The following is a 57,671-nucleotide window of genomic DNA, read 5'->3' as shown; positions in this document are numbered from 1 at the left end:
TGTACGGTCCACCTTGTTACCGAAAAGTATGATGACGGTCCCATTTTGGGCCAACGTAAAGTACCAGTAAAAGACTCTGACGATGCCGATACGCTGGCCGACCGTATCCTCAAAGAGGAACACAAACTTTTTCCCGAAATTATAGCCCAACTCACCGACAAGCTAAATTCTAAATCCAATAATTAGACTGTGTCTTTACAACCTCTATCTCAGCTACCTCAAGACCCCTTAACAATAAATCGTGCCCTTCTTTCGGTTTCTGATAAAACCGAAATTATTAATTTGGCCCGATGCCTTCACCAACATGACGTACAAATTATTTCTACCGGCGGAACGGCCCAAAAAATTCGAGAAGCCGACATTCCGGTAACTGATGTAAGTGAAATTACGGGCTTTGAAGAGTGCCTTGATGGACGGGTAAAAACACTTCATCCGATTATTCACGGAGGCATTCTGGGACGTACAAGCCACCAGCCCGACCTTGACGAAATGCAGAAGCTGGACATCGATCCCATTGAACTAGTCGTAACAAATCTCTATCCCTTTAAAGAAACTATTGCCAACCCCGACTGTACTCCGGCTGTAGCTACCGAAAATATAGATATTGGCGGACCAACGATGATTCGTGCTGCAGCTAAAAATTTTGCTCATGTAGGTGTACTTACCAGTCCGTCGCAATATGCTGATTTCATTTCCGAGCTCAATCAGGACGGAAAAATATCATTTCCAAAACGTAAAGAATGGGCCAAGCAGGCTTTTAATCACACAGCCGGCTACGATAACGCTGTCGCGAATTACTTTAATAACTTGGATAATACTGAAGATGAACTAGCGGACCAGCTAAACATTTCGCTTCCCAAGTCTCATAGTCTGCGCTATGGTGAAAACCCTCATCAAAAGGCAGCCGTTTATGGCAACCAGTCAACATTTATTGACTGCTTTCACGGGAAACAACTAAGTTATAATAATTATACTGATGTTGATGCTGCACTGAATTTCATTGCTGATTTTTGGGATTCCAAACCCACCTGTGGCATCTTTAAACATACCACTCCCTGCGGCATTGCCTGCGATGATAAATTAGCCAAAGCCTGGCAAAAAGCGTTTGCTACTGATACGATGTCTCCATTCGGCGGTATTGTGGTTGTTAACAAAGAGTTGGATTTAGATACAGCCAAAGAAATTGATGAAATCTTTACTGAAATTATTATTGCACCGTCCTATAGTAAAGAAGCTCTCAACTTACTTCAGGAAAAGAAAAAGCGCCGTCTCATCCGCATTAAAAAATTGCCTAATACAGAAAACGCAATACAGTTCCGATCGATTTTTGGTGGTGCACTTAGTCAGGATTCGGACCTTAAAATAGTCGGCAAAAACGAACTGCAAACTGTTACAAAGCGCAAGCCATCAAAGCAGGAAATTGAAGACTTATTATTTGCCTGGAAAGTCGTTAAGCATGTAAAATCTAATGCCATTGTTTATGCTAAAGACAATCAAACCATTGGCATTGGAACGGGACAAACAAGCCGCGTAGAATCATCTCAAACTGCTATTGCCAAAGCCCAGCAAGAAAGATTATCTCTGGAAAATACAGCTATTGCCTCTGATGCCTTTTTCCCCTTTCCCGACGGAGTAGAAGCGGCAGCCGAAGCAGGGGCAACATCGGTAATCCAGCCGGGCGGAAGTATTCGGGATGATCAGGTTATTAAAGCTGCTGATAACCTTGATTTAGCAATGGTCTTTACCGGGAACAGGCATTTTCGTCATTAACAGAAATCCGTTTTATTTTAGGCAAGTAATTGATTAATTCGGAAAAAGAGCAACATTATTGTATTTTCAGATTTTGCTGAAATAACTGTTGTAAAATAACTTCGATATTCGTTCATCTACCACATCATGACCATGGATAATCGCACACCAAAAAAGAAAAAAGGAAAGGAAAAAGCGGGATGGTTCGACTGGCTCTATACTGATATTGCCATTGACCTTGGCACCGCTAATACTTTGATATATTCGCGCGGTGAAGGTATCGTTCTAAATGAGCCTTCTATCGTTGCACTCAATACCAACAATGAACCTGTGGCGTCGGGACATGAAGCCCGCTTAATGCATGAAAAAACGCATAAAAACATCCGCACGGTACGCCCACTACGAGATGGCGTTATTGCTGATTTTGAAGTAGCCGAGCAGATGATCCGCGGAATGATTGACAAAGTTAAGACAAAATGGTACAGCAATGCCCGACAGATGGTTGTATGTGTGCCCAGCGGCATTACCGAAGTTGAACGACGCGCCGTACGTGACAGTGCAGAACATGCTGGAGCAAAATCTGTTTTTCTCGTAGATGAACCCATGGCCGCCGCCATCGGTATTGGACTTAATGTACATGAACCTATCGGGAATATGATCGTAGATATTGGCGGTGGGACTACAGAAATTGCTGTGATTGCCCTTTCCGGTATTGTATATGCACAGTCAGTACGGCTAGGCGGTGATGAGCTAAATGATGATATCATCAACTATTTTCGGCGCAACCACAATTTGTTGATTGGTGAGCGTACAGCTGAAAAAATTAAATGTGAAATTGGTTCTGCGGCACCACTCGACGAAGAACTTGAAATGCCAACCAAAGGACGGGACCTCGTTAATGGCGTACCCCGCACGCGACAGGTTACTTCCAGAGATGTACGAGAAGCTATATCAGAATCGGTCAATACTATTGTAGAATCAATAACCAAATCACTGGAGCAGACTCCTCCTGAACTTTCTGCCGATATCCTGGATCGTGGGATTATGCTTACCGGCGGCGGAGCAAAGTTGAAGAACCTTGATAAACTCATCATGGAAACAACTGATCTTCCAGTCCATATTGCTGAAGATCCACTGACAGCTGTAGTCCGTGGGACGGGTTCTATCTTAGAAGATCTGGAACATTACAAAACGGTGATTAACTAAAGCAGTCAACAGTGAATGCGATTTCGACTTCCCAGTATAGCTGATGTAAAAGATCATATTCTAACGGCTGTTTTCCTTTTAATGGCCGTTACGCTTATGGTGGGGCGTTACCAGGGAGGCTTAGATAATCTTCGAAAAGTTTCAGTTACGTTATTTAGCTATCTCGAAGAACCCCTTTCTAATATTCGTGTTTATCGGCAGGCGTTAAAAACAAACACCCAACTCCGTAAACAAAATGTACTACTGCTTGATGAACTAAACCGTCTGCGGGCTGCAGAACAGCAAAATCGCAGATTCCGCGAAATGCTTCAGTTCAAACGTTCTTCCGAACTTAGTTTGTATCCGGTACAAATTGTAGGAAAAGAACTCAACCAAGTTGCCAATTCTTTAACGATTGATGCCGGCACGAACCAAGGCATAAAACAGGGTATGCCAATGGTATCAGCCGATGGACTGATAGGGAAAGTAATTATAACATCACCGGGCTATTCACAAGTAATGCCTTTTTTTAATACGCTTTTTAGGCTCAGTGCAAAGCTGCAAACCTCCAATGCCATGGGCATCATCTCTTGGGATAATGAGTCCATTTCTGAACTGCAACTTAATTATATCCCGCAAACAATTAGCGTTGATTCTGGTGAAACAGTCGTTACATCCGGTTCAAGTAATCAGTTCCCTCCCGATATTCCCATTGGTACGGTTGTGCGAACAGAACAGCTAGAAGGCAAAGAAACCCAGAAAGTATTTGTAAAACCATTCGCTAACCTTCATACCGTTGCCGAGGGATTTATCATCAAATTTAAACCTGATACCAGCATTAAAAAGTTAAATAAACAATACGAGGATCTGCTCGAGTGAACCCTGACAGACTTAAACATATTGGCCTCGGCATTCTTTTTCTGGTAGTTCAGATTGTAATATTTCGACATTTAAAAATTTACCAGATACAACCGGATCTAGTACTTGTATTTCTCATCTGGTATGCTGCTCGACAAAATCGTACTTCAGCAATCGTAATGGCAGCTGGTCTTGGCTTTTTACAGGATGCACTGCTCGATCTTTGGGGATTACACATGTTCTCTAAGACATTACTTGTCTTTTTGAGCTTTAACTTTATCCCAAAAAATAAGAGCAAAAACCTACTTATTGGTCAAGTTTTTCTAATTATTCTTATTGCTGCAATAATACATAATCTCATTTTCTTAGGCCTCAATAGCGCCATCATAAACTATACCGGGGAAACATATTTTTGGCGATACTTGTTGGGTAATAGTCTATATACTGCTTTTGTTGCCGGTGTTCTATACCTGTTTCAAAGCAAATAACGGAATCCTATGCGCCACCGTAAAAACAAACGTCCACAAATCTCCATTCGGGTACTCCAGTCAATTATTATTATTCTGGGGCTGATCATTTTGGGACGCCTTTTTCAGCTACAAATTCTTCAGCATGATACCTATGGCCCATTAAGTCGCAAAAACTCTCTCCGTCAAGAAGTTATTCAACCAGCACGAGGACTTATTTACGACCGGAATCAAAATTTACTAGTGGACAATGAACCGATTTATACCATCACCATAAATCCAGCGAGTTACGATTCCAAAAACACTCCTCTTTTAGCAAATTTACTGGGAATACCTAGCAAAGACGTTAAGAAACGTGTTCAAAAAGCAAAGACCTATTCTTGGTACCGTTCTTCGCGGTTATTCACTGAAATTAACTTTAGCACATTTTCAATCATCCAAGAAAATATCTGGCGACTGCCGGGCATTGGTCACCAGGTAGAAAGTAAACGACATTATCCCGTTGATAGCCTTAAAGCGTCTCACCTTTTGGGATATCTGCGCGAAGTTTCGAAAAAAGAATATTCCAGTAAGAAGAATTATCACTTGGGTGATAAAACTGGAAAAAGCGGACTTGAATTGGCTTATCAGGACCAGCTTAGAGGTACGTTAGGAACTAAATATATTCGCATTAACGCTATGGGGCAGAAGGTTGGCCCTTTCAGAGATGGTCGCATTGATGAGGCACCCCAAAAAGGAGCTGATTTAATTACTACCATCGATACGAAATTACAACTACTGGCCGAAGATCTGCTCAAAGATAAACGGGGAGCTGTTGTTGCCCTTAATCCCGATAACGGAGCCGTACTTAGCATGGCCAGTGCTCCTACTTACGATATACGTAAGCTATCCAGGCGCATTGATTCTACCTACTGGCAAACAATAAATGCCGACACTACCGATCCTCTGTTCAACAGAGCTGTGTCAAGTGAACAACCACCGGGTTCAACTTTTAAACCCCTTATGGCACTTATGGGACTTGAAATGGATATTATTAATCCAGAAACTGAAATTGAAAGTCCCGGCTATTACGTACGCGGTCGTCGATATAATGATCTTGCCGATCCCGGAACGTATAATGTAGGCAAAGCCCTGCAGGAATCAAGCAATACCTTTTTCTTTTGGCTAATGGATCAAATTGCTACTACTAAAGGGCTTAATCGTTGGCACAAACTGGCTTCATCATTTGGACTTGGGCAGCGAAATAATATTGATTTACCTAATGAAGCAACGGGCACACTCCCCGACAGCAGCTATTTCGACAAGATCATAGGTAAAAATAAATGGGGAATTGGTGATCAGCTAAACCTTGGAATAGGCCAAGGTTTTATGTCAGCTTCCCCCCTCCAGATGGCATTAGTTGCCGCAGAAATTGGTAACGGAGGGTACTGGATTCAACCGCATATCGTCCAACAAATTCAACAGAGTAATGGTCAAGTTCTTCGAACCAATCCAAAAAAGGAAAAAATTAGTTGGGTTGATAAAAATGAACTGGCCGTCGTAAAAGATGGTATGAGACGCGTAGTTACAACAGGTAGTGGCCGATATTATGCTGATCTTGACAGCATAACTGTCGCTGGCAAAACGGGTACGGCTCAAAATCCTCATGGTAAAGATCACGGGTGGTTTATCAGTTTCGCTCCCGTCGATGATCCCAAAATTGCCATTGCTGTTCTTGTAGAAAATGGGGGGTATGGATCACAATCCGCAGCACCAATTGCTTCACTTATGATTGAGCAATACCTGAATGGCGAAATCGATCGATCCTGGGTATATAATTACGTCAAAACGTTTAATCCGATTAATAAAGATGATCAAAATTCTAATGAGCAGGATTCGGTGAGTATCAATGAATAATTTACGAGAAATGAGCTGGTCAATTATTGGCCTCTGGGTAGCCCTTATAGCTGTTGGGCTAGTAGCCATTTACAGTGCCACTCAAGGTCCGGTAGCACAATACTTGCCTGATTATATTCAGGTCAATTTTTATAAGCAGCTTATCTCATTTGGCTTGGCAGCAATTTTACTTGTTGGAATGCTATTTATAAATCCCCGTACCTTTCAAGAAGGAGCCTATATTTTTTACGGCATTGGCCTGCTTTTAATGATACTCACCCTGCTTTTTGGGAAAGAGGTTAATAACTCCAGAAGCTGGTTAGCATTAGGTCCCTTTAATCTGCAAACCAGTGAGATCATGAAAATTGCAACGGTCCTTGCTGTGGCCAACTACTTGACGAGCCGACGCAATGTATCTGCGGAAAATTTAAAATCGGCACTCACTACTGTCTTGCTCATCCTGATACCAACGGTGTTAGTTATTCTGCAAAATGATACGGGGACAGCTATTATTTTTATCTCCATGATACCGGTCATTCTCTTCTGGTCCGGGTTACCGTATGGTATTTCTCTTTTTATCATCTCTCCGGCCATCATAGGGTATTTAACTATTATCGGATGGTACTGGGGACTGGCTTCAGCCATTATTCTAACGCTATTAGTCTTTATGCTTCAACGCCGTACTTGGCTTACCTTTGCTTCTTTTGTTACAGGATTAATTATCATTATTGGCGTCCAGGTTTCGCTCTCACAATTATTGCAGCCTCACCAACGGGCACGTATTGAAGCCTTCACCAATCCCTCTTTTGATCCCCAGGGAGCCGGCTGGAATGTTATACAGGCAAAAACGGCCATTGGTTCCGGAGGGCTATACGGCAAAGGATTTATGGAAGGTACCCAAACACAATTGCGCTTTTTACCGGAACAGTGGACCGACTTTATCTTTTGTGTTATCGGTGAAGAATTTGGATTTATAGGTGCTTCATTTGTAGTATTGCTGCTCATTGCCCTTTCACTTCGTTTGCTTATGGCTGCTGCAAGTCATAAACATCCCTTTGCCCAACTCGTGATTGTAGGCTTTACCACTATCCTATTCACCCATCTTATCATTAATATTGGCTCTGCAACAGCTTTAATACCGGTTATTGGAGTTCCCCTTCCCTTCATCAGTTACGGCGGTTCAGCACTAATTACAAACACAATAATGTTAGGTGTTTGTTTGAACCTCGACTTCTATAAAAGACAGTTCAGCATTTATCGATAGGTAAAAGCATACTACTGATTATCAAAAATCTTATCGGTTTTTAATGAAAAGCTTTGCCGATGATGTTTAGTCTGCCCGTACTCTTTTAATCCTTCATAGTGTTCGGCGGTAGGATACCCAACATTCGTTTGCCATCCATAGTAAGGATACTCATCGTGCAGCTTAATCATCCAATTATCCCGATAAACTTTTGCAATAATTGAAGCTGCTGCAATGCTCATTGAACGATCATCCCCCTTAACCAAACATTTGTGAGGACATAACCCAGTACTGAATTTATTACCATCCACCAATAAAAAATCAGGATTAGCATCGCTTTCTTCTGTACAGCGAGTCATAGCCTTAAGAGATGCCTGTAAAATATTCCACTGGTCAATTTCTTTAGGACTACACCATTGCAACGTCCAATAAACTGCTTTTTCTTTAATTAATTGGCTCAGCGATTTTCGTTCCTCAAGCGAAAGTTTTTTACTGTCTTTAATCTCTTTGATATTTGTGCCGGGCTCAAAAATTACGCCTCCCGCTACCACCGGACCAGCCAGACAACCTCGGCCTACTTCGTCCAGCCCCATGATTCGACAAAATCCCTCATCCCAAAGCATTCGTTCAAACCGGATGCGATCGGGATTTTTTTCATTTTTGTTTGCCAACTTATTCATTACAATGAATTAAAAGACAGTTGCAAATGTTTTTATAACTCTTGCAAACATAACCTTTTTTCTATGCTTTTCAAGTATCAACAATGGGACGAACGATTTGCCAAAAAGAATTCCAAAGCTCCTTTTGATATCCTTTGGGATACTTTCCAAGAGCTGCTTACTATTGCCAGTGGAGACGTTTCACAAGCAATAAAGTGGCTAACCGAACTTGATGAAGAATATGATATTACAGACCAGTTTGAGGAATATAGTGTCGATAACTTTATTGACGAACTGCAAGAACGCGGTTACCTCACAGAAGATGAGGAACAAAACGAACTTTCCATGACTCACAAAGCTGAGCGTAGCCTTCGCAAACGTTCGCTTGAAGAGATTTTTGATAGTCTTAAAAAAGGAACAGCCGGCACCCATCAAACCGATCATACCGGACAGGGATTAGAACGACAACCAGAGACCCGCCAATGGCAGCAAGGCGATGATATTACTAATATCGACAGTACCGGCACTATGATGAACATGTTGAAGCATAGCAGTATTGATAAAATGCAGCTTAGGGAAGACGATATCAGAATACATAATACCGACCATTACACATCTGTTGCTACAGTATTACTTATCGACCTGAGCCACTCTATGGTTCTGTATGGTGAAGATCGTATTACTCCTGCCAAAAAGGTGGCAATGGCCCTGTCAGAACTTATCCTAAACGATTATGCAAAGGATTCGCTCGACATTGTGGCCTTTGGTAACGAAGCTTGGGAAATCAGCATCGAAGAACTCCCTTATTTAAAAGTGGGTCCTTATCATACAAATACACAACAGGCACTTCAGAGAGCCCGACATATCCTGCACCAGCGAAAATATGCCAATAAACAAATTTTTATGATTACCGACGGCAAACCATCATGCATCATAGAAGATGGAGAAATTTATAAAAATAGTTTTGGCCTGGATCGTAAAATTGTCAACAAGGTCCTTGATGAAGGTGTAAAATGCCGCCGTGATGATATCGACATTACCACCTTTATGATTGCCCGCGATCAGTACCTGCAGGATTTTGTTCGTGAGCTAACGAAAGCCAACAAAGGCCGCGCCTATTTTGCCTCTCTTGATAACTTGGGAGAATATATTTTTGAGGATTACATTCGAAACCGAAAAAAAAGAGTCAAATAAAAAAAGGCAGCCAATTAGACTGCCTTTAAAAAGTAAGTAACAAATCACTCTAAATATCCAGCTGCTCCATTACTTGATCCGTAATATCATACTTTTGTTTTGCTTCCTCTGAAGCATAGAGTACAATTACGTCTGAATTACTGGTTCTGGTATTAATAACATAAGTTAATCCCATACTATCTGCGACCTTGCTAACGGCATTATCAATTTGATCTAACAACGGACTTACCAGCTCTTGCTGCTTTTGTTGTACTTGCTGTCTAATCTTTCCTTGATATTGCTGCAACTCCTGATTCAACTTGCCAAGTCGTTGTTCTTCCTTTTTCTTGGCCGTCTCGGAAATTACGGATTCCTTCTGTTGATATTCAGAAACCTTTTGCTGGAAATCTTTCTGTTTATTGGCAAACTCTTTTTTCTTTTTTTCCGTAAAATTTTTCAGCCGTTGTTCAACAGCTTTCATTTCAGGCATTTTATTTAGAATTGACTGTGGATCTACATACCCAATCTGCATTTTTTGCTGAGCCTGAGCTATAGAAATCCCCACTAGGCCAATTGTACATAAACAAAAAAACGATATCGAAAGTATTCGTTTTAACATAATTACAATATCTATAAGTTAATTCTTAGAAGATGTTTCCGTCATTTTTTGCAGCACTTCATCGGTAATATTTAGCCGTTTCTGAGCTGAATAATATACAATCTTATCGCCATTACTAGTTGACTCATTTAGCACAAAGTCCAAATTTTGTGCTTCGGCAACTTCAGCAATAGCCTTGTTCATTCTATCAAAAATAGGCTGCAAAAGTTCAGCGCGGCGTCGTTGTATCTGTTGTTGTACGCTCTGTTGAAATTGTCTCATGGAAGACTGCATCTGGCTAAGTCGCTGCTCTGCCTGCGCGACTTCCTGTTCAGACATCGCCGATTGGTTTTCCCGAAGCTGAGCAACTGAATCTTGAAATGAAGTGGTTCGCTGTTGTACCGCTTGTCGTTTTTGCTGGATAAATGAATTCAGCTTTTGCTGCACTTTTGATCTTTCAGGAAGCTGATTTAACACTTCTTGCGTATTCATATACCCAATTTTAGCCTGCCCGAATGCCGTAGCACCGACAACGAACAGTAACAAAAACGTTGAACTTAGTATCTTTCTAATCATTGATTTATTTGGCCTTTGATTTCTCATTTTATTAAAGCTTGTGATTATAATAACTATTTAGATCAATTGCTTGTATCATTTAACGTAATACCAAGCTCTTGTAGTACCTGCTCATTTAGATTCCATTCTTGAACGCGGTATAGCATACTTGAATTCTGTGCTCGGTCAAAAACAAAATCAAAATTTTGTTGTTCTGCTACTTCATTTATTGCATTAAAAATTTTACGCTGTAACGGTTCAAGGAGCTCCTTTTGCCTGGAAAAATATTCACCGTCAGCACCAAATTTCTGATCTAAAAAATTTTGGCGCTGTTGTACTTTGTTTTGAATTTCCTGCTTTTTTTGGGCTTTCTGTTCTTCAGTATATAAAATTTCTTTTGACTGAAAATTTTCTCTGAGCTGTTTAATCTCATTTTCCATTTCATCCAGCCGATCTCGCCATTCAGAACTTATTGACCGAAGTTGTTGCTGTACACCCTTATATTCCGACATTTGTGATAAAATATAGTCGGTATTCACATATCCAATCTTTTGATCTTGTGCAGTCGTTGGCTCAACAAATATGAATATCGCCAGAAAGCACAGTATCAAATGGTGTGTAATTCGCCTACCCATTAAAAAGGAGCTCCTATATTAAAGAGGAATTGCCATTCACCGGCTCGCACAGGACTACCCGGCACCTGGATACCATCCAGCCGATAACCATAACTGAGATCAACTAATCCAAGTATCGGTAAATAAATGCGCGTTCCAACCCCTACAGAACGTTTTAGTTCAAAGGGTTGAAACTTATCAAAGTTTAAATAAGCATTCCCGGCATCAAAGAACAAATATGGATACACTTGCGCTTGCTGTTGAGTAATAGCAGGATAACGAAGCTCAAATGAATATTTTGAATAAAGACGTCCACCTACTGCTTCTCCGTCTACATAAGGCGTAATGGAACCGGTATTACCACCCGGGAATCCACGGAGATCAATATTGTCATCAATAAAACTTTGGCGCTGTTGCAGCTGCGTGCCACCCAATTTAAACCGCTTAAAATTACTTCGCTGTCCTTCACCGAGGTATCCTAAATATCCATACTCAACTGTATTAGTAAGAACTAATTTACCAATTAACGCGGTATGATTCTGATAGCTAGTTGTAAATTTATAATACTGTGAAAAGTTAGGTAATGGCGGTGCAACTTCCCCGGAAATAGTTAACTTAGATCCAGCTGAGGGAGAAATTTTGTTATTTGTAGAGTTTCGCTCTAACACCTGCTTTATCGTCAAAATACTTGATGTACCCTCTGCCAAGAACTGCGCATTAGAAATATCATATAAATTATATGACAATTCCGATCGATGGGTAAAGTAATCATCCGGCCAATTGAGACGCCGTCCCAGAGACACGCTGCTGGATATTAATTCATTACGCTGGTTAGAACCCCTGTAATTAATCAAGTCATAACTCATATTTACCCCAAGTGAGAGGGGGCGTCCTGCCAACCACGGTTCTTGAAAACCAATACTATAACTTTGGTAACCTTGACCTGTAACTTGTACACCCAATGATAACTTTTGACCATCGCCTGATGGTATAGGATTCCAGCCTTCGCCACGCAGAGCACGCTGTATAGAGAAATTATTGAAATTTAGCTTAGCTGATAAAATTAGCCCAATACCCTTTCCACCGAAACCGCCAGAAAACTCAAAGCTATCAGTACTTTGCGATTCATCCAGTGTATAATTTATATCTACTTTATTACTTTCTCGATCCGGAGATAAATTAGGCTTAATAGACTTCTGTTGGAAATATCCAAGCTGTCCTAATTCACGAACACTTCGGATAACAGCTTGGCGACTATACTTATCACCTGGTACCGTTCGCAGTGTACGACGAACAATCTCGCCATGGGTTTTTGTATTTCCACTAAAAGAAACTTCTCGAATATGAGCAATTTCATCTTCAAAAATACTCATATGCAAATCTACAGAGTCTTCTCCAACCACTTCAATTTGGGGCTCGACCTGAAAAAACAAATATCCAATATCCTGGTAAAGACTCGTTACGTCCGGGCCGGACTGGTTGATCCGCAATCGTTTATCAAATTTTTTCTGATTAAAGATCTCTCCTTTTTCAAATCCTAATGTTTGTGTCAGTTTTTTATCAGTATAAACAGTATTACCCTCCCACGTAATATCACGAACTTTATACTGCGGACCTTCATCAACAGTAATATTCACATTAATTCCTCTTGCAGGAGTTGTCAAAACGAATAATCGGCGTTGCGTATAAGGAAAGGTGTAAACCGTATCAGCAGTAACCCGAAAATCCAAAAAACCTCGTTCCCCATAGAATGATTTCAGGTTTTGTTTCGCTTTTTCAAAATCTTCCTTTTTATACAACTTTTTTGAAAAGAATTTCCACCAACGATCTTCCTTTATTTCCTTCAGAGACTTCCGCAATTCACGATCAGTAAACTGCTCATTACCATCAAAAGTAATATTTTTTATTTCGAGTTTTTTTCCGGCATCAATATTAATGCGTACAGTAACCCGATTTTTAACGGTATCTGTTTTAACTTTTTCAATACTGATTTCTGTATTCCAATACCCTTCTTCTTTATAGTAACGGCGAATAGTATTCTTTGCTTGGGCTAGTGAAGATTCCGTTACCGCATATCCGCGAAGCAGGTTTAACTCTTCTCGTAAGTCCTTACGCTGTGATTTTTTTACACCTTTGATAGTATATTCTGCCAGGCGCGGCTGTTCTTTAACAATAATTTTTAAATAAATACCACCCGGTTCACGACCAGTTTCTACAATTTCAATATCAGAAAAAAGTCCCGTGCGATATAAGCTTTTAATTGCACCAGAAATAGCATCGCCGGGCACGGTAATGGTCGTTCCCTGCTGTAATCCGCTGGTACCTATTACAAACTGTTCTCGGGAGGTCGTTAAGCCTTCTACTTCAACACCCAGAATTTTGAACTGCTGGGGGCGATTATCCATCGGATTTTCAATATTTATCGATGAGGTCGAATCAGAAGTAGTTTGTTGGGCAAAACTTGAGATACTTAAAAGACAAAATAGCGTACAAACAAATAAAAATTTCTTCACGTGGGTTAATTCTTGAAACAAAATTGAGCTTATCTTATTTGTATATGTTGATTATGATGTCAACTCTTGAACGGACAGATTCATTGATTCCTTCGTATTATTTTCAGAAATTTCACCAAATCTGCGATCACGTTCTTGAAATGATTGGATGGCTTTATAAAGTTCATTGCGGCGAAAATCTGGCCAGTAAGTTTCTGTAATGTATAATTCTGAGTAAGCTAGCTGCCACAACAAAAAATTACTAAGCCTGTATTCACCGCTAGTACGAATAATAAGTTCAGGATCAGGAATACGAGCTGTTGACAAATGAGCGCTTATCGTTTCATCATCTATTTCATCAGGCTCAATATCACCTTCTTTTACTCGCTGCGAAATCTTCTTTACAGCTTCAGTAATATCCCACCTGCCAGAATAACTGAGTGCTAAACATAAATGCAGACCATCATTTTCTTTCGTACATAAAATAGCTTCACGAAGTTCACGCTGACACTTTTTCGGAAATCGGTCGACTTGGCCAATTGTTTGAAGTTTTATGTTATTTTCTTTCAAATTTTGGGCTTCTTTGCGCAGAGAGCGAGCCATCAAATGCATTAAGGCATTTACTTCAATCTTGGGACGCCCCCAATTTTCCGTTGAAAAAGCATACAGCGTCAGGTATTTCACTCCAATTTGAGCACAAGCTTCAGTAATATCACGCACAGAATTCACTCCGGCTTTGTGACCGTAAGCACGCAAATTACCGCGATTCTGAGCCCAACGGCCATTACCATCCATGATAATAGCTATATGATCGGGGATTTCTCCCTGATCAGCTAAATCCGCCTGCAATTCCTTATCGGCGGTGGCTTGTTCTTTATTTGTGAGTGATATTGGTTTCAATGCCTGTTATACCTGTTTTGATAAGCTATCAATATTAGAGTTTTATACCCGTTATATCAAACTTTTGATATTATAATTGATCAATACTTTCCGTCAGTGTTAGCATGTGTATAAGAGCAAGCGCTGTCTCTGATCCTTTGTTACCGTGATCACCAACCAATCCACATCGCTTCTGCGCCTGCTGTACATCATCCGTAGTTAAAACTCCAAAAACCACTGGCTTATTGCCCGACATATTTAATTTTAACACTCCACGATTTACTGCTTCACAAACATACTCAAAATGAGGTGTGTCTCCCCGTATTACCGATCCAAGTGTCACAATCCCATCTACTTTAGGAAGCAACCGGCGTGCAGTAAACGGAATTTCATACGCACCCGGGCAACGAGCAACAACAATTTGTTCGTCAGTAAAACCATGATCTTTTAATGTTTCACAAGCTCCTGCTAATAGTTCATCAGTAATGAATGAATTCCATTTCGCCGCTACAATACCAACAGTGAATGTATCCTCGATATGGCCTTCCAATATTTTCCGCGCCATAAGTATTTATACGTTTATCTTTTTTCTTTGATTCGTCATACGCTGCAACCGATGTACATAAGAAGTGTTAATGGTTATCACCCCAAAATACTTTTGATACTCTTTGTCTCCACCGTGGAAATCACTCCCACCGGTTTGCAGCAGATTGTGCTTTTCAGCAAATGCTTCAATGCGTTTTTGAGTCTCATAATCATGACTGGGATGCATAAACTCTATACCATCCACACCGGCATCAACAAGTTGTTCGAGATCATCCTCACTATATAAGTTTCCAGGATGCGCAATAACTATAGCACCACCAGCATCTTTAACCGCCCTAATAACATCATGATGTGAATAATATTCATTATAAATATTGCCCAGTGATTCATCACTTAAGTATCGAATAAAAGCTTCCTTAAATGACGCAACATATCCCTTATTAATGAGTACCGCAGCTATATGCGGACGCCCAATATTGCCCCCGTTAGCTTCCGCTTTTACCTCTTCAATATCCAGCTCTAACCCCTCTTTTGAAAGCTCATTGATAATCCATTTTCCGCGTTTTAACCGTGAACGATACTGCTGAGCCACTAATTTTTTTATGGATGGATGATCTGGATCAAAACAGTATGCCAGCAAGTGACACTCTCGTCCGTTAAAATCAGCGGTTATTTCACTGCCGGGTAGTAATTCAATGCCAACCTCTTTGGCTATCGACTGAGCTTTTCGATATCCCCTAACGGTATCATGATCAGTAATAGCAATTATATCCAATCCATGTTTTTGGGCATTGTGTATTACTGCTTCAGGATTCATATGTCCATCAGAAGCAGTAGTATGAATATGTAAATCAGCTTTTGCCATTATTCCACCGACAAAATTTGATTGTATTTAACAGAATCATTCAAAATTTCAACAGCTTTCGTAACTAAGGGATCATAAGGCAGAGAAGCCGCTCGCTGTCCTTCCCGCCCTTTATATCGGGCAACAAGTTCTAAATACAACTGTTTTTGAATAGCCATCCGTTGCTCATCAAACGACTGAGCCTTTTGCTGTTCTATCTGTTTTCTCAAGGCCTTGATATGCTTATCTGACTCATCAATCCCTCCATTAAGTGAGGAATCGATCTTTGCCAAGTATTCTTCTGAAGGGTGACCATACTCAAATTCCTGCCTATTCAAAAAAGATTTAAAATCATCATAAACTTGATCATTATGCATGGTTTTATCCAACGAATCATGCTCAGCGGCATACTTGTTCGCAAAGTTGAAAAACATATTCTGGCGCATCAGCGAAGTCTGTAATAGCGTAGTATTCGATGCCGAAATATTAATATCAGGTGCAATTCCATCTCCATCATATACAGTACGCCCGGCCTGAGTCATAAACTCTTTTTGCGCCGAATCAGCCTTCTCAACCGGTGTATTTTTACCTTTATGTGTGTATGTTACCGACTGAATGCTACGTCCACTGGGAATATAGTACCGTGAGCTTGTAAGTTTAAGAACTGTATTATAAGAAAGGGGGCGCACGGTCTGTACCAGTCCCTTACCAAAACTTTGCTCTCCGATAATTACTGCCCGATCCAGATCTTGCAACGCACCTGATACAATTTCTGATGCACTAGCGCTACCCCCATTTTGCAAAATAATCAATGGTAATTTATCAGCCGGTGCCTGTTGCTGGGTTTCAAACCGTTTATCGTGACGGTTGTTTCGTCCCCTTGTTTCAACAACCAATTGTCCTTTGGGAACAAAGGTATCAACAGTGCTAACTGCCTCTTCAAGTAATCCACCGGGATTATTTCGGAGATCAAGGATAACTCCTTCCAATTGCTTTTGGGATCGCAAATTTTGTAACGCGTGCCTAATTTCCTGCCCAGCCTGCCGCGCAAAACGTTTCAACAGGATGTATCCTACTTGCTTATTATCTCCTACAAAACCAGAATATGTTATATTCTTAACTTCTACACGTTCGCGCTGCAGCTTAAAACTCAGCGGGTGATCAATACCATATCGTTCAACCGTCAGTGTTACTGATGACCCCGGTTCACCGGCCATTAAGTTTTGCACCTCATCCGGATTCATTTCTCCCACAGGAACACCATCTACTTTGGTAATAATATCACCCGAACGGATTCCCTTATTATAGGCGGCATATCCCTCAATGGGAGCAACCACCACAATCTTATCTCCTCGGAACCCAACATCCAGTCCGACTCCCCCATAGCTGCCACGCGTAATAATTTCCATACGCTGTGTCTCAGCTTCATCAACCAATACCGTGTAGGGATCCAGAGATTCCAGCATAGCGTCAATACCCCTACGCATAAGCTTCTCAGGATTGACCTTGTCAACATAATGCAGCGAAACTTCGCGATATACTTCGCTGAAAATGGTGAAGTTCTTTTTTATGAGGAAATAGATATCAGGATTGCGGGCAAAACCTACCAATACAAGACTGGTAATGCCTAGAATAGCACCTGCTAATATCTTTTTCCACTTCGCCATAAGGTTCTATTCAGGCTTGATATTCAACTTTTGCCCTACATAAATTCGAGAATTGTTCAGGTTATTCAGTCGTTTAATCTGACTCACCGAAACACCAAACGAATTAGCAATTTCAATCAACGTATCATTTTGGCGCACCGTGTAATGCACATTACCTCCTGATTCAGATGCTGATGCCAAATAAACGTTAGTTACGTTTTTGCCGGACCGTTGTTCCCGTTCAATACGCTGTTTTTTGCTAAAACTCATACTATTAATCTGAGCATAATATGACAATTTGTTATCAGGCACATACACCACCAAATCTTCTCCGGGACGAATAGTATTTGAGATGCCATTCCACGAACGGATTTGCCATGCTCTTACATCATACCATTCAGCAATATGTCCTATCGTATCGCCACTTTTTACCTCGTAGGTTAACTTTGTAGAATTAGCCGGTACATTCGATTTTGACCCAGAGCTTGAACCATTAACATTATCACGCGGCTGATTTGAAGGTGTATCAACGGCAATCTTATCCTTACTGCCGGGCGCAAGAGGTACCACAATCTTTTGTCCGGGATAAATAGTGTTGGATAAATTTTCATTGGTTTCAAACAATGCCCGAACTGAAGTTCCGTATTTTCGAGCAATATATCCCAATGTTTCGCCCTGGTTAACAGTATGCATAGCTACATTTTGGCTGCGCTTATTTTTTGGGATATCATCATAATTAGCCGCAAACTGTTCTTTACTGCCCTTTGGCAGTTTCAACGGATATTTATTTCCCGGCGGGGTAGCCCAGCGGAGCAGTTCAGGATTATAGCTTTTGAGCTTACTCAAGCTAATTCCTGCTGCTTCTGCCAAAGCATCAAGCGGCATCAACGGATCAACCTGGTGAACCTGGTAATCATATGGTTCATTTTCATATTTTTTCTTAAAGCCAAAAGCAGTGGGATTCATTTCAATCATTGTAGCTGCAATAAAGCCTGGGACATATCCTTGGGTTTCTCGAGGCAGATAAGGATAGGCAGCCCAATAATCTTCCTTACCGGCTGCACGAATTGCTCTCTTTAATCCTCGTGGACTAATATTGTAATTAGCCATGGCCAAATGCCAGTCATTCCAGATGTTATACAAATCTTTTAAATGGCGGGCTGCTGCTCGCGTTGCTTTTTCGGGATCACGGCGTTCATCAATCCACCAATTCACTTCCAATCCATACATCGATCCGGTAGCATTAATAAACTGCCACATCCCTACAGCTGATGCCCAACTTCGCGCCTCAGGATTTAGTCCACTTTCTACCATCGCAAGGTGAATGAGCTCAACAGGCACCCCTTCTTCCTGGAATATCTCACGCATCATGGGAAAATATTTCTCTTTGCGTTTCAGCCAAGACTCCATCACTTCAGGCCGCTTCAGCGAATAATACATTAGATGCCGATTAACCTGTCTATTTTGCACAAGCGGCACCTCAGTTGACGGTGTTATAATATTTTTCGGTAATGAATACTCCTCTTTCACCCAATCATCGTCTCCAGAATATAGTTCTTTTTGGATGGCAAAAATTTCGCCTTCCACTTTCTTTGTAGAATCTGAAACACCGTAAAATTCTCGATACTCCGTCATCACCGACCGGTAAATCTCACTAAACCGTGGGTTAGACTGTATTTCGGGATATTCATCAAGCATATTCTGTAGAGCATTTAATGCATCAGTAATATGCTTTTCAGCACTTAGCGGATCATCTTCAACCTGTGCCTCAACGGCTTTAATATGCATTCGGTAGATATCCGAAATGCGAATCATCATATCTTTTTGGAAGTTATTCAGCTTTTGGTCGGTTGGCTGTGACTGAGATACAGATTGATCCTGATCAGGCAACATTGGATTATTATACGGCAGCACTTTGGCCGGCAACGGTTTTTTCTCCAGTATAATCTGTGATCCGTCTTTTTGAGCATATACAGAGTGCGTAGCCCATGCCATTACAAATACCAAAACCAATAGTAGCTTAAATCGCATAAATATCCTTTGGCTTAAAATTTCTTTCGTTTAATATTCAAATATAAGAATTACTTTAGCAAATTATGACAATTCTTAGCTGCTAACTTTTCAACGTTAGTAACTCCTTTTTAGCATATTTTTAGTCTCTAAAATTATGAGACCACTGCTGGACAACCGGCATATTACGACCGGAACCAAATGCTTTATCACTTACTTTTAATATTGGCACTCCCTGAAATCGCTTATACTCCATATTATCAACAAGTGAGATAATACGTTTAATAAGATCTGGGTCATACCCACGATCGGCAATTACATCTATAGAAACCTGCTCTTCAATATAGGCCTTCAGGATGGCATCCAACGTATCGTACTCCGGTAAACTATCGGTATCTGCCTGATCAGGACGCAGCTCGGCACTTGGCGGTTTCCGTAATATCTGCGGAGGAATGATATTATCATCAAAATACACATTATTTAACCATCGGGCCATCTCGTAAACTTCACTCTTATACAGATCCCCAATCATACTCAAACCGCCCGACATATCCCCATAGAGCGTACAGTAGCCAATTGCAAGCTCCGACTTGTTGCCGGTATTAAGCAGCATGTGCCTAAATTTATTAGAGTAAGCCATCAGTAATGTGCCTCGTATTCTGGGCTGGATATTTTCTTCAGCTGTACCAAATTCAGTATCCTCGAAAAAAGGATGTAACAACTGGGTAAACTCCTTATAAATATCCTTGATGACTATCTCATGACAACTAATACCCAAATTTTGAGCTAGTTCCTGAGAATCAGTGACACTACCCTCAGACGAAAATTTTGACGGCATGGTGATTCCCACCACATTCTCGGCGCCTAAGGCTTCCACCGCAATAACAGCAACCAAGGCCGAATCTATACCGCCGCTGAGTCCCACTACTACCTTATCGGTAATCTGGGTCTTTTCTAGATAGTCCCGAAGTCCCAATTGAAGCGCACCAAACATCTGTTCAATGGGTTTGGCACCTTCTGCAGGTGGTTCTGTTTGCTCAATAACATCTTCTTTCGGATTCCAATGTACATCGACAGCAGTTTCTTCAAACAACGGAGCGCGGGCAATAACATCTTCGGTGTGATCGATTACCATAGAATCACCGTCGGAAATTAGTTCAGTATTACTGCCCACCTGATTAACATAGAATACAGGCACATTAAATTCGCGTGCTCGCTGGCAAAGCATCTGCTTTCGCTTAGCCGGTTTATTTCGCGTATAAGGAGAGGCTGATAAGTTAAAAATTGCTTCTGCCCCACCATTTATCAGCTCTTTCGTGGGATTTATATCATACGTTATGTAGGGTAACTCAAAATTGTGCCAGATATCTTCACAAACTGTTATCCCTAATTGGTGCCCCTCAAACTCAACGCATTCAAAGGTATTATCTGGCTCAAAATAACGTAGCTCGTTATATACATCGTAAGTCGGCAACAGTGCTTTATGAACTTCTGCTTGCACCTTGCCATCGCGGGCTAAAATAGCACTATTAAAGCAAGAACGACCTGTTTCACTTTCATTGGGGGTAACCGTACCAAAGAGGACTGCTGTATCCCGAGAGTGATCCACAAGTTCCTCATTTGTCTGATAAATATCATCCAAAAACGCAGGACGCTCCAGCAAGTCCAGCGGTATATACCCACATACAGCCAGCTCGGGGAAGATTAATAAATCTATGGTATCATTTTCAGCATCAGCTATAGTCTGTTCAATAAGCGCGCTGTTACCCTGTAAATCACCAATTGTGGGATTTATTTGTGCTAAACGTATTTTCATAAATCAATAACAATATTACTGCTCGGCAGAATAGACCTGCTTCCCGCCTACCCAGGTTTCTAACACATCAGTTTGCCAAATTTTGTCAGTGCTTACTTCAAAAAAGTCACGGTCTACCAAAATAAAATCAGCCCATTTACCAGGTTCAAGACTACCCAACGATTCTTCTTGATGGGCAGCATAAGCCGCATCTAATGTAAAAGAACGAAAGGCCTGCTTTCGACTCATTCGCTCTGAAGGATACCAACCACCTTCGGGATTGCCCTGATGATCTTGGCGCGTAACAGCTGAATACAATCCATAAAAGGGATTTACATGCTCAACCGGAAAATCAGAACCGGAAGCTATAACTGTTCCCTGGTCTAAAAATGACTGCCATGCATAACTCCCCTCCATGCGCTGCGCACCCACGCGATCTTCGGCCATATTCATATCACTGGTAGCATGAGTTGGCTGCATGGATGCAATTACATTCAGCTTTTTGAAACGAGGAATATCTTTTACTGAAACAATCTGAGCATGCTCAATACGGTTGCGAAGATTCTGATTACCTAAGCTATCTTTAGCGTTTTCAAACGCATCGAGTACTTGGCGATTTGCTGCATCTCCAATGGCATGGACATTGGTTTGGAAACCATTGCTCGTAGTTTTCATAACCATTTGGTCCATTTCTTCTTGGCTATTAAATAACAAGCCGGTATTATCAGGATCATCGGAATACGGTTTAAGCATAGCAGCTCCGCGACTGCCCAGCGCTCCGTCGGCATATAATTTTACACTGCGAAGAGCTAGCATATCATTAGCATACGATTTGATCGGTCCGTTTTGTGAAAGGCTGTCGAAAGTGGCCCCAGCACCGGCAATCATTCCGTAAATGCGGGTTGTCAATTTATCCTGGTCAGCGAATCTTTTATATAGGTTCCAGTCGTCTACCCCAACACCGGCATCGTGTGCGCTCGTTAATCCATGGCTCCGCATCTGCGCAAGTGCCTTGCTAAATGCCTTTTTGCGCTCAGCTGCATCAGGCTCGGGAATTTCGGATGCAACAAGCTGCATTGCGGCATCTACAAAAACACCCGTTGGATTGCCGTTTTCATCTCGAATAATCTTTCCACCTTTGGGTGCTTTGGTATCAGCTGTAATACCGGCCATCTCCATAGCTTTGGAATTAGCCCACCCTGCATGACCATCAATGCGACCCAGCCACACCGGCCTATCGCTGACGACGCTGTCCAGTTCTTCAGCCGTGGGGAAACGGCCAATATCCCAATGAGTGTGGTTCCAACCACGACCTTCTATCCAATTCAGATCGGGATAATCGGCAGCATAATCACTTACCTTTTGTAATGCTTGGTCAAGTGATGTAACATTCGATAAATCTATGTTCATTTCTTGGAAACCCAGCCCCATTACGTGTCCATGGGCATCGGTAAGTCCGGGCAGCATCGTCTTTCCTGCTCCGTCAATCACTTTTTGAGTGGCGCTACTTTCAAAGGTAGTATCGGTATAAACATCAATGACTTTGCCATTCTCAAAAGCAATCGAGGAAAACTGTTTAAGCTTGCCGTTATAGAAAGTATATCCATTAACATTTTCAATAATGGTAGTTTCCGGAGAAGGTGATTGCTGGCAAGAAAGGGTAAGAACGAGACTAAAAGCCAACAAGGATAGTGTGATCAGACGTTTAAACATGGGTATATTCGTTGTTTAAAAATTCGTTTTTAAAGTTATGGCAAACAATCTACGATAAAAAATGTATTTCCCTATTATAGTGATCTATTTGTGCTCAGAGATAGGAAGTGATTGTCGATTCTCCCAGTTACGAATAACAGCTAACAAACTTCTTGGAGAAAATGATTCTTCGGGCAAATCTCCGGTAGGGAACCATTGAATATCCCGTAATAGCTGATCTTCTTCATCCAATTCAGGATCTGTTCCCAATGCTACTTCACCTTGGGGATCTGAAACCTCAAAGAAAAACTCGATAGCATGAAAGGGGGACTCAATAAATTCATTGATATGCAATAAATCCCTAACGGTAACTTCTAGGCTGGTTTCTTCGGCAAACTCCCGCGCTAATGCTTCTCTCAGGGTTTCACCCGGCTTGAGCGCACCGCCCGGCGGCATCCAAACTAATGCATTCTGAGCAGGAGAATAGATTTGTGTAAGCAATATTTTTTGCGATCTAACCAGCAAACCGCAAACTCTTGTTCGTAACCGATGGCTAAATATAGAACCGGACTCCATAATGCCAAAATTATTGCAGGGCTACCTCATCATGTGCTATCGCTGACTCCAACTCATGTTGTTCTGCATAATCAAGACTAGCTTCAACAAAATCCACAAAGAGCGGCTGCGGATTATTAACCGTTGAACAATATTCAGGATGAAATTGCACCCCTACAAACCACGGATGATCCGGCAACTCGATTATTTCTACCAGATCACGCTCAGGATTAAAGCCGGTAAGCCTCATTCCTTCCTCGACTAATTTGTACCGCAGGTTATTGTTCACCTCGTAACGGTGCCGGTGACGTTCTTTAAACTGCTGTTGGCCATAAGCTGCAAATGCTTTAGAATCCTCTTTTACCTCACAGTCGTACTGCCCCAAACGCATGGTCCCCCCTTTTTCTTCAATGTCTTTTTGATCAGGCATCAGATCAATAATGGGATATTCAGTATCCTCGTCAAATTCAGTACTGCTAGCGCCCGGCCATCCACATACATTACGAGCATATTCAATGACAGCGCACTGCAATCCAAGACAAATACCAAAAAATGGAATGTCATTTATACGGGAATAATTTACAGCTGCTACTTTTCCGGCGATACCGCGTCCACCAAAGCCGGGAGCAACTAATACACCGGAAACCCCTTCCAGTTTTTCAGCAACATTATCTGCATCAAGATCATCAGACTGTATCCAGCGGATATTCACCAAACAATCATTTACAGCACCAGCATGGATAAAGGCCTCAACAATAGATTTATAAGCGTCGTGGTGCTCCACATATTTACCCACCAGTGCTATGGTGATTTCGGTGGAAGGTGTACGCACGGCTTCTACAAACTTGATCCACCGATCTAAATCTGGCTCTCCGGCATCGAGACTTAGCTTTTTAATTACTCGCTCATCAAGGCCTTCGCCCTGCATCAGCAACGGCACTTTATATATGCTTTCTGCATCTAGCGAAGCGATGACATCTTCATACTCTACATTACAAAATTGTGCAATCTTATTGCGGATAGTATCATCAAGTTCATGTTCTGATCGAGCTACAATAATATCCGGTTGCAATCCACTTTCGGAAAGCGTTTTAACGGAGTGTTGGGTAGGCTTAGTCTTTAATTCGCGCGCCGCTGAAAGGTATGGTACCAATGTTAAGTGTATCGACAATGTATTTTGTCGCCCCACATCATACCGCAGCTGACGGACGGCCTCGATATAAGGCAAACTTTCGATATCACCCACCGTGCCGCCAATCTCTGTAATCACTACATCATAATCTCCGGATTCACCGAGTGCAACAATATGTGATTTAATTTCATCGGTGATATGCGGAATAACCTGCACTGTCTTGCCAAGGTAAGCACCCTGACGTTCTTTAGAAATCACATCATTATAAATGCGACCGGTCGTAACATTATTTTCCTGAGAAGTGCGGATATCTAAGAAGCGTTCGTAATGCCCCAAATCTAAATCCGTCTCTGCACCGTCTTCGGTTACATATACTTCTCCGTGTTCATACGGATTCATAGTCCCCGGATCCACATTGATATACGGATCGAGCTTCTGAATAGTAACATTAAGACCCCGTGCCACCAGTAGTCGGCCTAGAGAGGCACAGATAATTCCCTTTCCCAGTGATGATGTTACTCCGCCTGTAACGAAGATATATTTGGTGGACATGAAAACATATATTGGTTAGCGTAAATGGAAAATAGAGTGTTTCTGCTCAGCATTCAAATTTAAACCACCTGATTTTTACTGATGATGGTATGCCTTATTGTGCAACCTCCACAAGTACATCCGGTCTGTTGGTAAAAATACCCGTTACGCCGGAATTAATTAATCTTTTCATTTTACGAGCATTATTAACCGTATAAATAAAATGTGGAATATTATATTCCTGAAGATCCTTTAACCATCGGCGACTCAACTCCCGGAAATGACAATTAAAGGCAGTAGCATGCAGCGGTTTAATTAATTTGTGCGGCAATTTACGTGCAAGCTGACGATCATCAAATAACATCGCCACCATCACATCTGCTTTTAAGCGGTGTAGTTGTTCAAGTGCCAGATAATCAAAGCTGGAGAATAACACATGCTCTTTCATATTATGTTTACTAACCAACTCAAGACTTTTTTCTACTACTCCGCCTTCTACCTTGTCACTTACAGCTTCAGACTTTATTTCAATATTAACAGCAATTTTTCCGGCTGCAAACCCCAGCACTTCATCGAGGGTGGGAATACGAGTACCCGCAAACTCATCACTAAACCACGATCCCGCATCAAGCTTTTTAAGCTCTTCAAGCGTATAATCCTTGACTAACCCTTCTCCATTTGTATGCGAGTATAAAGTAGAATCGTGAAAAACAATGGGCACGCCGTCTTTACTCATCATCACATCCAGCTCAATCATCTCAGCTCCCATTTCAACTGCTGCTTTAAAGGCCGGCATCGTATTTTCAGGATAATATGCGCTAGCTCCCCGATGAGCTATAATAATGACCTCTTCTGATGTTTGGTTATATAACGCTGGCAACTGATGATCGTTGTTCATAACTGTTTGTGTAAATGCAATATTCGGTATTAGAAATAAAAATACAACACAAATAACAGCACTATTCCTCCTCGTGTTGTTGTTTCCACTGTAAATAGTCAATAAGATCCTGGATTTGATTTCTCTGATAAAAAATAAGACCAACGTTGATCACAAACACTGCAAAAATAATGATGAAAAACGTTTGGCTCAGCTGAGTAATGTCATAATAAAAAGAATAGCCAAAAAACAGAATTGCTAATATATTGATAACCAGCTGAATCCATTTATTGCGATCCCTTTTATGTAGTGCCTCAATTTTCTCAGCCGGTGGCTTCGACTGCTCATCTTTTTTTAAGTGAATGTTGAGATATGATTCCAGCTGCTCCTGATCTTCAGAGTTACTATAATCGGTCATGTTAATTCTTTGATTTCATCACCCGTTTCATGGCTTGCTGCAATAAAGATTTTGTATTATAAATTTTAGATACTGATGTAAACATAACAAATAATCCTATAATTACTGTTATGCTTGCTGCCATAGTTAAACATACCGAAATCCAAAGTGGTTTAATGAGCCCCAGTATTGCTACCGTAATGACAGACAATCCTAATACTACCTGTGACAGTCCGCCCATCATATATAGCATATGGCGCGAATGAATACGTCGGGCAAAATATGAAAAAACCGACCTGCGATCAGATTTATTATTGGCTTGGGTATGGCCAAGTTCTACCCACCGCCTAGAGTGTTGTTCATCCATAATAGTAAATCCCCTTTTTTAATAAGCAGTAAATCCCCTTTTTATAAGCGATGTAACAGTTGTAAGTTAAGGGAAATTCTCATTTTTTCAACCTATGTTACAACTATGCCCGAAGACAGTGAAAATTTATATATTTTTGGACGCAATACGGTTCGCGAAAGATTAAAGAACAAAGCTGAAGAAGTCGAAAAAATTTTTGTACGCAATTCGGTACGAGATAATGAGTTAAGCACTATTTTTGATCGGGCTTCCAGACACCGTATTCCCATTTCCCACGTGCCGGGTAAAAAGCTTTACCGGATGGTTGGAAAAGTAAACGACCAGGGCGTAGTTGCACAAATAAGCAAAGCATCATATCACGATTTTGGTGAGTGGCTCGAGACTGTTGACACTGATTCGAATCCTGCCATTTTACTGCTCGATGAAATTGAAGACCCCGGTAATTTTGGAGCCATCCTCCGTACTGCAGCCGCTGCCGGCATTTCTGCTGTCTTGATTCCTAAGCATCGCCAGGCCCCGATAAATGCCACTGTTCATAAAACATCCGCCGGTACAGCCGGACGCATCCCCATTGTAAGGGCCGGCAATCTTAACCAAGCTATTAGCACCCTTAAAGACGAAGGCTTCTGGTTTGGCGGGCTGGACATGCATGGCGACCAACCACTTTGGGACTTAGAGATAGATCGTCCACTTGCTTTTGTTGTAGGAAATGAAGGCAGCGGAATTAGTCAAAAGACACTTGAACACTGTGACTACACGTTCCGTATTCCCATGGAAAATGATGTGGAATCTCTCAATGCGTCGGTAAGTGCAGCACTTATCTGCTATGAGTGGAACCGCAAAACGTAATTCTACATCAGTATCTCATTCAAATAGATCTTGGGGGAGTGCATCCTATAATAATTATCTATTTACTTGTTAATCATAAATCAGATATGGCTTGCGCTGCTCAGCAAACTTGCGGGCCGTTTGCTTCCATGTTTTAAGATATGCTTCATTATCCAGCTGGCTCAGCAACTCTGATTTGTTAATGCCGACCAGTTTCTGGATATAATTATTAAGCTCCGCATTGGGAGTAGCATCCATCATCACACGCAGCAGCTTGGCTCCCAGTTTCACAGGATCAAACCTGTTAGGATCAGTTACCTGAATTTCGAGACCGTAACAACGCTGACCTTCAAAGTCAGGATGAGGGGCTTTGCCGGGCATTGACTGTGGCATAAACGAAATGCGCTCTACCTGTACACCCGAAAATAAACGGCGTAACTCAGCAATATGATTGGAAGTCAGCTTCGTTGTAGGCGAACCAATTTTCAAAAACGGATCTGACGTTCCCCGCCCCTCAGATATATTTATGCCTTCAAAAAATACCGTTCCCAAATAGATAAACGCATGCTCAAAGGTAGGCAGATTGGGCGAAGGCGGTATCCATTCGAGTCCTGTTTGCGGCCATTTCATTGACCGCTTCCATCCTTCCATTGGGATTACCTTAAGTTGTGCCTGTCCAGCACTGTTAACCCACTGTTCACCCACAATCATTTTTGCTAATTCACCCAGCGTCATACCATGAACCATGGGAATGGAGTAACGACCCACAAAGGATTGATGCTGTTTTTGCATCATCCAGCCAGAAATAAGCTTACCGCCAGCCGGATTAGGACGGTCCAGTACCCAGACGGGCACACTGTCTGCAGCCGCCGCCTCCAGCACGTTACCCATTGTAGCATTATAGGTGTAAAAACGAGCACCCACATCCTGCATATCAAAAAGCAGAATATCGACACTATCCAACATTTCCGAGGTAGGCTTACGCGTTGATCCGTAAAGCGAATAGACGGGCAAACCAGTATCTTGATCGATACCCTCTTTAATCGTTTCTCCAGCTCCCACATCTCCACGGAAGCCGTGTTCCGGAGCAAACAAAGCCGTAACATTCACATCCCGAGCTAGCAAGGTATCGAGCATATGCGATCCACCCACCCTTGCTGTGGGATTCATTACCAGCCCTACTCGCTTGCCTTCAAGCTTTGGTAAATGCTCATCTAACAACACCTCAGCTCCCACCTCAACCTTGGGCTGTAAGGATGCAGCATTGCACCCTCCTACGATCAGACCCAGACCAATTATAAGATGGATAAGCTTTGGCATCAGTGCAATAAATTATGCTTTATTAGCAGTCACCTGTTGCTCGCTAAAGAAAAAGTTGGCTTCTTTTTGACCGTTCTCTACCGAATCGGAACCATGAATAATATTTTCTCCTACGCTATCGGCAAAATCCGCCCGAACCGTGCCTTCTTCAGCTTCAGAAGGATCGGTAGCACCAATAAAATCACGAAAATCCTTAATAGCATTTTCTTTTTCCAAAATCATAGGTACACACGGACCACTACTCATAAATTCGCAAAGTTCATCAAAGAAAGGTCGTTCTTTGTGAACGGAATAAAATCCGGCAGCCGTATCTTTGGTCAAACGGGTCATTTTCATAGCTACAATCTTAAAACCAGCCTCTTGGATACGGCGCGTTACCTCACCAATAAGTTCTTTGCGTACGCAATCGGGCTTTAAAATGGTGAGTGTTCGTTCTACTGACATAGTTAATTATTGATTTAGAAATTAGACGTTTTAATTTAATGCTTACAAAGACGCTAAATATAAGGGTTCGAATGCAAATTACCGAAGTAGAAAGAGACTTATAATCCCCTTTCAACGCCAGACATTTACAGAATAATAATGCTGACAGCTTGTAAGACCACTATTCATATCGTAGCTTCCTTATGGTTGCTTTAACTTGCTGTTAAAACTTGATTCCCAAATTTATGAGTTACAAAAATTCCGACCCTCCCATTGCCCACCATTCTGATACCATGAAAACCCAGAAAAATATTGCGCTTATTGCCCACGATCACCGAAAGGCTGATTTAATTGACTGGTGCGAATTTAATGCCGGCACACTTTCCAAACACAACTTATTTGGTACCGGTACTACCGGACAAATGATTGCCGAAGAGGTTGGACTGGACATTACACGTTTTAACAGTGGCCCGTTGGGCGGCGACCTACAAATTGGTGCTGCTATTACCGAAAATAAAATCAATATGATGATTTTTTTCTGGGATCCTCTGCAGGCCCAGCCACACGATGTAGATGTAAAAGCACTACTGCGAATCGGGGTCCTCTACAATATTCCAATGGCATGCAACCGGTCATCAGCTGATTTTATAATTTCTTCGAACCTCATTGGAGAAGAATACGACCGATTTTTGGTGGATTACCGTCAACGTTTTTCTAAAGATATAAATGATTAATCATGTCAGAGTCCAATTACAATCCCGATAACAATCTCTCAGAAGCATCCAGCCCCTACTTGTTGCAACATGCCGATAATCCCGTAAACTGGTACCCATGGGGAGACAAAGCATTCGAAAAAGCGCGCCGCGAGGATAAACCAGTCATGGTATCTATTGGATATGCAACCTGCCACTGGTGCCATGTGATGGCTCACGAATCATTTGAGGATGAAGAGATTGCCCGCCTGATGAACGAAGCGTTTGTCAATATAAAAGTAGATCGCGAAGAGCGACCAGATATTGACAATACTTATATGCTCGTCTGCCAAATGATGACCGGCAGTGGCGGCTGGCCCCTCAATGTGTTTTTAACACCGGATAAGAAACCCTTTTATGCCGCCACCTATATCCCCAAAGTAGGGCGTCACGGCAGGCCAGGCATGCACGAACTAGTGCCCTGGATTTCTAAGTTGTGGGAAAACGAAAGGGAAAAAATTGCGGCTTCGTCAGATAAAATTATTACCGCCTTTCAAAAATCCACATCGTTCGAATCCGGAGACCAGCTTGGTGATGATATACTGCAAGAGGCATACAACAAATACGAACAGCAGTTTGATAGTACCCACGGTGGTTTCAGCTCATCGCCGAAATTTCCGAGTCCACATAACTTGATGCTGCTCTTACGATATGCCAAACAGCATCCGGCATCTAACGCCCTACAGATGGTTGAAAAAACACTTACGGAAATGCGTAGAGGCGGTATTTTCGATCATATTGGGAAAGGATTTCACCGTTATTCTACTGACCAGCAATGGCTACTTCCCCATTTCGAAAAAATGTTGTATGACCAAGCCATGCTTATGATTGCCTATACCGAAGCTTGGCAGATGACAAACAACGATCTATTTAAGCAAACTGCTAATGAGATTGCTGATTATGTTTTCCGTAAAATGCAGGATGACAACGGCGGCTTTTATTCGGCTGAAGATGCTGACAGTGAAGGCGAAGAGGGCAAATTTTATGTTTGGGAAATTTCAGAGATCCGCGAACTACTTCCCACCGCTGAAGCGGAATTAATCATTGAGGTATTTAATCTAACAGAAGAAGGAAATTATAAGGACGAATCCACCGGAAGGCATACCGGAAAAAACATTCTACATCTGCAAAAATCATTGGCAACACTTGCCAATGAACGGAATATGTCAACTGAAAAGCTGAGAACTACGCTTGAAGGTATCCGTCAAAAATTACTGCAGGCTCGTCAACAGCGCGTGCATCCGCTGCTTGATGATAAAATCCTAACCGACTGGAATGGATTGATGATAGCCGCTCTTGCCAAAGCCGGACGAAACTTTAGCAATCAAAAATATATTGAGCAAGCCCAGGCATGTTGGCAGTTCATTGCATCCCAGATGCTTACCGAAGACAACCAACTTAAGCACCGTTACCGCAACGGGGATGTAGCTATTAGTGCCCATGCCGATGATTATTCTTTTCTAATCTGGGGCCTCATCGAACTGTATCAGACAACCTTTAATTCAAAATACCTGCAAGAGGCTGTCTCTCTACAGCAACAATTTAATAACTCGTTTTGGGACTCTGATGACGGCGGATTTTACTTCACTTCTGAGGAGGGGGAAGAACTTCTGGGGCGCAAAAAGGAAATTCATGACAGCGCTATACCCTCCAGCAACTCGGTAGCCATGATGAATTTACTGCGGCTGGGTCGCATGACCGGCAATACTGATTGGGAACAAATGGCTGACCAAATAAATAAACTTTTCTCTTCTAGTATTCAGCAAGCACCTACGGGATTTGGGTTTGCTTTACAAGGAGTCAACTTTTCAACGTCAAATCCAAAGGAGGTTATTATTGCCGGTGATCAGAATCATCCCCAAACGAAAGAAATGCTCCACCAATTGCGCGACCTTTTCCTCCCCAATACAGTAATTCTACTTGCTGATCCAAACGATAACAACATTAATAATCTGATACCGTTTCTGGATGATTTTGGAATGCAGAACAACAAACCAACAGCATATGTATGCCAAAATTATAGCTGTGAACTACCAACTAATGACCTAGAAAAAATGCTTGAGCTGATTAAGAAACAAGATAATCATTGATTTTCTAGATTTATATTCCTGGCGCGAATACATATCCCATCTTAAGCAACGGAAGCCAATTCTTGGTTTATTATATTATCTATCCTTTTCCTTTAGTGTTATAACAGTAACGGTTGGCTGGGCATCGTAGCGGATGGGGCCCAAGGTAAAACCAAGTCCATTATTAATATGAATCGGCAGCTTATTTTTATGATATAAACCGCTAACATACTTTGTTTCTCGTTCGGCAGCTGAAAATCCCATTCCAAAAAATGGCACTCGAATTTGTCCCCCGTGGGTATGACCGGCCAACATCATATCGTAACCATTTTGTTGGGCCTCAGCGACCAAATCATCATCAACCTGATGGGAAGCAAAAATTTTTAGTGCCGCACCTCCTGCATTATTAGTCACTGAATCAACAACTTCAGGATCAGATGTCTTGCTATATACTTCGGTAATACCGGTAACCCGAACGGTATGGTCACCATCTGAGGAAAATTTTTGATTTTGATTCTGCAGCAGCGGGATACCTTCGTTGGCCAGTGCCTGCTCTATATTTGGGGTACCTGCCCAGTAGTCATGGTCACCCACTACCGCAATGGTGCCATACGTGGCTCTAACCTTACCTAGCTCTTGGGCTGACATTGCAATAAAATCAGTGCCATAAGAAATCAAATCGCCGGTAAAAATAATAAGATCGGGATTCGTTGCATTAACTGCCTCAACATACCGGGCAATCTCTTTGCGACCAGTGTACTCATCACCCTGAATATCAGAAATATGTACAAGTTTAAATCCTTTGAGTGATGCCGGAAGATCATCAATAGCTATGCTCAATTCATCGGTTACAATTTGAGTAGTATCCTTATACGTTTTCCATCCCATAAAAAGAAAAGTCAAAAGAAATAATCCGAAGACTACTCTTGTATGCCATCGATTAACCAGTGCTGTATCAGCAACTAAAAACCGACTAATTAGCTTTCCTATATCTGCTAAAATTATCCATGTCGCTAACTGAAAGACAAACACCAACCCAAACCAGAACCAATACGTCAACAACTTGGGATATTTAAGAACATCAATTTCACCGGAAATATAAAAATCGATGCTGCCACTTATAGGAAACAGATAGAACGAAAATAGGAATATGGGTAATACAAATTTTATCCACTTATTTCTCGTAAAATAATCTTTGCTGATATTATATAATCGGAATGATAAATAGAACACTGCTGGTATCATCAAAACTGATACCAGGATCGTCATCTCAAGCAACCAGGGCACAATTCTAATAATTTAAAAGTTCTTGGTATATTCTGAGCTATAGGCTAATATAAATCAATGGCTTAAACAAATACGGATATAAAATCCATTTCGCATGTTCTTGCGTATTAACAAATGAACTAATGACGTGATTTTATTCACTCTTCTTGCCACCATCGGAAAAATAACACATGGAAATTCCGATGACGAAATTGAATTAATGAAGCGCATTCAAGCTCGCGACGAGGAAGCCATAGAGGAGCTCTACAATCTATATAACAAACTGCTCTTTGGAATGGTCATCTCGATTGTGAAAAAACGAGAAGAAGCTGAAGATGTACTGCAAGAAATTTTTGTTAAAATATGGAATAAAGCAGATCAGTTTAAACCAGACCGGGGCAATGTATATAGCTGGATTGTTACCCTGGCACGAAATACCGCTATTGATCGTATCCGATCAAAAGGATATAAAACACAGCAAAAACAATCAGTAAGTATTCACCAGCCGCTTTTTTCGCTTGAAGGAGATAAACATGATCCGATGGAAACAACTATTTTTTCTGATCGGGCAGAGCTGGTTCAAAAAGCTCTTGATAAAATTCCCGAGAAACAAAGCAAGGTGATTAAAATTGCATATTATCGTGGCATGACTCAGCGAGAAATTTCTGACCACCTAGACATCCCCCTGGGTACCGTAAAAACAAGAACCCGACAGGGAATGATAAAATTAAAACGCATATTAGAAGAACATATATCAACTGATGGCTAATGAACAATCACATACCGAAAAATTCGAGCAGCTCTGTGCCGGTTACGTGCTGCATGCTTTAGACAGAGAAGAACGAGAAGAGTTTGAAGAAATGCTTGGCGAAGCATCGGCCGAAGAACGTGATCTGTATCAAACAATGTGGACAACTGCCAACCAGTTGGCCTTTACAGTAGAACAAGAAGAACCACCTGCCGATCTTAAAGAACGACTGATGGAAATCATTCGTGAACAGCAACAGGATCAAAATGATAACACCGTAACAAACATTGATGAAGGTTCCCCATCGGATGACAAAGACCGCTTTAATTGGTCAGCTTTGGGCGTTGCTGCCTCTTTTGCCTTGTTGATTGTAAGCCTCAGCCTCATTTTCTATTCCTTTAACCTAAATTCTTCGTTATCTAATAAGAATAACATCATAGCAGAAAAAAATACACAGATCACGCAACTAAAAAACGAGCTGGAGCGTAAAGAAGAGATGCTTTCCATCCTTGAAGCCCGTGATGTGGACTTGGTTATGATGGCTGGACGTGATGTAAATCCAAATGGATACGGCAAAGTAATTTGGAATGCAAGTAAACAGCAGGCGCTGCTACAAGTATCAAACCTGCCAACGGAAGCCAGTGATAAAGATTATCAACTGTGGCTTATCAAGAATAATAAACCGGTAAGTGCCGGCGTATTTTCGGTTGGTAACCAGAATGATGCCTTCTTTAAAATTGAACAAATGGCTGAAGCTGACAAACAGTCAACCAATGCTTTTGCCATCACTCTGGAACCCAAAGGGGGTGTGTCTCAACCTACCGGCGACGTATACTTATTGGGTAATGTAGGCAACAAGTAAATGAAGAGCTTATCCTATTCCCAAGTGCAGACACATGGGATAGCCTCAATAGTTAAGCCCTAATTCTCCATTTGGTTGAACAAATATTCCTGAAAGGTCATCACCGAAATACCGGATGGAACCTCAACCATGCGAGAACTAATTTCTTTTTCGCTGATAGTTTTAGCTTCCAGTTTTGAATCCAGCTGGCCATCCTCATAACTTTCAACGCGAACGGGGAAATACTTTTCTTTAAACACCAGGTTAGTAGGAAAATTGCTTACAATGTCCTCGGCACTGCCACTCCATGGGTCAGCTAGCATACCCCAGTTCACATTAATCTCCTTGGTCATCCACACAATCGCATATTCATCCTCGTTATCCTCATCGCGAAAGATGAACTTTTCGCATTTGTATCCCAAGATATCAGTTGTTTCTCCAGTTTTTTTATAGTTAATTTCATCAACTTCCTCGGCTACATCTGAAGGACTCTCTCCGTTATCAAACATATTCATCAGAGATGTAATATCGGATTTTGATATTTTGAGCGCTTGGTTTTTGCCCGTCATAAACACAAAATCTTCGTTATCCAGACGTACAAGTAGCCCTTCGGTATCAATAGATTCCATGAAATTGTAGGAATTATTACCACTCAACATCATACGATCTGGCGTTATGGTAAGTGTAAATTCATCCTGTTGTTCTTCGGTCTGCTGTTCAGAATAGTTATAACTCTCGTAAGTAATTTGACCCTCAAATTGTGCAGCTGCCGGCTGTGTAAAACAGGCAACCAAAAGCATAGCGGACAAATAATGTTTTGCTTTTCTCATAGTAAAAATGATTTCAAATTTTGAATTGTCTCTTTGTTGTACAGGATAATTGGTGAGAATGTTTCAACCTAAAAAAAGCCTACCCGGAAAACCGAGCAGGCTTAAATAACGAGGAACTAGTCATAAAATTATACTTTCTGCAATAGCGCGTCTGCATCTACATTGACCTTGTGGATCCACCCGCCGGCTACAACATCGTCACCTTCATAGCAAACAACCGCCTGTCCGGGGGTTATGGCTTCGCGACCAGTGGGAAACTCAACCTCAATTTCATCATCTCCAAGTTGGGTTAACTGCCCCATAACACCATCATCGTTATAGCGGATCTTTCCAATTATATCCATTTGTCCGCCGGGCACTTCACCATACTTGCTAAGATTAATATTTTTAGCGCGGCACGTAGTGCTTACCAAATCTTCTTTTTCACCAATGGTAATTACGTTTGTATCGGGATTAATATCCGTCACATATACGCGCTTGCCAAGAGCCAGATCCAGACCTCGACGCTGACCGATGGTATAAAAGGGATACCCTTCGTGCTCTCCTACAATGTTCCCATCCTGATCAACAAACTTACCGCCTTTTACACGATCTTCAAGACCATCTACACGATCTTTCAAAAAACGACGATAATTGTCATCAGGGACAAAACAAATTTCATAGGAATCGGGCTTATCGGCCACTTTGGTGAGCCCAAACTCTTCGGCCAAATCACGAATTTCTGTTTTTTCATAGTCACCCAAAGGAAAAATTGTGCGCGCTAAATGCTTTTGCTCAACCCCCCACAGCGCATAGGACTGATCTTTTTGGGGGTCCAGACCCTTCGAAATAATATGCCGCCCATTTTCTTCACGCACATTGGCATAGTGGCCGGTAGCAATATAATCACAACCAAGATTATCCGCCCGACGCAACAGGGCTGCCCATTTGATATGTGTATTGCAAAGCACGCAGGGATTGGGCGTACGGCCGCTCATATAATCATCCACGAAACGATCGATAACCCAGTCGCCAAACTCATCACGGATATCCACAATAAAGTGCTTAAATCCATGATTGACAGCAATTTCACGGGCATCATTCATCGATTCGAGCGTACAGCAGCCAGTCTCTTTATCCGACTTGCCACCCACGCGGGAGTAGTCCCACGTTTTCATCGTAATTCCGATGACGTCATATCCCTGTTCTTTGAGCATCACCGCCGCAACCGAAGAGTCTACCCCTCCGCTCATGGCTACTAATACTCGTCCTTTGCTACTCATTGTATTTTATTCTTATTGACTGGTTATCTTTGATAATGCTGATATCCATCAGCTAAAAAACATTTAGTATCCCTAAAAATACGAATTTTTTATGTATTTGTTATGAAGAGAGCTACTAGTCCTATTCACCTATTCCAAGCTGGATGAATAGCTCCTTATATCTCAAAAGTTCCAAACTTGTAGGAATATAGCATACCTCATGAAGAGAATACAAAGTATAACACCAACAAAATAAAAGACAAACTTGCTCAATTCGTCATATAAAGATAGGGTTTCCAATCTTCTTCTACACTACCCAATATTGACTGCAAAAAAGTAATATGAATAGGTCGATAGGGCTTTTTCTTCAACGGCATAGTGGCCTCTTCCGGCGTACGATTTCCCTTCTTTACATTACACTCATCACAAGCCGTCACCAGATTTTCCCAGGTGTCTTTGCCACCCCGACTTTTCGGTACTACATGATCAATAGTCAGATTATGTGAAGATCCACAGTATTGACAGGTCTTGGCATCACGCTTCATAATGTTATGCCGCGTAAGTACAATTTTATTATACGGAATATTAATGAAGCGACGCAGACGAATTACGGAAGGATAATCATATTCTTTAGAGACAGTACGAACCTTGCGCTCGGGATAATCGTGCACCATTTCTGCCTTATCTAAAAACAGCAGTTTAATAGACCGATGTACCGAGCAAATACTCAGCGGTTGATAATCCTTATTTAGAACCAAAACTCGTGCATCCATAACAATCTACTTTGACTGTTGCCAGTTGCAAAAAGCCTTGCGAACATACTATTAACTTTTAATGTGTAGAATCAACATTAAATTTTGTATAAATGCAACCCCCACAGTGGAACATTACAATTTTGTAAAGTGGATAAAGCCGAAAACTAATTTAGTTGAAACAGATGATCATAGGCATCACGTCAAAAATTAATAGTTATAAATCTAACTAATATCATCACCGAATTTTTTATAAATTTGGGGTCATTTAACAAAGTGGATTACATAAATATTATTTACACGATTCGTCCCTTTAAACACAACTAAAAGACTATATTTAGTTATTCTTTATGCCTAATAAAAAAAACAATAGCGGTGCCGGATATTATAAAGAACCTGGTCCGAAGCTTGACGAGGAATCGCCTTTCGAATCTATGATGGAACGGTTCCGTTTTGCCGCGGAAATATTGGATCTTGATGAAGGAATGTTTCAATACCTTTCGAGCCCAGTCAAGCAAGTAACTGTTTCTGTTCCCATTTTGATGGATTCAGGAAACATCAGAGTGTTTCAGGGATATCGCGTAATTCACAATAATATACTTGGCCCTTCAAAAGGTGGCATTCGCTATTCGCCCGATGTTAATCTGGAAGAAGTTAATGCCCTGGCCGCATGGATGACCTGGAAATGTGCCATTGTAAACGTACCCTTCGGCGGAGCCAAAGGTGGTGTACGATGTGATCCCAACGAACTTTCAGATGGCGAACTCGAACGCCTGACGCGCCGCTATACTGCGAATATGCTTGAAGTGTTTGGACCCGACCGTGATATCCCTGCTCCGGATATGAATACCGACGAGCAGATTATGGCCTGGATTATGGATACTTACAGCATGAATGCGCACAAAACCGAAACGGCGGTTGTAACCGGAAAACCCATTATTTTAGGTGGATCATACGGACGTAAAAAAGCTACGGGCCGAGGTGTTGTTACCGTTACGCTAGCTGCACTCAACAAAAAAGGAATTCTGCCTAATAACTGCACGGTCGCTGTACAAGGATTTGGAAATGTTGGCTCGGTAACCGCAGAACTTATGTACGAACAGGGAGCCAAAGTAGTAGCTATCAGTGATATTGCCGGGGGATATTATAACGAAAATGGAATCGACATCCCCAAGGCACTAGAATACGCTGAAGAAAATGACGGTTCGCTGGAAGGATATCCTGAAGCCGAAGAGATCACTAACGAAGAACTGCTACAAATCGAATGCGACGTCCTTATTCCTGCTGCCAAAGAAGATCAAATAAACCGCGAAAATGCCAGTGATATTAATGCCCGTATTATTGCAGAGGGCGCCAATGGTCCTGTCACTGCCAATGCTGATGGTATCCTCGAAAGCAAAGGTATTATGGTCGTACCCGACATTCTGGCTAATGCCGGTGGTGTTACGGTTTCATATTTTGAATGGGTGCAGGATAGACAGGGATATTTCTGGACTGAAGAACGCGTTAACCGCCGTCTTAACCGAATGATGCGTGATGCTTTTGATCAGTTGTTTAAGACCAAAGAGAAATATGATATTACTCTGCGTCAGGCGGCCTACGTATTTGGAATTAATAAAGTAGCAATGACCCTTAAAAGACGTGGCTTATATGCCTAACTTATTGTAACTCTCTGGGAATGTTCATTCTTAATCTTGCCCTATGTCCAAAAGTGATGAAAAGAAACTGGTACTGCCATCTTCTTTTGATGCTATGACACAGATCGAGCCTTTTGTTGAAGAGCTTACAACATGGGCTTCGCTGGACGACGGCGATTCGGATCGGATAATGCTTGCCATAAGTGAAGCTGTCAATAACGCCATTCTTCACGGCAACGAACAAAACCCGGAGAAGAATGTATATCTGTCAACCGTTCTTAAGGATGGGAAACTAATTATTCACATTCGTGATGAAGGCGAAGGTTTTGATCCTGGAGAAATCCCAGACCCACTGGAAGAGGAGAATTTACTAAATGAAGGCGGCCGCGGTATTTACTTGATGAGACAATATGCTGATGATGTCCAATTTTTGGAGGGAGGCACTAAAACAATGCTCAGTTTCCAACTTGATAACTGATAAGTATTCTCCCTTTAACCAATCCTGAATAAATTCAGCACACCGTCAAGAACAATTTCTACCTTTAGGATCAATAAAAAAGGCGGTGCAAGCACCGCCTAGAAATATCTAATATGTTAGCAACTTCTAGTTAACTTGCGCTTCTAGCTGCTTTTTAAGTTTGGCTTTGGGTACCGCACCTACGATCTGATCGACAACTTCGCCATCTTTAAAGATAAGAAGTGCCGGAATACTTCGAATACCGTATTTGGTAGAAAGCTCAGGATTGGAATCAACATCAACCTTTCCAACTTTAGCCTGTCCTTCAAATTCATCTGCAAGTTCTTCAACTACGGGACCGACCATTTTACAGGGGCCGCACCATTCCGCCCAGAAATCAACAAGCACCGGAGTACCTGATTCTGCATTTACAACCTCGTCTTCAAACGAATCATCTGTAAGTTCTAAAGCTTTACTCATAATTATACCTTCAAGTTCTACATTTAATTAAGGTGTTCTCTAAAAATCCAACAGCTTAATATCGGATAAAGCAATCAGATTTTCACATCAATCTTTATTATGGATGAGATTACAAAAACTTATCTTACCTTCCGTTGGTTTTATTGCGTTGCAGGGCAACCGCCTCTTCGCCTACCAGCGATTTTAAACCGCTGAGTAACTGCTCATTGGGATCTACAACAAACTTGCGCACATTCATCCGAAACGGTCGTTTGGCCTCTTGACTAAGCACATTAAAACTGACATTCGTTTCGCCGCGGTGCCGACCAAACAGCTTGGCCATCTCTTCCAGTTCATCATCCGTAACAAAATTGGTATCAATGTCGATCTGAAGCTCAATTTGATCCTGATATTTCTCGCGCATACTTTCTATCCGTTCAAAATTGTTCGCAATAATCTGAAGTTTGCCTCGGGATGAGTCAAAACTGCCATCCACTACCACCCGTGTATCCTCCTGAATCATACCCAGGTTACTATCATAAACATCATTAAAAGCCACTACTTCTACCTTGCCCTGCCGGTCTTCCATTTCTAAAAAGGCAAAGGGGCGTCCCTTTTTATCAGTCACTCGGCTCACATCCGTAATTATACCGGCAGCACGAATATCCGTCCGATCATCTAGCTTTTCCAACTCATCAGAATCAAGGGTATGAGAGCAAAACATTTGCAAATCTTCGCTGTATTTATCCAGTGGATGCCCACTCAAGTAAAACCCAATCAACTCTCGCTCTTTGTTCAGCCGCTCCATGTTTGACCACCGCTCAATAGGATCAAATTCGGGCTCATCAATAGCCGAACTGCTGTCTTCACCTTCGCCAAACAAATCTGACTGATTGGAATCCTCCATCTCCTGCACCCGCGACCCGTAACTGATGATCACCTCCATATGCTGCAGCAGCTGACGGCGGTTGGGATTTAACCCATCAAAAGCACCGGCCTGGAACAAGCTTTCGAGTGTTCGTTTGTTACAGACACGCGAATCAATACGGCGAGCAAAATCAAAGATGGATTCAAACTTGCCGTTCTCCCTTCGTTCTTTTACAACCTCCTGAACAGCATTAGACCCCACACCTTTAATAGCTTCCATGCCGTATTGAATACGACCATCAACCGCTACAAATTTCCCGGCCCCGTTATTAATATCCGGTGGATCTACGGTAATATCATTGCGATAACACTCTTCAATAAACTTCGAGACTTTATCAATATCCCCCATGTTGTGCGTGAGCACTGCTGCCATGTATTCGGCGGGATAGTTGGCCTTGAAAAAAGCTGTTTGATAGGCCACCACTGAATAGGCTGCCGAGTGTGACTTGTTAAATCCATAATTGGCAAACTCGGCCATGATGTCGAAAATCTCTTCGGCCTTCTCTTCGGAGACTCCATTATTAATGGCTTTTTCAGTAAAAATTTCACGCTGCTCAGCCATCACTTTCTGCTTCTTCTTGCCCATCGCACGCCGCAGCAGATCTGCTTCACCCAGCGAATAGTCGGCAATAATTTGAGCCGCTTTCATAATCTGCTCCTGGTAAATCATGATACCGTAGGTCGGCTCCAGCAGTTCTTTTAGGTCGGGATGTGGATACTCTACCTCCGACCGGTCGTGCTTGCGATCAATATATTCGGGGATAAACTGCATGGGACCCGGCCGATAGAGAGCGTTCATGGCAATTAAATCATCCAGCTCAGTCGGCTTCAGCTGTTTCAGATACTTCCGCATGCCGTCGGACTCAAACTGGAAGGTGCCAATGGTATTGCCTTGCTGATAAAGCTCAAACGTCTTTTCATCATCTTCGGGAATGTCATCTAACTCCCAGTGCTCCCCGTGATTCTCTTCGATATATTTGATGGAGGTTTTTAGGATTGACAGGGTCTTCAATCCCAGAAAGTCCATCTTCAGCAAACCACAATCTTCGGCATTGGGTCCGTCGTACTGAGTAATCAGCTCTTTGTCTTTCGATAGCGCCACGGGCACATATTCGCTTATTTCGCCCGGTGCGATAATAACCCCAGCTGCGTGGACGCCCGTCTGCCGAGCCGAACCTTCCAGCGTGCGAGCAAAACGCATCATCTTCTGAATCTGTGGATCGGGATGCTCAAAAAGCTCTTGAATGTCATTAGCCGACTCGGGATTTTTCTGCGTATCAAGCACGTCTTCAAACTCGTTGAGCGAGGGACCATCAGGAAACATCTTGGTAATCCGATCTACCTCCTGTAGCGGCACACCCAGCACACGCCCCACATCGCGGATAGCCGTTTTGGCCTTCATGGTACCATAGGTCACAATTTGCGCAACGTTGTCCCGGCCGTACTCTTCAACCACATAGTCGATAACCTCCTGTCGCCCGCTGTCATCAAAGTCGATATCAATATCAGGTGGACTTACGCGCTCAGGATTCAGAAATCGCTCAAACAGCAAATCGTGCCGTAACGGATCGATATTGATAATCCCCAGACAATACGCCACGATAGACCCGGCGGCCGAACCTCGTCCCGGTCCTACAAACACATCGCGCTTTCGGGCCTCGGTGGTAAAATCCTGTGTAATTAAAAAGTAGCCCACAAAGTCCATCTCTTTGATGATGTTAAGCTCTTGCTCAATGCGTTCGCTTACATCTTGTCTAACTTCGCCATACCGCTCCTTAGCACCTTCATAGGTCAGTTGACGAAGGTAATCATACATCGAGTCATACTCGTCGGGAATACTGTAGTGGGGCAGCAGCAGATCCGAACTGAGCTCTATATCATCAATCTTCTCGATGATCTCGTTGGTATTGTCAATAGCCTCAGGGAGATCGCTGAACAACTCTTTCATCTCCTCGGGCGTCTTCAGATAAAAATCAGTATTCAGGTTGTTATCATCATCAGTAAAGCGAAAACGATTGGGGTCATCAATGTCTGCGTTAGTCTGCAGGGCCAGCAGAATATCGTGTGCCTCAGAGTCTTCCTCCTCCACATAGTGGCAATCGTTGGTTGCAATCATCTTTACGTTATACTCCTTGGCCCATTTAACAAGCGTCTCGTTACAACGATTTTGATCTTCAAGGCCGTGCCGCTGTAATTCTACATAATAATCATCCCCAAATATATCTAAATACCATTCAAACAAGGCGCGGGCATCTTTTTCTTCACCGTTGATGAGGGTCTGATTAATCTCACTGGCAATACAGCAGGTAGTAGCAATGAGTCCCTCAGCATGTTCGGCCAGCGTCTCCTTGTCGATGCGCGGCTTATAGTACATGCCCTCAGTATAGCCCAGCGAACAAAGCTTTGAGAGATTCCGATATCCGGTCATGTTTTTGGCCAGCAGTACTTGGTGATAGCGTGTACGGTCCTGCTTGTCATCCATTCCCGAGGGCGTAATATAAAACTCACATCCAATAATCGGTTTTACATCATGTTTGTGCGCTTCATTGACAAACTCAGGAACTCCAAACATGTTACCATGGTCGGTAATAGCAATCCCCGGCATCCCATGCCTCTTGGATTTCTTGATGAGCTGTTCGATGCCGGCGGCACCGTCAAGCATGCTAAATTGCGTATGATTATGGAGGTGTGAAAAATTCATTCAGGCGGATTTATTAAAGTCTGATCGTCTAATTATTATACGATTTCTGAGACGCAAAATTAAGAGATGATTTGAAATTTTTGGACCAAAATTAACCTGCTGACCCAAGTTTAAAACTTGATTATTACTGTACTTACTGCCCCATCACCTGCAAAAAAATACGTCGCTCTCTTGGTTTATTATCGTGATTAATGATCACTATCTGTTGCCAAGTACCCAATACCGGCTTACCCTCGTGCAGCGGCACTGTAATGCCCGGGCCCATCATGGTGGCACGCATATGCGAAAACCCATTATCGTCGCCCCAGGTCTGGCCATGACGAGTGGTTTGATCACGAGACGCAAACTCATCGAGCTTGTCTTGCATATCCTGAACAAGTGCCGGCTCAAATTCGATAGTCGAAATAGACGCTGTCGATCCTATTGGGAAAATATGGATGATTCCCTCTCTGAACTTACTCTCGGCAACAAATCGCTGTACCTCATTGGTAATATTTTTGATGTCCGAAAATCCCTCGGCCTCAACGGTTATTTCTTTGCTTGTAATATCCATAGCCATCAATAAAATAGGGTTGCATTCTTTCTGTTAAAGAAATTTAAAATCTAAAGACAAATTCTGAGAAGCAACTACTGTCATCCTAAATGATATTTTTTACTACTATAATCCGTTCCGTGTAGAATGGTGCATCTGCATCCCGCGAGAGCTCCGGGATGAAATAAAACCGGGGGATAAGTTTCAAACTCGGACGGATGAGAGGATCCGAACAACATTTAACTATAAATAACTTTTACTCCTTAATTCCTGAATTTAACGACGTATTCTCTTCTAAAAACTGTTTCAATCCTTCTCGATATTTTTCACCAGTCTCCCAAAAAGCAGAACCGTGTGATCCGCGCAGTTCAATAAACCGTTTGGACTCTTGGACAATCTCAAATAATTGTTGCCCATGATGATAAGGCACAATCTGATCATCTTTGCTATGCGCCATAAATATCGGTTCGTCAATTTCGCGTATGTGTGCCAAGGTATTATAATCATACTTCAGCATCCAGCGCACCGGCAACCAGGGATACAGGTCAGCTCCCAAATCAGCTGCCGAAGTAAAAGTTGATTCCATGATGACGGCAGCAGGATCTTGGCGCGCGGCCAGCCACGCCGCAATGGAACCGCCCAGCGATCGACCCATAATTATAATCTGGTCGGCTTCAGTTTTACTGGTTTTCGTCAAATAATTCCATGCCGCCGTTGCATCTCGATAGGTACCCGTCTCGGTGGGTGTCCCCTGGCTTTTACCATATCCTCGGTAATCAAACATAAAAACGTTGAGTCCCAAATCATGCAGTAAATGCAACGTCTCTATGCGACCGGATATATTTCCCGCGTTGCCGTGAAAATAAAGCACTGTCGGTGCAGCCGAATCGGCAGGAATAAACCAGCCGTGCAGAGAAAGATCATCCTCAGTTTCAAATCGGATATTCTCGAACTGGAGGCCCACGCTTGATGGCGTGGCAATCATCGCCCTGGTAGGATGATAGATCATCTTGCTTTGCAAGAGATACATCAACAACAGAATCAGCAGATACCCGATACCAATACTGACTAAAACATAAAACAAAGTTTGAGAAATACGCACGAGGATTAATGTTTTTCCAGTTTAATGTTTTGCAACTGATGGTGTATCGCTCCATCCGAACCCAGCCTGCTTTCATACAGTACGAACTGATCAACCAATATATCAGAAATATGAAACTGTTCATGCTGATTAATAAAGGGGGCAATATCTTCTTTGGAAACGTCCTTCATCCGAGCCAACGTAATATGCGGGATAAAGGAACGGTTTTCGGGGTCAAATCCCAGTGAAGTACACAGTTGTTCAATTTTCTCATGCAGCGTAGTCAGTGAATCATTCTTTTTAATACCTGCCCACAACACGCGGGGTTTTTTGGATTGTGGAAAGGTTCCCAGCTTGTTGATGGTGAGAGAAAGCACCGGGTGTTCTATGTTGGTTAGATAATCAGTTAGTTGCTGCGCGGGGCTCTCTTTAGTTTCTCCCAGAAACTTCAGTGTCAAATGCATCTGGTCCGGGGATTGCCAATGCACTCCATCCATCGGTTGTTTCAGTTCGGCAAGCTGTGTCTTTATACTCTCAGATATGGGTAGAGCAATAAACAGCCGCATCAGTGATAACGCACTTCAAATTCTTTGTATTCTTCGTCGGTCTCTTCTACCGTTACATCAATATTATCTACACGGCTGGCGCCGGGACCGTCTTCGCATCGATTCACCATCTCTCGAATGTGATCCAGAGGGCCCGCAAAAACGGCTTCAACCCTTCCGTCGGGCAAATTTTTAATCCATCCAAATACACCTACCTCTTCGGCATTTACTTTTGCAAAATGGCGAAATCCTACGCCTTGCACTCGTCCTTCGATAAATACATGAGCTTGCTGCATATTATATTACGCTTTAATTAACTCTTGCTGGTGAAAATCGATAACGTCACACTAATTTCTAGGGGGAATGTAGGAATCTAAACGGAAATCTCGAACTAAAAACGATTTATCGACTTAAAGTTTGTATAATTCAGCAAAATGAACAATACCTATTGATTTAAAATAGTGCCAGATACCATGACTTTGACCCAACTTTCCTACATCGTAGCTGTAGATCGATATCGCCATTTTGCCACTGCGGCCGAGAAGTCCTTTGTTACCCAGCCTACGCTCAGCATGCAAATTCACAAGCTAGAGGATGAGCTGGGTATCACTATTTTTGACCGATCTAAGTCGCCTGTAGTACCTACCGAGATTGGGAAAAAAATTATTAAACAGGCAAAAAAAATGCTAAAACAAGAAAAACATATCGAAGATCTAGCCTCTCTGGGTGATGAGGAACTGCACGGCACTTTTCGGATTGGTATTATCCCTACGATAGCTCCCTATTTGCTGCCGCTTTTTCTCCGCAAGTTTCGCGACAATTATCCCAAGGTACAGCTCATTATCGAAGAGGTTAAAACAGAAAAGCTTTTAGACCTTGTTAACCAGGATTACCTGGATATCGGCGTTATTGCAACCCCCTCCGATCGTGGACACATTTTTGAAGAAGATCTCTACTATGAACCCTTCATGGGATATGTATCCGAATCACATCCTCTGGCACAGAAGGATAAACTTTCTGTTGATGATTTAGAAGGTGCAGATGTATGGCTACTTAATGAAGGACATTGTTTCCGTGACCAAACCGTGCAGCTGTGTAAGAAGTTCCGCAAAAATAAGCTCGATGACCAGCATATCGAGTTCGAAAGTGGTAACCTGGAAACACTCAAACAACTTGTGGAGCAAAATTTTGGGATGACCCTCCTGCCCTATCTGGCACAAAATCAGATTAATGGGGAATGTGCCAAAGCCCATATTCGTCACTTCAAGAATCCGATTCCACGCCGAAAAGTACGTGTAGTCTATGGACGTGAATACCTCAAGCAAAATGTTATTAAAGCATTCAAAAAAGAAATTATGGATGCCATTCCTGATGAACTTAAAGAACCCGAAGATGCATTGATTGTAGAATAGCCTTTCGCAACTCACAGAGTAGTAATTCTGCCAAAGGTTGCCTACCTTTGAGGCTTATTTAAAAATCTCAAAGGCAGATCAGATTTGGAACATTCGTTTCTACTTTGGTCGATTTTCAATGTTTTTATCATTGTAATGCTCGTTGTCGACCTGGTTGTACTACACAAAGAAGATGAAGCCGTCAGCATAAAAGAAGCGCTATATTGGACAGGTGTCTGGATTGTGCTGGCACTCATTTTTGGTTTGGGCGTATACTATTATATGGGCTCCCAAACCGCCCTCGACTACTACACCGGCTACCTTATTGAAAAGTCGCTGAGCGTTGATAACATTTTCGTATTTTTGCTGGTTTTCACTTATTTCAAAGTACCATCCGAATTTCAGCATAAGGTGTTATTCTGGGGGATTTTCGGGGCATTGGTCATGCGGCTTATTTTTATTTTTACTGGGGTAGCTCTACTCGAACGTTTCCATTGGATTATCTATGTCTTTGGAGGCTTTCTTGTTTTTACGGGCATTAAACTTGCAATGGAAAAGGATAAGGAGGTCCATCCTGAACGGAATCCAGTGTTAAAATTAGTGCGGCGTTTTTTTCCAACAACAAAAAGTTATTACGGCTCAAAGTTTTTCATTCGAAAAATGGGTCGGCTCATTGCCACACCTTTGTTTATCGTTCTCATTGTTATTGAAACAACGGATCTCGTTTTTGCCCTCGACTCTATCCCTGCTATTCTGGCTATAACCCGCGACGAGTTTATCATTTATAGCTCCAACGCCTTTGCCATTCTAGGTCTCAGAGCTCTTTATTTTGCTGTTTCCGGAATTATGCGCTTGTTCCACTATCTACATTACGGGTTATCATTTATTCTCGTTTTCGTGGGTGTAAAAATGCTGCTTTCTGACCTCTATCACATACCCACACCATACGCTCTGGCATTTGTTGCCGGCGCGCTTATCCTCTCCATCGTGGCTTCCATCATGAATCCACAGGAAGAAGACCCCATAGCTGAAGAAAACATGCCCGACGAAGAATAACCACCATCTCATGAATTTTGAAGCTTTTGCCGCTAAATGGTTTGTCATTTATTACAGCATAGTTGGACTTTGCCTGATCGGAGGCGGCAGTTATCTCAGCCTGAAAAAGGAGAAGATGAAAAGTTTTATCCTGGATGCAGCAGAGTCGGAAAAGCCACCTAGACTTTTCATCCGGATCCTCAAGTATTTTTTCTTCTTTACTCTGCCGGGATTAGTACTTTCGTTTACCCCTTTTTCATGGGTCGAACTTCTCTTTACACTTTGGAGTTTATTACTAGTGTATGTAGCAGGTATTCAACTTGTGCAGTGGGAACAGCGTCGGCAGTTAATTAAAACAAACGACCAAAAACTTTCCTCGATCATTCGCAGATGGGGTAGCTCAGCGGTAGCAGTAGGTCTTGCAATATTACTGCTGGCATACTTCACAATAACTCGATTTCCAGCTTAATAAAACATCCCAAATTTGTATCGCCAGCTACCAACCCTTAGAGACATAGAACAGATATACTAGGCAAAACATAACTCAAATCGGCATAACCAGAAGAAGCTCCTCGTTTTAGTTTATTTTACAATCTTCTGAGTGCCGATCTACAGTTTGATAAATACTTATTTGCTCATCGGACGACAAAGTTTATCCCCAATGAGCAAATATTAGAAACAATCCTTCACTATCAATTAGTCTGGACTGTCAGATAATCATCATTTAAAGACTTAAAAAGCGGCTGTAAATATTGCTTTGCATCTTTTTTCTTTACCGTCCAATCACGCCAGGGATCTTCTCCGTCAGGTCGGCCAACAACAATACGCTGCTTTTTTAAACGAAAAGTTACCTGTGATCCTTTTCCCTTTTCAGTAACTCTAGCAATAACCTTGATACGTTCATCATCTTTAAATTCTTTCTCATGTGCACTCTGTGAGCTACCGATTACGCGCCATTCTGTCTCTACTGTTTTTTTTCGACTATCAGAGTTGGCCACTTCCCATCCACCACCAAGCAATCCGGGTAGTTGATTCGTAAATACATCATCTACGGCTTCAAAAGCCTTATCTGAAGACTGTTTATAGGTTTGATAGGTAATACCCCGCTGTGTCTGTTCGGATAAATCATAAACCGATTGGGTGCTACTACATCCTAAAATAAATAATACCAACGTACATAAACCAACTATCCGAGTTAACATATAATATCTCCTATTCATCTCTTTTTGAATTAATATTTCATGCCCAAAAAGCGAATAATTATTAAGAGAATCAATAAGAGGAAGAGATAGATCAAAAGTATTTTGGAACTTAGGGATCTAAAATCCCATTTTTAATATTCACAATTTTAATTTATTTATTTTTTATGAGCAGTTGGACGCTAGAATCAATACCGCCACACGACTGGTTTCTATGCCTCGATATCGATCAGTATTTTGATCACGAACATGATCCCGAAAAGGTTTTTGAAGATGGATTTACCCGGCCTATCCCCCTTAAAGACCGGGATGTTTTGGTCACTACTTTTTTTAATGGGGATCCGACAAATCCGGAGTTCCATTTCGAAAGCGCGGAGCCACTTAGCAAGGATGAGATAACCGAAGCCAATAAAAGTTTGAGCCGTATCTTCGGCACCGATCTGGACTTACGTCCTCTGTATGATAGATTAGCAGACGATCCGGTTATCGGTCCGAAGCTAACCGATTTATATGGACTAAAACGCATGGCAAGGGCTAACCTTTTTGAGGATACTATAAACCGTATTATCTCTATGCGACTTTCACACAAGCCCACAGCTAAGAAGATGGTCTATAAAGTGCGCGAAAATTATGGATCTCTTGTTACTGCAGACGGTACCAGCTTACCAGCCTGGCCACGTCCGCACCAGCTAGTAAAGGCCAATCCCATGGGTATACGTCAGTTAGAGCCCGGCCCCACCAAGCGAAAAGGCGAATTTATTATCGGATTTGCAGAAGATCTGCTTTCCGGAGAACGCGACCTGCATCACCTGGAGACCTGCAAACCGGAGGTATTCTACGATATCATACAAAATGTACGGGGCGTGGGACCAACCTCAGCCCAACAGTTAATGCTGTTTCGCAATCGCACGGATGCAATTTTCCCCAGCAACAAATCATCCGGCAAAGAAAAAGGGCTACGCAAATGGATTATCATCAACTATGGAGAGGACCCAAATACAATCAATGAAACAGATTTCCAACAGATGATTGAAGATTGGGAAGGCTATGAGGCAGCAGCTTTGGAATTTATGTTTGTAAGCTGGGTGCTCAGCGAAAAAGAGAAAAACCGAAAAAAATAACCGGAGAGACCACAAAGTTATCACCCACGATATTTTTAGCCCGATTAAAACAGCCATAGTTAAATCAAACAAACACAAGAACTAAGCGTAGACCCTTAGTTCAGCATGAGAGATGGTGGATCAATTCGAAATCAGGATGGCTTTCTCAATATAATTCTTCTTCCGGCTGTATCTCAATAAGTTTTCGCCATGCTTTGTATAAGAATCCACTGGCACCAACTACAACTGCCGTAATCAGACTTGCTAATATCCAGCGACCATAAATCCAATAGCCAGTAGCAAAAAGGGTACCGTAAATAGCAATACATCCCAATACCATACATAGGATTCCCTGAGGTACCCGCCAAGCCTCATCTTTGAGCGGTTCTAAATCTCTGTTCTCAGATTCTGCATCTTTAATCACCTTCTGCCAGCCCGGTCCGCCGGGACGTGCCACCTCACAAAAATGTATCAATGTCTCCTTATCAGTCGGACGCGTCATAAAAGTAACCGCTACCCATCCAATAGTGGTAACGACAACCCCAACCACCAGCTCCTGCCAACCAGTAAGTGCAGGCAAACCCGTATGAACATGCCCAAACTGAAAATACATAGCCACTGCAAAAGAAATAACCATAGCCGCAATTTCACTTCCCGCATTGATACGCCACCAAAACCAGCGAAGGATAAACAGCAACCCCGTACCCGCGCCAATCTGCAGGATAATCTGAAAACTCTCGAGCGCATTTTGTAGCAAAAGCGCAAATATTCCAGCAATAATCATCAGCACAACTGTGGATATTCGTCCCACCATCACCAGCTCTTTCTCCGAGCTATCGGGACTAATGAATCGCTTGTAAAAGTCATTAACCAAATATGAAGACCCCCAGTTAAGATGCGTAGAAATAGTGGACATATATGCCGCTGTAAGTGATGCCACCACCAATCCCAACCATCCCGTAGGTATAAACGTAAGCATAGCCGGATACCCCATGTCATGATCAGCTACGCCCGATGCATTAGGGAATGCTTCTTTGAGTGAGGCAATATCAGGAAAAACAATAAGCGAGCACAATCCCACAATAATCCATGGCCAAGGGCGCAAAGCATAATGGGCTGCATTAAAAAAGAATACTGCAGCAATAGAATTCTCTTCATCCTTGGCCGCAAACATTCGCTGAGCAATGTACCCACCACCGCCCGGCTCCGAGCCGGGATAATAGACGCTCCACCATTGTACCGCCAAAGGAATAATAAAAATGCCCAAAGCTTGTGCAGGATCAGAAAAATCGGGTAGAATATTTAGTTGTCCCACTACATTTTCGTGAGTGAGCAGCCCTTCCAACCCTCCTACTTGAGGATGGTTAAGTGCCACATAAGCGGCAATCAGGCTACCACCTATAGCCAAGAAAAACTGGAAAAAATCAGTAAGCAATACCCCTCTCAAGCCCCCAAGTGTACTGTAGATGACCGTTACGATCCCGCCAATGACCACAGTTTCCACAGGTGACAATCCCATTAGTACCCCGCTTATTTTAATGGCTGCCAGCGATACTGTTGCCATCACAATTACATTAAAAACTAAGCCCAGATAGATTGATCTGAACCCACGTAAAAAGGCCGCCATCTTGCCGCTGTATCGCAGTTCATAGAATTCCACATCCGTCAACACTCCCGAACGCTTCCATAGATTAGCATAAACAAAAACAGTGAGCATGCCTGTGAGTAAAAAAGCCCACCACACCCAGTTACCCGATACGCCATCGGTACGTACAATATTAGCTACCAGGTTGGGCGTATCCGTAGAAAAAGTCGTAGCTACCATCGAAATACCCAGCAACCACCATGGCATATTTTTGCCCGCTGCAAAAAATTGTGTTGAATTTTGGCCAGCCTGCCGGGCAACCCACAGCCCGATAATAAGCGAGAATAATAAATAGGCCGCAATAATTACCCAGTCAATAGTAGCAAGCACAATAACTATTAGCTATTAGAATTTTCTGATGAATATCTAACAAACGTAATTTTTGGGATATGCTCAATCGCTTTTTAAAACTCTTTGCCTCATGCGATTTTGAATATTTCTCAGAGTCAGGACGATAAAATTACTTTTTCTAATCAAAATATATTTAAAAAATAAAAAAGCCTCGTCCCGAAAATCGGAACGAGGCCTGAATTTATTTAGCGAATGCTAAATGGAATCGGGGATGATTTACATCATGCCGCCCATTCCACCCATTCCGCCGGGCATTCCGCCTCCCATACCGCCGCCGGGCATTCCGCCGCCGCCAGCAGGACCGTCATCATCATCATCGCCTTCAGAAGGCTTGTCAGAGATGAGGGCTTCAGTTGTCAGCATTAAGCCAGCAACGGAAGCTGCGTTTTCAAGAGCAGTGCGCGTTACTTTTGTAGGATCAATAACACCGGCATCGATTAGGTCTTCATACTCCTCAGTACGAGCGTTGTAACCTAAGGATCCACTTTCTTCGAGTACTTTTTGTACTACAATAGATCCTTCTTCTCCGGCATTGTTGGCAATAGTTCGCAATGGCGCTTCAAGTGCTCGGCGAACAATATCAAAGCCAACTTGCTGATCCGAATTTTCTGCTTCAAGATCATCAAGCGCATTTTGTGCACGGAGCAATGCAACACCACCACCGGCTACAATACCTTCTTCAACGGCAGCCCGGGTTGCGTGCAGTGCATCTTCAACGCGTGCTTTCTTTTCTTTCATAGCAACTTCAGAAGCAGCACCAATATTTAGAACGGCAACACCACCACTGAGTTTCGCCAGACGCTCTTGCAGTTTCTCACGATCGTAATCAGAAGTACTGGACTCAATCTGTCCCTTAATCTGATTTACACGTGCTTGGATATCGTCATCTTTACCCTGGCCGCCTACAATCGTTGAATCATCTTTTGTGATGTTCACACGATCAGCGGTACCGAGGAAATCAAGCGTAGCATTTTCAAGCTGATATCCACGCTCTTCAGAAATGACAGTACCATCAGTAAGAATAGCGATGTCTTCAAGCATCTGCTTACGACGGTCACCAAATCCGGGTGCTTTAACAGCAGCGATCTTCAGTGATCCGCGAAGCTTGTTAACAACCAATGTAGCCAGTGCTTCGCCTTCAATGTCTTCCGCGATAATCAGCAGCGGCTGACCGGTTTGGATAACTTTCTCAAGGATGGGCAGCAGATCTTTCATATTACTGATCTTGCTGTCAAAAATCAGGATATAAGGTTCGTCCATCTCTGCAACCATATTCTCTGAATCAGTTACGAAATATGGAGACAGATATCCGCGGTCGAACTGCATCCCTTCTACCGTTTCGAGATATGTTTCAGTACCTCGTGCTTCTTCAACGGTAATTACACCATCTTGGCCAACCTTTTCCATCGCATCCGCAATGTTTTGGCCAATCTCTTCATCACCATTGGCAGAAATACTACCAACTTGTTTGATACTATCAAGACTCTCACCAACCGGATTACTCATTTGACGAAGCTCACCAACAATTGCTTTCACAGCAGTGTCGATTCCTCGCTTCACTTCCATAGGATTAGCACCGGCTGTTACGTTTTTCATCCCAGTCTGGATGATGGACTGTGCAAGCACAGTAGCAGTTGTTGTTCCGTCACCGGCATTATCGCTGGTTTTGGAAGCAACTTCTTTAACCATCTGAGCGCCCATATTTTCTCGCTTATTGGACAGCTCAATTTCTTTTGCTACTGTAACACCGTCTTTTGTTACCGTTGGTGCTCCAAATGATTTTTCAATTACTACGTTACGTCCGCGCGGACCCAAGGTTACCTTGACAGCATTCGCAAGCTTGTCAACGCCCTCCTTGAGAGCATCGCGCGCTTCCATATCATAATGAACTAATTTTGCAGCCATAGTTCTCTATTAATTAATTTTGAGTTTATATTTAAAAATGTTGAATAACTTTCATTAGGAAACGATTCCGAGAATATCAGATTCTCGCATAATCAAATACTCTTCTCCATCCAGTGTAATTTCAGTACCGGAATATTTTCCATAGAGTACTGTATCCCCTTCTGAAACAGACATGTCAATTTTGTTTCCGTTCTCAACCTTTCCTGGTCCAGCAGAAACAACCGTCCCTTCCTGTGGTTTTTCTTTCGCAGAATCGGGAATAATAATTCCAGATTCTGTTTTATCATCAGCGGGTTCTGGCTGAACCAAAACACGATCGCTTAATGGTTTGATCTTAGATTTAGCCATAAGTATGACTCCTAGATTTAAGTTAAAAGTTGAATGTTTAAATTCTGAAATCGCAGCATCGAAATGCTGTAATACTTTCAAAAATTCTATTTGTCGAGATCACATCTCGCTTAATCAGATATATAAATGAGCAAGTACCGTACCAAACTTTCCCAGATCTGCATATTTATGATAAAAAGGTGGGTTTGAGGCCAAAAAGTTTTAAAAACCGTCCTTTTTTACTCCCAATCCGAACAGCTCAATTTTCAAAGTCGAAATTTCAGGTCAAAATGCCATCTTCAACCAGCCGTGCTGTCAACTTTTCATATTCGGATGGTAGCCATGCTTCAGCCCGCTTGTCAAAATCAAATCCGTCAGGTTGTTGATCTTTTGAGACAATTGGTTTTAGCGCATTGCTTAACTTTTTGCGACGCTGATTAAACGCAGTACGAACTACTTTTTTTAGCTGATCGTCGGTGCAACTGAGCCTCCCCTTGTTAAAATTTAGCTTTAGCATTGCACTTTCTACATTGGGTTGCGGACGAAAGCAATGAGGCGAGACAGGAAATAAAATTTCGGGCGTAGCCATCAGCCGCGTTTGTACACTCAGGATGCCATAAGCTTTGGTCCGAATATCAGCTACAATTCGCTCGGCGACCTCTTTTTGCATCATCAGTAGTGCATCTGAGAACAATGCCCGGTTTGCCAGCAGCGAAAATAAAATCTGGCTGGTAATATAATATGGTAGGTTACCAACTACATGGGTCTTCTGTTTTCCCATCGTAAACTGCTCCCAGTCCACATCTAGAATATTTGCCTGATGAACCTTGAGATTGGGAAACTTGTGCTCGAGTACTTCCACAGCTCTTTCGTCAATTTCTATGCCTATTACCTCCTCATACCGATCAATAAGAGCTGCTGTAAGCGCGCCGGTACCGGGGCCAATTTCGATTACGCGGTCACCTTCCCCGGCTTGCACTGCATCAGCAATTTTTTGAATCATATTTTCATCCGTTAAGAAATGTTGTCCTAAACTTTTTTTGGGTCTCATATAAAATTAAGAATATAGAATTTAGAATTACTCAGAGGCCTTACAAAGCTCGGCTGTCATCCTGTCCCGACCTCGAACTTTCAGGAGAAAAGTGATTTTGATCAATACCCTAATTGCTAATTGTATTTTGCTTACGGATGTTCTGTAAATTACCTTACTCTAAAATAATGCTTTAAAAAACGATACTATGGGTTTTAATCCTTTTGAAACCGAGAAGATTGGCATGCAGACGCTGGAAAAGCGGCTCATGAAATCCAATTCTAATATATCACTAAAGATTGGGCTGCCAAAAGAAGTATCTGACGATGAACGACGTATTTGCCTGACACCTGACGGCGTGTCCGTGCTTACGGCTAACGACCATGAGGTTTTTATTGAACAAGAGGCTGGCAAAGAAGCGAATTTTAGTGATAACGAATATGCTGATGCCGGAGCTGACTTGGCTTACAGCATAGATGAGGTATATAACAAATCTGATATCATCCTTAAGGTTGCGCCCCCAACAACAGAAGAACTGGAAATGCTTGATGACCAGCAGACCCTTATTTCTGCAGTGCATCTTGGGGATACCACAGAAGAATTTATCCAAACCCTGATAAATAAAAACATTACAGCCATTGGTTTTGAATTTATTAAGGATGAAAACCAAGAATTTCCCCTCGTACGGATGATGCATGAAATTACGGGATCAATGGCGGTGCAGATTGGAGCTCACTACCTTGAAATAGCAGACGGCGGACAGGGCATCATGCTGGGAGGCATTTCAGGTATTCCACCAGCAACAGTTCTCATCCTTGGTGGCGAAATTACAGCCGAATATGCCGCTCGTACCGCTCTCGGATACGGAGCACAAGTATTTGTGTTGGATAACGACCTGGCCCGCCTTCGACATCTCGAAAATGCCCTGGACCGACGCATCACTACTGCAACAGCCAGTTATCAATATTTATCTACGGCCTTAAATCATGCAGATGTACTTATTGGCGCCTCTATGGAAGAAGGAGAACGAGCACCATGTCTGGTGACTGAAGAAATGGTGGCTAATATGAAAGCGGGCAGTGTAATCGTTGACACAGTTATCGATCAGGGTGGATGTATTTCTACAAGTAAACCTACAACCCATTCAAACCCTGTTTTTAAAGAACACGATATTATTCACTACTGCGTCCCCAATATCCCTTCGAACGTTGCACGTACAGCTACCTATGCCCTTAATAATGTTATTGTGCCTTACCTTCTCGCAATCGGTGATGCCGGAGGTATTAAAAAAAGTCTGTGGAGTAACACTGCTTTACGCAACGGTACTTACGTATACAAAAATCACCTGACTAAAAAATCACTTTCTAAAATTTTCGACATCTCTTTTCGTGAGATTGAAATGCTTATTGCCAGCCGAATTTAAACAGTTAGCAGTAGGCAGCAAATCGGAAACAACTATATTTTAAATAGATAAAACGAACTTAGATATGGCTAACAAATAATACCTGCACTAATTAGCGAATTTTACTTTTTAATCTAG

General features: G+C 42.2%; 54 protein-coding genes (1 of these 54 only partly in view). 20 read left to right on the top strand and 34 right to left on the bottom strand.

Annotated features, from left to right (window positions below; translation table 11 throughout):
- The 7 genes from purN to rodA all read left to right on the top strand — a co-directional run.
- On the top strand, positions 1-186 hold the 3' portion of the coding sequence (gene purN, locus LX73_RS09680) for a phosphoribosylglycinamide formyltransferase (protein WP_148899301.1). The gene continues 417 nt to the left of window position 1, outside the view; only the last 186 of its 603 coding nucleotides appear in the window; its start codon lies off the left edge, out of view; its stop codon occupies positions 184-186.
- Between the two features lie 3 nt (positions 187-189).
- Positions 190-1,770 carry a bifunctional phosphoribosylaminoimidazolecarboxamide formyltransferase/IMP cyclohydrolase gene (gene purH, locus LX73_RS09675; RefSeq protein ID WP_148899300.1) on the top strand — a complete coding sequence of 527 codons (1,581 nt, stop codon included), beginning with the start codon at positions 190-192 and terminating at the stop codon, positions 1,768-1,770.
- A 132-nt stretch (positions 1,771-1,902) separates the two neighbouring features.
- Entirely contained in the window at positions 1,903-2,955 is a 1,053-nt protein-coding gene (locus LX73_RS09670; RefSeq protein WP_170245660.1) for a rod shape-determining protein, read from the top strand.
- Between the two features lie 15 nt (positions 2,956-2,970).
- Entirely contained in the window at positions 2,971-3,813 is an 843-nt protein-coding gene (gene mreC / locus LX73_RS09665; protein ID WP_246138222.1) for a rod shape-determining protein MreC, read from the top strand.
- Complete coding sequence (mreD, locus tag LX73_RS09660; RefSeq protein WP_170245659.1) at positions 3,810-4,280, top strand: rod shape-determining protein MreD; 471 nt, start codon at positions 3,810-3,812, stop codon at positions 4,278-4,280. The genes mreC and mreD overlap by 4 nt, the downstream gene beginning before the upstream one ends.
- Positions 4,281-4,289: 9 nt before the next feature.
- Entirely contained in the window at positions 4,290-6,155 is a 1,866-nt protein-coding gene (mrdA, locus tag LX73_RS09655; RefSeq protein ID WP_148899297.1) for a penicillin-binding protein 2, read from the top strand.
- The gene (gene rodA / locus LX73_RS09650; protein ID WP_148899296.1) at positions 6,148-7,398 is read left to right on the top strand and encodes a rod shape-determining protein RodA; all 1,251 of its coding nucleotides are present in this window, start codon (positions 6,148-6,150) and stop codon (positions 7,396-7,398) included. The genes mrdA and rodA overlap by 8 nt, the downstream gene beginning before the upstream one ends.
- Before the next feature lie 11 nt (positions 7,399-7,409).
- Here the strand turns inward: rodA and LX73_RS09645 are convergent, their stop codons facing one another.
- On the bottom strand, positions 7,410-8,057 hold the full coding sequence (locus tag LX73_RS09645) for a ribonuclease HII (RefSeq protein WP_148899295.1): 648 nt from the start codon (positions 8,055-8,057) through the stop codon (positions 7,410-7,412).
- Between the two features lie 63 nt (positions 8,058-8,120).
- On the opposite strand from LX73_RS09645, the gene LX73_RS09640 reads away from it, so the two are divergent.
- Positions 8,121-9,230 (top strand): vWA domain-containing protein, encoded by a 1,110-nt coding sequence (locus LX73_RS09640; protein ID WP_148899294.1) that lies wholly within the window; start codon positions 8,121-8,123, stop codon positions 9,228-9,230.
- 49 nt (positions 9,231-9,279) lie between these two features.
- Here the strand turns inward: LX73_RS09640 and LX73_RS09635 are convergent, their stop codons facing one another.
- The 16 genes from LX73_RS09635 to LX73_RS09560 all read right to left on the bottom strand — a co-directional run bounded on the left by LX73_RS09635 (position 9,280) and on the right by LX73_RS09560 (position 26,739).
- Entirely contained in the window at positions 9,280-9,828 is a 549-nt protein-coding gene (locus LX73_RS09635) for an OmpH/Skp family outer membrane protein (RefSeq protein ID WP_148899293.1), read from the bottom strand.
- An 18-nt stretch (positions 9,829-9,846) separates the two neighbouring features.
- Complete coding sequence (locus tag LX73_RS09630; RefSeq protein ID WP_170245657.1) at positions 9,847-10,383, bottom strand: OmpH/Skp family outer membrane protein; 537 nt, start codon at positions 10,381-10,383, stop codon at positions 9,847-9,849.
- A 62-nt stretch (positions 10,384-10,445) separates the two neighbouring features.
- Positions 10,446-10,901, bottom strand: a complete 456-nt coding sequence (locus LX73_RS09625; RefSeq protein WP_246138221.1) for an OmpH/Skp family outer membrane protein — start codon at positions 10,899-10,901, stop codon at positions 10,446-10,448.
- Positions 10,902-10,996: 95 nt separating this feature from the next.
- On the bottom strand, positions 10,997-13,381 hold the full coding sequence (gene bamA / locus LX73_RS09620; RefSeq protein WP_148899290.1) for an outer membrane protein assembly factor BamA: 2,385 nt from the start codon (positions 13,379-13,381) through the stop codon (positions 10,997-10,999).
- A 159-nt stretch (positions 13,382-13,540) separates the two neighbouring features.
- Positions 13,541-14,368 carry an undecaprenyl pyrophosphate synthase gene (locus LX73_RS09615; protein ID WP_148899289.1) on the bottom strand — a complete coding sequence of 276 codons (828 nt, stop codon included), beginning with the start codon at positions 14,366-14,368 and terminating at the stop codon, positions 13,541-13,543.
- A gap of 70 nt (positions 14,369-14,438) precedes the next feature.
- On the bottom strand, positions 14,439-14,912 hold the full coding sequence (gene ribH, locus LX73_RS09610) for a 6,7-dimethyl-8-ribityllumazine synthase (RefSeq protein ID WP_148899288.1): 474 nt from the start codon (positions 14,910-14,912) through the stop codon (positions 14,439-14,441).
- A gap of 6 nt (positions 14,913-14,918) precedes the next feature.
- The gene (locus LX73_RS09605; protein ID WP_246138220.1) at positions 14,919-15,758 is read right to left on the bottom strand and encodes a PHP domain-containing protein; all 840 of its coding nucleotides are present in this window, start codon (positions 15,756-15,758) and stop codon (positions 14,919-14,921) included.
- Complete coding sequence (locus LX73_RS09600) at positions 15,758-17,404, bottom strand: S41 family peptidase (RefSeq protein ID WP_148899286.1); 1,647 nt, start codon at positions 17,402-17,404, stop codon at positions 15,758-15,760. Before LX73_RS09600 ends, LX73_RS09605 begins: the two co-directional genes overlap by 1 nt.
- Positions 17,405-17,410: 6 nt before the next feature.
- Positions 17,411-19,414 (bottom strand): LysM peptidoglycan-binding domain-containing protein, encoded by a 2,004-nt coding sequence (locus LX73_RS09595; protein WP_148899285.1) that lies wholly within the window; start codon positions 19,412-19,414, stop codon positions 17,411-17,413.
- Between the two features lie 121 nt (positions 19,415-19,535).
- On the bottom strand, positions 19,536-21,209 hold the full coding sequence (locus LX73_RS09590; protein WP_148899284.1) for an NAD+ synthase: 1,674 nt from the start codon (positions 21,207-21,209) through the stop codon (positions 19,536-19,538).
- A gap of 15 nt (positions 21,210-21,224) precedes the next feature.
- A complete protein-coding gene (locus tag LX73_RS09585) occupies positions 21,225-22,901 on the bottom strand; it encodes an amidohydrolase (RefSeq protein ID WP_148899283.1) in 1,677 nt (558 codons plus the stop codon).
- 84 nt (positions 22,902-22,985) lie between these two features.
- Positions 22,986-23,456 carry an NUDIX domain-containing protein gene (locus LX73_RS09580; RefSeq protein ID WP_148899282.1) on the bottom strand — a complete coding sequence of 157 codons (471 nt, stop codon included), beginning with the start codon at positions 23,454-23,456 and terminating at the stop codon, positions 22,986-22,988.
- 10 nt (positions 23,457-23,466) lie between these two features.
- Positions 23,467-25,119: a CTP synthase gene (locus LX73_RS09575; RefSeq protein ID WP_148899281.1), complete on the bottom strand. Its 1,653-nt coding sequence runs from the start codon at positions 25,117-25,119 to the stop codon at positions 23,467-23,469.
- 94 nt (positions 25,120-25,213) lie between these two features.
- On the bottom strand, positions 25,214-25,996 hold the full coding sequence (locus LX73_RS09570) for a glycerophosphodiester phosphodiesterase (protein WP_148899280.1): 783 nt from the start codon (positions 25,994-25,996) through the stop codon (positions 25,214-25,216).
- Between the two features lie 61 nt (positions 25,997-26,057).
- Entirely contained in the window at positions 26,058-26,393 is a 336-nt protein-coding gene (locus LX73_RS09565; RefSeq protein WP_148899279.1) for a hypothetical protein, read from the bottom strand.
- 1 nt (position 26,394) lies between these two features.
- Positions 26,395-26,739, bottom strand: coding sequence for a hypothetical protein (locus tag LX73_RS09560; protein ID WP_148899278.1), 345 nt, complete (start codon positions 26,737-26,739; stop codon positions 26,395-26,397).
- A gap of 105 nt (positions 26,740-26,844) precedes the next feature.
- Here LX73_RS09560 and rlmB point away from each other — a divergent pair, with 105 nt between their 5' ends.
- Complete coding sequence (gene rlmB / locus LX73_RS09555; protein ID WP_148899277.1) at positions 26,845-27,588, top strand: 23S rRNA (guanosine(2251)-2'-O)-methyltransferase RlmB; 744 nt, start codon at positions 26,845-26,847, stop codon at positions 27,586-27,588.
- A 69-nt stretch (positions 27,589-27,657) separates the two neighbouring features.
- Here the strand turns inward: rlmB and LX73_RS09550 are convergent, their stop codons facing one another.
- Both LX73_RS09550 and ndk read right to left on the bottom strand, forming a co-directional pair.
- Entirely contained in the window at positions 27,658-28,887 is a 1,230-nt protein-coding gene (locus LX73_RS09550) for an exo-beta-N-acetylmuramidase NamZ family protein (protein WP_148899276.1), read from the bottom strand.
- Between the two features lie 12 nt (positions 28,888-28,899).
- On the bottom strand, positions 28,900-29,331 hold the full coding sequence (gene ndk, locus LX73_RS09545) for a nucleoside-diphosphate kinase (RefSeq protein WP_148899275.1): 432 nt from the start codon (positions 29,329-29,331) through the stop codon (positions 28,900-28,902).
- A 272-nt stretch (positions 29,332-29,603) separates the two neighbouring features.
- On the opposite strand from ndk, the gene LX73_RS09540 reads away from it, so the two are divergent.
- Both LX73_RS09540 and LX73_RS09535 read left to right on the top strand, forming a co-directional pair.
- Positions 29,604-30,044, top strand: a complete 441-nt coding sequence (locus tag LX73_RS09540; RefSeq protein ID WP_148899493.1) for a methylglyoxal synthase — start codon at positions 29,604-29,606, stop codon at positions 30,042-30,044.
- A gap of 2 nt (positions 30,045-30,046) precedes the next feature.
- A complete protein-coding gene (locus tag LX73_RS09535) occupies positions 30,047-32,152 on the top strand; it encodes a thioredoxin domain-containing protein (RefSeq protein WP_148899274.1) in 2,106 nt (701 codons plus the stop codon).
- Between the two features lie 75 nt (positions 32,153-32,227).
- Here the strand turns inward: LX73_RS09535 and LX73_RS09530 are convergent, their stop codons facing one another.
- The gene (locus tag LX73_RS09530; protein ID WP_211359409.1) at positions 32,228-33,190 is read right to left on the bottom strand and encodes a metallophosphoesterase; all 963 of its coding nucleotides are present in this window, start codon (positions 33,188-33,190) and stop codon (positions 32,228-32,230) included.
- A gap of 355 nt (positions 33,191-33,545) precedes the next feature.
- Here LX73_RS09530 and LX73_RS09525 point away from each other — a divergent pair, with 355 nt between their 5' ends.
- Positions 33,546-34,166: a sigma-70 family RNA polymerase sigma factor gene (locus LX73_RS09525; RefSeq protein WP_246138217.1), complete on the top strand. Its 621-nt coding sequence runs from the start codon at positions 33,546-33,548 to the stop codon at positions 34,164-34,166.
- The gene (locus LX73_RS09520; RefSeq protein WP_148899272.1) at positions 34,159-35,007 is read left to right on the top strand and encodes an anti-sigma factor; all 849 of its coding nucleotides are present in this window, start codon (positions 34,159-34,161) and stop codon (positions 35,005-35,007) included. Before LX73_RS09525 ends, LX73_RS09520 begins: the two co-directional genes overlap by 8 nt.
- Positions 35,008-35,066: 59 nt before the next feature.
- On the opposite strand, the gene LX73_RS09515 is transcribed toward LX73_RS09520, so the two are convergent.
- The 3 genes from LX73_RS09515 to LX73_RS09505 form a co-directional block, all read right to left on the bottom strand.
- Positions 35,067-35,816, bottom strand: a complete 750-nt coding sequence (locus tag LX73_RS09515; protein WP_148899271.1) for a DUF4412 domain-containing protein — start codon at positions 35,814-35,816, stop codon at positions 35,067-35,069.
- 128 nt (positions 35,817-35,944) lie between these two features.
- The gene (gene mnmA / locus LX73_RS09510; protein WP_148899270.1) at positions 35,945-37,078 is read right to left on the bottom strand and encodes a tRNA 2-thiouridine(34) synthase MnmA; all 1,134 of its coding nucleotides are present in this window, start codon (positions 37,076-37,078) and stop codon (positions 35,945-35,947) included.
- Between the two features lie 248 nt (positions 37,079-37,326).
- Positions 37,327-37,830 (bottom strand): HNH endonuclease, encoded by a 504-nt coding sequence (locus LX73_RS09505; protein ID WP_148899269.1) that lies wholly within the window; start codon positions 37,828-37,830, stop codon positions 37,327-37,329.
- Positions 37,831-38,159: 329 nt separating this feature from the next.
- Between LX73_RS09505 and LX73_RS09500 the strand changes: the two genes are divergently transcribed.
- The gene (locus LX73_RS09500; protein ID WP_148899268.1) at positions 38,160-39,467 is read left to right on the top strand and encodes a Glu/Leu/Phe/Val family dehydrogenase; all 1,308 of its coding nucleotides are present in this window, start codon (positions 38,160-38,162) and stop codon (positions 39,465-39,467) included.
- A 43-nt stretch (positions 39,468-39,510) separates the two neighbouring features.
- Complete coding sequence (locus LX73_RS09495; protein WP_148899267.1) at positions 39,511-39,924, top strand: ATP-binding protein; 414 nt, start codon at positions 39,511-39,513, stop codon at positions 39,922-39,924.
- A gap of 126 nt (positions 39,925-40,050) precedes the next feature.
- On the opposite strand, the gene trxA is transcribed toward LX73_RS09495, so the two are convergent.
- From trxA to LX73_RS09465, 6 genes are all read right to left on the bottom strand, one after another.
- Positions 40,051-40,383 carry a thioredoxin gene (gene trxA / locus LX73_RS09490; RefSeq protein ID WP_342782422.1) on the bottom strand — a complete coding sequence of 111 codons (333 nt, stop codon included), beginning with the start codon at positions 40,381-40,383 and terminating at the stop codon, positions 40,051-40,053.
- 124 nt (positions 40,384-40,507) lie between these two features.
- Positions 40,508-43,990 (bottom strand): DNA polymerase III subunit alpha, encoded by a 3,483-nt coding sequence (dnaE, locus tag LX73_RS09485; protein ID WP_148899265.1) that lies wholly within the window; start codon positions 43,988-43,990, stop codon positions 40,508-40,510.
- A gap of 133 nt (positions 43,991-44,123) precedes the next feature.
- Positions 44,124-44,543, bottom strand: a complete 420-nt coding sequence (locus LX73_RS09480) for a secondary thiamine-phosphate synthase enzyme YjbQ (RefSeq protein ID WP_148899264.1) — start codon at positions 44,541-44,543, stop codon at positions 44,124-44,126.
- A 235-nt stretch (positions 44,544-44,778) separates the two neighbouring features.
- Positions 44,779-45,624, bottom strand: coding sequence for an alpha/beta hydrolase (locus LX73_RS09475; protein ID WP_148899263.1), 846 nt, complete (start codon positions 45,622-45,624; stop codon positions 44,779-44,781).
- A 5-nt stretch (positions 45,625-45,629) separates the two neighbouring features.
- On the bottom strand, positions 45,630-46,169 hold the full coding sequence (gene thpR / locus LX73_RS09470) for an RNA 2',3'-cyclic phosphodiesterase (RefSeq protein ID WP_148899262.1): 540 nt from the start codon (positions 46,167-46,169) through the stop codon (positions 45,630-45,632).
- Positions 46,169-46,444 (bottom strand): acylphosphatase, encoded by a 276-nt coding sequence (locus tag LX73_RS09465; protein WP_148899261.1) that lies wholly within the window; start codon positions 46,442-46,444, stop codon positions 46,169-46,171. Before LX73_RS09465 ends, thpR begins: the two co-directional genes overlap by 1 nt.
- Before the next feature lie 177 nt (positions 46,445-46,621).
- On the opposite strand from LX73_RS09465, the gene LX73_RS09460 reads away from it, so the two are divergent.
- The 3 genes from LX73_RS09460 (at position 46,622) to LX73_RS09450 (ending at position 49,043) form a co-directional block, all read left to right on the top strand.
- A complete protein-coding gene (locus LX73_RS09460; protein ID WP_148899260.1) occupies positions 46,622-47,560 on the top strand; it encodes a hydrogen peroxide-inducible genes activator in 939 nt (312 codons plus the stop codon).
- 84 nt (positions 47,561-47,644) lie between these two features.
- The gene (locus LX73_RS09455) at positions 47,645-48,595 is read left to right on the top strand and encodes a TerC family protein (RefSeq protein ID WP_211359408.1); all 951 of its coding nucleotides are present in this window, start codon (positions 47,645-47,647) and stop codon (positions 48,593-48,595) included.
- A 10-nt stretch (positions 48,596-48,605) separates the two neighbouring features.
- The gene (locus tag LX73_RS09450; RefSeq protein ID WP_148899259.1) at positions 48,606-49,043 is read left to right on the top strand and encodes a hypothetical protein; all 438 of its coding nucleotides are present in this window, start codon (positions 48,606-48,608) and stop codon (positions 49,041-49,043) included.
- Between the two features lie 223 nt (positions 49,044-49,266).
- Here the strand turns inward: LX73_RS09450 and LX73_RS09445 are convergent, their stop codons facing one another.
- Positions 49,267-49,776, bottom strand: coding sequence for a hypothetical protein (locus LX73_RS09445; protein WP_148899258.1), 510 nt, complete (start codon positions 49,774-49,776; stop codon positions 49,267-49,269).
- Between the two features lie 164 nt (positions 49,777-49,940).
- Between LX73_RS09445 and LX73_RS09440 the strand changes: the two genes are divergently transcribed.
- Positions 49,941-50,894 (top strand): DNA-3-methyladenine glycosylase family protein, encoded by a 954-nt coding sequence (locus LX73_RS09440; protein WP_148899257.1) that lies wholly within the window; start codon positions 49,941-49,943, stop codon positions 50,892-50,894.
- 145 nt (positions 50,895-51,039) lie between these two features.
- Here the strand turns inward: LX73_RS09440 and LX73_RS09435 are convergent, their stop codons facing one another.
- The 4 genes from LX73_RS09435 to rsmA form a co-directional block, all read right to left on the bottom strand.
- Positions 51,040-52,851 (bottom strand): sodium:solute symporter family transporter, encoded by a 1,812-nt coding sequence (locus LX73_RS09435; protein WP_148899256.1) that lies wholly within the window; start codon positions 52,849-52,851, stop codon positions 51,040-51,042.
- Positions 52,852-53,085: 234 nt separating this feature from the next.
- Positions 53,086-54,774: a chaperonin GroEL gene (gene groL, locus LX73_RS09430; protein WP_148899255.1), complete on the bottom strand. Its 1,689-nt coding sequence runs from the start codon at positions 54,772-54,774 to the stop codon at positions 53,086-53,088.
- Between the two features lie 54 nt (positions 54,775-54,828).
- Positions 54,829-55,122 (bottom strand): co-chaperone GroES, encoded by a 294-nt coding sequence (locus tag LX73_RS09425; RefSeq protein WP_148899490.1) that lies wholly within the window; start codon positions 55,120-55,122, stop codon positions 54,829-54,831.
- 259 nt (positions 55,123-55,381) lie between these two features.
- On the bottom strand, positions 55,382-56,152 hold the full coding sequence (gene rsmA, locus LX73_RS09420) for a 16S rRNA (adenine(1518)-N(6)/adenine(1519)-N(6))-dimethyltransferase RsmA (protein ID WP_148899254.1): 771 nt from the start codon (positions 56,150-56,152) through the stop codon (positions 55,382-55,384).
- Between the two features lie 187 nt (positions 56,153-56,339).
- On the opposite strand from rsmA, the gene LX73_RS09415 reads away from it, so the two are divergent.
- A complete protein-coding gene (locus LX73_RS09415; RefSeq protein WP_148899253.1) occupies positions 56,340-57,554 on the top strand; it encodes an alanine dehydrogenase in 1,215 nt (404 codons plus the stop codon).
- Positions 57,555-57,671: the final 117 nt, after the last annotated feature.

This window comes from Fodinibius salinus (assembly GCF_008124865.1).
Taxonomy (GTDB): domain Bacteria; phylum Bacteroidota; class Rhodothermia; order Balneolales; family Balneolaceae; genus Fodinibius; species Fodinibius salinus.
This window is presented reverse-complemented; position numbering and strand designations above follow the sequence as displayed.

What these genes read in the sequence shown, in the direction of transcription:
- LX73_RS09670 (WP_170245660.1), top strand. Translation starts at nt 1,903, where the DNA reads ATGGATAATCGCACACCAAAAAAGAAAAAAGGAAAGGAAAAAGCGGGA.
- mreC (WP_246138222.1), top strand. Translation starts at nt 2,971, where the DNA reads ATGCGATTTCGACTTCCCAGTATAGCTGATGTAAAAGATCATATTCTA.
- mrdA (WP_148899297.1), top strand. Translation starts at nt 4,290, where the DNA reads ATGCGCCACCGTAAAAACAAACGTCCACAAATCTCCATTCGGGTACTC.
- rodA (WP_148899296.1), top strand. Translation starts at nt 6,148, where the DNA reads ATGAATAATTTACGAGAAATGAGCTGGTCAATTATTGGCCTCTGGGTA.
- LX73_RS09645 (WP_148899295.1), bottom strand. Translation starts at nt 8,057, where the DNA reads ATGAATAAGTTGGCAAACAAAAATGAAAAAAATCCCGATCGCATCCGG.
- LX73_RS09640 (WP_148899294.1), top strand. Translation starts at nt 8,121, where the DNA reads ATGCTTTTCAAGTATCAACAATGGGACGAACGATTTGCCAAAAAGAAT.
- LX73_RS09635 (WP_148899293.1), bottom strand. Translation starts at nt 9,828, where the DNA reads ATGTTAAAACGAATACTTTCGATATCGTTTTTTTGTTTATGTACAATT.
- LX73_RS09630 (WP_170245657.1), bottom strand. Translation starts at nt 10,383, where the DNA reads ATGATTAGAAAGATACTAAGTTCAACGTTTTTGTTACTGTTCGTTGTC.
- bamA (WP_148899290.1), bottom strand. Translation starts at nt 13,381, where the DNA reads ATGGATAATCGCCCCCAGCAGTTCAAAATTCTGGGTGTTGAAGTAGAA.
- ribH (WP_148899288.1), bottom strand. Translation starts at nt 14,912, where the DNA reads ATGGCGCGGAAAATATTGGAAGGCCATATCGAGGATACATTCACTGTT.
- LX73_RS09605 (WP_246138220.1), bottom strand. Translation starts at nt 15,758, where the DNA reads ATGGCAAAAGCTGATTTACATATTCATACTACTGCTTCTGATGGACAT.
- LX73_RS09600 (WP_148899286.1), bottom strand. Translation starts at nt 17,404, where the DNA reads ATGGCGAAGTGGAAAAAGATATTAGCAGGTGCTATTCTAGGCATTACC.
- LX73_RS09595 (WP_148899285.1), bottom strand. Translation starts at nt 19,414, where the DNA reads ATGCGATTTAAGCTACTATTGGTTTTGGTATTTGTAATGGCATGGGCT.
- LX73_RS09590 (WP_148899284.1), bottom strand. Translation starts at nt 21,209, where the DNA reads ATGAAAATACGTTTAGCACAAATAAATCCCACAATTGGTGATTTACAG.
- LX73_RS09585 (WP_148899283.1), bottom strand. Translation starts at nt 22,901, where the DNA reads ATGTTTAAACGTCTGATCACACTATCCTTGTTGGCTTTTAGTCTCGTT.
- LX73_RS09580 (WP_148899282.1), bottom strand. Translation starts at nt 23,456, where the DNA reads ATGGAGTCCGGTTCTATATTTAGCCATCGGTTACGAACAAGAGTTTGC.
- LX73_RS09575 (WP_148899281.1), bottom strand. Translation starts at nt 25,119, where the DNA reads ATGTCCACCAAATATATCTTCGTTACAGGCGGAGTAACATCATCACTG.
- LX73_RS09570 (WP_148899280.1), bottom strand. Translation starts at nt 25,996, where the DNA reads ATGAACAACGATCATCAGTTGCCAGCGTTATATAACCAAACATCAGAA.
- LX73_RS09565 (WP_148899279.1), bottom strand. Translation starts at nt 26,393, where the DNA reads ATGACCGATTATAGTAACTCTGAAGATCAGGAGCAGCTGGAATCATAT.
- LX73_RS09560 (WP_148899278.1), bottom strand. Translation starts at nt 26,739, where the DNA reads ATGGATGAACAACACTCTAGGCGGTGGGTAGAACTTGGCCATACCCAA.
- rlmB (WP_148899277.1), top strand. Translation starts at nt 26,845, where the DNA reads ATGCCCGAAGACAGTGAAAATTTATATATTTTTGGACGCAATACGGTT.
- LX73_RS09550 (WP_148899276.1), bottom strand. Translation starts at nt 28,887, where the DNA reads ATGCCAAAGCTTATCCATCTTATAATTGGTCTGGGTCTGATCGTAGGA.
- ndk (WP_148899275.1), bottom strand. Translation starts at nt 29,331, where the DNA reads ATGTCAGTAGAACGAACACTCACCATTTTAAAGCCCGATTGCGTACGC.
- LX73_RS09540 (WP_148899493.1), top strand. Translation starts at nt 29,604, where the DNA reads ATGAAAACCCAGAAAAATATTGCGCTTATTGCCCACGATCACCGAAAG.
- LX73_RS09535 (WP_148899274.1), top strand. Translation starts at nt 30,047, where the DNA reads ATGTCAGAGTCCAATTACAATCCCGATAACAATCTCTCAGAAGCATCC.
- LX73_RS09520 (WP_148899272.1), top strand. Translation starts at nt 34,159, where the DNA reads ATGGCTAATGAACAATCACATACCGAAAAATTCGAGCAGCTCTGTGCC.
- LX73_RS09515 (WP_148899271.1), bottom strand. Translation starts at nt 35,816, where the DNA reads ATGAGAAAAGCAAAACATTATTTGTCCGCTATGCTTTTGGTTGCCTGT.
- mnmA (WP_148899270.1), bottom strand. Translation starts at nt 37,078, where the DNA reads ATGAGTAGCAAAGGACGAGTATTAGTAGCCATGAGCGGAGGGGTAGAC.
- LX73_RS09505 (WP_148899269.1), bottom strand. Translation starts at nt 37,830, where the DNA reads ATGGATGCACGAGTTTTGGTTCTAAATAAGGATTATCAACCGCTGAGT.
- LX73_RS09500 (WP_148899268.1), top strand. Translation starts at nt 38,160, where the DNA reads ATGCCTAATAAAAAAAACAATAGCGGTGCCGGATATTATAAAGAACCT.
- LX73_RS09495 (WP_148899267.1), top strand. Translation starts at nt 39,511, where the DNA reads ATGTCCAAAAGTGATGAAAAGAAACTGGTACTGCCATCTTCTTTTGAT.
- trxA (WP_342782422.1), bottom strand. Translation starts at nt 40,383, where the DNA reads ATGAGTAAAGCTTTAGAACTTACAGATGATTCGTTTGAAGACGAGGTT.
- dnaE (WP_148899265.1), bottom strand. Translation starts at nt 43,990, where the DNA reads ATGAATTTTTCACACCTCCATAATCATACGCAATTTAGCATGCTTGAC.
- LX73_RS09480 (WP_148899264.1), bottom strand. Translation starts at nt 44,543, where the DNA reads ATGGATATTACAAGCAAAGAAATAACCGTTGAGGCCGAGGGATTTTCG.
- thpR (WP_148899262.1), bottom strand. Translation starts at nt 46,169, where the DNA reads ATGCGGCTGTTTATTGCTCTACCCATATCTGAGAGTATAAAGACACAG.
- LX73_RS09465 (WP_148899261.1), bottom strand. Translation starts at nt 46,444, where the DNA reads ATGCAGCAAGCTCATGTATTTATCGAAGGACGAGTGCAAGGCGTAGGA.
- LX73_RS09460 (WP_148899260.1), top strand. Translation starts at nt 46,622, where the DNA reads ATGACTTTGACCCAACTTTCCTACATCGTAGCTGTAGATCGATATCGC.
- LX73_RS09450 (WP_148899259.1), top strand. Translation starts at nt 48,606, where the DNA reads ATGAATTTTGAAGCTTTTGCCGCTAAATGGTTTGTCATTTATTACAGC.
- LX73_RS09445 (WP_148899258.1), bottom strand. Translation starts at nt 49,776, where the DNA reads ATGTTAACTCGGATAGTTGGTTTATGTACGTTGGTATTATTTATTTTA.
- LX73_RS09440 (WP_148899257.1), top strand. Translation starts at nt 49,941, where the DNA reads ATGAGCAGTTGGACGCTAGAATCAATACCGCCACACGACTGGTTTCTA.
- groL (WP_148899255.1), bottom strand. Translation starts at nt 54,774, where the DNA reads ATGGCTGCAAAATTAGTTCATTATGATATGGAAGCGCGCGATGCTCTC.
- LX73_RS09425 (WP_148899490.1), bottom strand. Translation starts at nt 55,122, where the DNA reads ATGGCTAAATCTAAGATCAAACCATTAAGCGATCGTGTTTTGGTTCAG.
- rsmA (WP_148899254.1), bottom strand. Translation starts at nt 56,152, where the DNA reads ATGAGACCCAAAAAAAGTTTAGGACAACATTTCTTAACGGATGAAAAT.
- LX73_RS09415 (WP_148899253.1), top strand. Translation starts at nt 56,340, where the DNA reads ATGGGTTTTAATCCTTTTGAAACCGAGAAGATTGGCATGCAGACGCTG.